Annotated in this window: 52 protein-coding genes and 1 pseudogene (2 of these 53 cut by a window edge); 31 read left to right on the top strand and 22 right to left on the bottom strand. The window is 71.7% G+C overall.

All coding sequences use genetic code 11. The features are described 5' to 3' along the window. Together WFK95_RS18740 and WFK95_RS18735 are read left to right on the top strand one after the other, a co-directional pair. A protein-coding gene (locus WFK95_RS18740) for a DAK2 domain-containing protein (protein WP_336671551.1) crosses the window boundary here: on the top strand, positions 1 to 1165 show its 3' portion. The gene continues 491 nt to the left of window position 1, outside the view; 1165 of the gene's 1656 nt are visible here — the last part of the coding sequence; its start codon lies off the left edge, out of view; it ends in the stop codon at positions 1163 to 1165. Beyond that, a complete protein-coding gene (locus tag WFK95_RS18735) occupies positions 1162 to 3513 on the top strand; it encodes an ATP-dependent DNA helicase RecG (RefSeq protein ID WP_336671550.1) in 2352 nt (783 codons plus the stop codon). The genes WFK95_RS18740 and WFK95_RS18735 overlap by 4 nt, the downstream gene beginning before the upstream one ends. An 18-nt stretch (positions 3514 to 3531) precedes the next feature. Here the strand turns inward: WFK95_RS18735 and WFK95_RS18730 are convergent, their stop codons facing one another. The 8 genes from WFK95_RS18730 to WFK95_RS18695 are packed head-to-tail and all read right to left on the bottom strand — an operon-like array spanning position 3532 to position 13425. Beyond that, positions 3532 to 4146 carry a TetR/AcrR family transcriptional regulator gene (locus WFK95_RS18730; protein ID WP_224650982.1) on the bottom strand — a complete coding sequence of 205 codons (615 nt, stop codon included), beginning with the start codon at positions 4144 to 4146 and terminating at the stop codon, positions 3532 to 3534. A gap of 10 nt (positions 4147 to 4156) precedes the next feature. After that, a complete protein-coding gene (locus WFK95_RS18725) occupies positions 4157 to 4942 on the bottom strand; it encodes an enoyl-CoA hydratase family protein (RefSeq protein ID WP_336671549.1) in 786 nt (261 codons plus the stop codon). A gap of 8 nt (positions 4943 to 4950) precedes the next feature. Next, positions 4951 to 6120 (bottom strand): acyl-CoA dehydrogenase family protein, encoded by a 1170-nt coding sequence (locus WFK95_RS18720; RefSeq protein WP_102102332.1) that lies wholly within the window; start codon positions 6118 to 6120, stop codon positions 4951 to 4953. Positions 6121 to 6128: 8 nt separating this feature from the next. After that, the gene (locus WFK95_RS18715; protein ID WP_336671548.1) at positions 6129 to 8084 is read right to left on the bottom strand and encodes an acetyl/propionyl/methylcrotonyl-CoA carboxylase subunit alpha; all 1956 of its coding nucleotides are present in this window, start codon (positions 8082 to 8084) and stop codon (positions 6129 to 6131) included. Between the two features lie 8 nt (positions 8085 to 8092). Next, the gene (locus WFK95_RS18710) at positions 8093 to 9682 is read right to left on the bottom strand and encodes an acyl-CoA carboxylase subunit beta (protein WP_224650993.1); all 1590 of its coding nucleotides are present in this window, start codon (positions 9680 to 9682) and stop codon (positions 8093 to 8095) included. A gap of 52 nt (positions 9683 to 9734) precedes the next feature. Continuing rightward, positions 9735 to 10907 carry an acyl-CoA dehydrogenase family protein gene (locus tag WFK95_RS18705; RefSeq protein ID WP_336671547.1) on the bottom strand — a complete coding sequence of 391 codons (1173 nt, stop codon included), beginning with the start codon at positions 10905 to 10907 and terminating at the stop codon, positions 9735 to 9737. Then, complete coding sequence (locus WFK95_RS18700) at positions 10904 to 12646, bottom strand: acyclic terpene utilization AtuA family protein (protein ID WP_336671546.1); 1743 nt, start codon at positions 12644 to 12646, stop codon at positions 10904 to 10906. Before WFK95_RS18700 ends, WFK95_RS18705 begins: the two co-directional genes overlap by 4 nt. Then, positions 12643 to 13425, bottom strand: a complete 783-nt coding sequence (locus tag WFK95_RS18695; RefSeq protein ID WP_336671545.1) for a TIGR03084 family metal-binding protein — start codon at positions 13423 to 13425, stop codon at positions 12643 to 12645. Before WFK95_RS18695 ends, WFK95_RS18700 begins: the two co-directional genes overlap by 4 nt. A 196-nt stretch (positions 13426 to 13621) precedes the next feature. Here WFK95_RS18695 and WFK95_RS18690 point away from each other — a divergent pair, with 196 nt between their 5' ends. Beyond that, positions 13622 to 14881 carry an MFS transporter gene (locus WFK95_RS18690; RefSeq protein WP_336671544.1) on the top strand — a complete coding sequence of 420 codons (1260 nt, stop codon included), beginning with the start codon at positions 13622 to 13624 and terminating at the stop codon, positions 14879 to 14881. Between the two features lie 21 nt (positions 14882 to 14902). Here the strand turns inward: WFK95_RS18690 and WFK95_RS18685 are convergent, their stop codons facing one another. Further along, positions 14903 to 15607: an HNH endonuclease family protein gene (locus WFK95_RS18685; protein WP_336671569.1), complete on the bottom strand. Its 705-nt coding sequence runs from the start codon at positions 15605 to 15607 to the stop codon at positions 14903 to 14905. A gap of 83 nt (positions 15608 to 15690) precedes the next feature. On the opposite strand from WFK95_RS18685, the gene WFK95_RS18680 reads away from it, so the two are divergent. From WFK95_RS18680 to holA, 13 genes are all read left to right on the top strand, one after another. Continuing rightward, entirely contained in the window at positions 15691 to 16965 is a 1275-nt protein-coding gene (locus WFK95_RS18680) for a glutamate-5-semialdehyde dehydrogenase (RefSeq protein WP_336671543.1), read from the top strand. A 46-nt stretch (positions 16966 to 17011) separates the two neighbouring features. Next, a complete protein-coding gene (locus tag WFK95_RS18675; RefSeq protein ID WP_224651013.1) occupies positions 17012 to 17461 on the top strand; it encodes an SRPBCC family protein in 450 nt (149 codons plus the stop codon). Between the two features lie 55 nt (positions 17462 to 17516). After that, positions 17517 to 17969 carry an SRPBCC family protein gene (locus WFK95_RS18670; RefSeq protein ID WP_336671542.1) on the top strand — a complete coding sequence of 151 codons (453 nt, stop codon included), beginning with the start codon at positions 17517 to 17519 and terminating at the stop codon, positions 17967 to 17969. 8 nt (positions 17970 to 17977) lie between these two features. Further along, positions 17978 to 18868, top strand: coding sequence for an AAA family ATPase (locus tag WFK95_RS18665; protein ID WP_336671568.1), 891 nt, complete (start codon positions 17978 to 17980; stop codon positions 18866 to 18868). Beyond that, positions 18869 to 20353, top strand: coding sequence for a vWA domain-containing protein (locus WFK95_RS18660; RefSeq protein ID WP_336671541.1), 1485 nt, complete (start codon positions 18869 to 18871; stop codon positions 20351 to 20353). Between the two features lie 31 nt (positions 20354 to 20384). Further along, complete coding sequence (gene nadD / locus WFK95_RS18655; protein ID WP_336671540.1) at positions 20385 to 21032, top strand: nicotinate-nucleotide adenylyltransferase; 648 nt, start codon at positions 20385 to 20387, stop codon at positions 21030 to 21032. Beyond that, complete coding sequence (rsfS, locus tag WFK95_RS18650) at positions 21029 to 21442, top strand: ribosome silencing factor (RefSeq protein ID WP_336671539.1); 414 nt, start codon at positions 21029 to 21031, stop codon at positions 21440 to 21442. The genes nadD and rsfS overlap by 4 nt, the downstream gene beginning before the upstream one ends. After that, positions 21442 to 22131 carry a histidine phosphatase family protein gene (locus WFK95_RS18645; protein WP_224651031.1) on the top strand — a complete coding sequence of 230 codons (690 nt, stop codon included), beginning with the start codon at positions 21442 to 21444 and terminating at the stop codon, positions 22129 to 22131. Before rsfS ends, WFK95_RS18645 begins: the two co-directional genes overlap by 1 nt. Next, entirely contained in the window at positions 22128 to 22853 is a 726-nt protein-coding gene (gene octT, locus WFK95_RS18640; RefSeq protein ID WP_336671538.1) for a diglucosylglycerate octanoyltransferase, read from the top strand. Before WFK95_RS18645 ends, octT begins: the two co-directional genes overlap by 4 nt. After that, entirely contained in the window at positions 22850 to 23704 is an 855-nt protein-coding gene (locus tag WFK95_RS18635) for a DegV family protein (RefSeq protein ID WP_336671537.1), read from the top strand. Before octT ends, WFK95_RS18635 begins: the two co-directional genes overlap by 4 nt. Positions 23705 to 23829: 125 nt before the next feature. Continuing rightward, entirely contained in the window at positions 23830 to 24777 is a 948-nt protein-coding gene (locus WFK95_RS18630; protein ID WP_336671536.1) for a ComEA family DNA-binding protein, read from the top strand. A 1-nt stretch (position 24778) separates the two neighbouring features. Next, the gene (locus tag WFK95_RS18625; RefSeq protein ID WP_336671535.1) at positions 24779 to 26392 is read left to right on the top strand and encodes a ComEC/Rec2 family competence protein; all 1614 of its coding nucleotides are present in this window, start codon (positions 24779 to 24781) and stop codon (positions 26390 to 26392) included. After that, complete coding sequence (gene holA / locus WFK95_RS18620; protein ID WP_336671534.1) at positions 26307 to 27248, top strand: DNA polymerase III subunit delta; 942 nt, start codon at positions 26307 to 26309, stop codon at positions 27246 to 27248. Before WFK95_RS18625 ends, holA begins: the two co-directional genes overlap by 86 nt. Positions 27249 to 27400: 152 nt before the next feature. On the opposite strand, the gene rpsT is transcribed toward holA, so the two are convergent. Further along, positions 27401 to 27661 (bottom strand): 30S ribosomal protein S20, encoded by a 261-nt coding sequence (rpsT, locus tag WFK95_RS18615; RefSeq protein WP_224646417.1) that lies wholly within the window; start codon positions 27659 to 27661, stop codon positions 27401 to 27403. Between the two features lie 307 nt (positions 27662 to 27968). Here rpsT and WFK95_RS18610 point away from each other — a divergent pair, with 307 nt between their 5' ends. From WFK95_RS18610 to WFK95_RS18590, 5 genes are all read left to right on the top strand, one after another. After that, a complete protein-coding gene (locus tag WFK95_RS18610) occupies positions 27969 to 29504 on the top strand; it encodes a circularly permuted type 2 ATP-grasp protein (protein ID WP_336671567.1) in 1536 nt (511 codons plus the stop codon). After that, positions 29491 to 30474 carry an alpha-E domain-containing protein gene (locus tag WFK95_RS18605; RefSeq protein WP_336671533.1) on the top strand — a complete coding sequence of 328 codons (984 nt, stop codon included), beginning with the start codon at positions 29491 to 29493 and terminating at the stop codon, positions 30472 to 30474. The genes WFK95_RS18610 and WFK95_RS18605 overlap by 14 nt, the downstream gene beginning before the upstream one ends. Next, positions 30471 to 31313: a transglutaminase family protein gene (locus tag WFK95_RS18600; protein WP_336671532.1), complete on the top strand. Its 843-nt coding sequence runs from the start codon at positions 30471 to 30473 to the stop codon at positions 31311 to 31313. The genes WFK95_RS18605 and WFK95_RS18600 overlap by 4 nt, the downstream gene beginning before the upstream one ends. Before the next feature lie 13 nt (positions 31314 to 31326). After that, positions 31327 to 33822 (top strand): excinuclease ABC subunit UvrA, encoded by a 2496-nt coding sequence (locus WFK95_RS18595; protein ID WP_336671531.1) that lies wholly within the window; start codon positions 31327 to 31329, stop codon positions 33820 to 33822. Between the two features lie 96 nt (positions 33823 to 33918). Further along, positions 33919 to 34605 carry a type 1 glutamine amidotransferase domain-containing protein gene (locus WFK95_RS18590; RefSeq protein ID WP_336671530.1) on the top strand — a complete coding sequence of 229 codons (687 nt, stop codon included), beginning with the start codon at positions 33919 to 33921 and terminating at the stop codon, positions 34603 to 34605. 1 nt (position 34606) lies between these two features. On the opposite strand, the gene WFK95_RS18585 is transcribed toward WFK95_RS18590, so the two are convergent. Beyond that, positions 34607 to 35221, bottom strand: a complete 615-nt coding sequence (locus tag WFK95_RS18585) for a type II toxin-antitoxin system PemK/MazF family toxin (protein WP_224646426.1) — start codon at positions 35219 to 35221, stop codon at positions 34607 to 34609. A 106-nt stretch (positions 35222 to 35327) separates the two neighbouring features. Here WFK95_RS18585 and WFK95_RS18580 point away from each other — a divergent pair, with 106 nt between their 5' ends. Together WFK95_RS18580 and WFK95_RS18575 are read left to right on the top strand one after the other, a co-directional pair. After that, positions 35328 to 35939, top strand: coding sequence for a maleylpyruvate isomerase family mycothiol-dependent enzyme (locus WFK95_RS18580; RefSeq protein ID WP_336671529.1), 612 nt, complete (start codon positions 35328 to 35330; stop codon positions 35937 to 35939). Beyond that, positions 35936 to 36835 (top strand): annotated as a pseudogene (locus WFK95_RS18575) (RNA polymerase subunit sigma-70); the annotation flags it as partial. The gene WFK95_RS18580 and the pseudogene WFK95_RS18575, both read left to right, overlap by 4 nt. Positions 36836 to 36908: 73 nt before the next feature. On the opposite strand, the gene WFK95_RS18570 reads toward WFK95_RS18575, so the two are convergent. From WFK95_RS18570 to betT, 3 genes are read right to left on the bottom strand one after another with little or no spacing between them, the layout of a single operon-like run. After that, a complete protein-coding gene (locus WFK95_RS18570) occupies positions 36909 to 38492 on the bottom strand; it encodes a GMC family oxidoreductase (RefSeq protein WP_224646431.1) in 1584 nt (527 codons plus the stop codon). Beyond that, a complete protein-coding gene (locus WFK95_RS18565; RefSeq protein ID WP_224646434.1) occupies positions 38493 to 40007 on the bottom strand; it encodes an aldehyde dehydrogenase family protein in 1515 nt (504 codons plus the stop codon). Then, positions 40004 to 42163, bottom strand: a complete 2160-nt coding sequence (betT, locus tag WFK95_RS18560; protein ID WP_336671527.1) for a choline BCCT transporter BetT — start codon at positions 42161 to 42163, stop codon at positions 40004 to 40006. Before betT ends, WFK95_RS18565 begins: the two co-directional genes overlap by 4 nt. Positions 42164 to 42229: 66 nt before the next feature. On the opposite strand from betT, the gene WFK95_RS18555 reads away from it, so the two are divergent. From WFK95_RS18555 to WFK95_RS18545, 3 genes are read left to right on the top strand one after another with little or no spacing between them, the layout of a single operon-like run. Continuing rightward, on the top strand, positions 42230 to 42871 hold the full coding sequence (locus tag WFK95_RS18555; RefSeq protein WP_336671526.1) for a GNAT family N-acetyltransferase: 642 nt from the start codon (positions 42230 to 42232) through the stop codon (positions 42869 to 42871). Between the two features lie 48 nt (positions 42872 to 42919). Further along, positions 42920 to 44788: a translation elongation factor 4 gene (lepA, locus tag WFK95_RS18550; protein ID WP_224646439.1), complete on the top strand. Its 1869-nt coding sequence runs from the start codon at positions 42920 to 42922 to the stop codon at positions 44786 to 44788. Positions 44789 to 44797: 9 nt separating this feature from the next. Further along, positions 44798 to 45727 carry a cation diffusion facilitator family transporter gene (locus WFK95_RS18545; protein ID WP_336671525.1) on the top strand — a complete coding sequence of 310 codons (930 nt, stop codon included), beginning with the start codon at positions 44798 to 44800 and terminating at the stop codon, positions 45725 to 45727. A gap of 7 nt (positions 45728 to 45734) precedes the next feature. Here WFK95_RS18545 and WFK95_RS18540 read toward each other — a convergent pair whose 3' ends face one another. Genes WFK95_RS18540 through WFK95_RS18525 form a run of 4 tightly spaced genes read right to left on the bottom strand, consistent with a single transcriptional unit; the run spans position 45735 to position 49293 of the window. Continuing rightward, complete coding sequence (locus WFK95_RS18540; RefSeq protein WP_336671524.1) at positions 45735 to 46157, bottom strand: SRPBCC family protein; 423 nt, start codon at positions 46155 to 46157, stop codon at positions 45735 to 45737. A gap of 21 nt (positions 46158 to 46178) precedes the next feature. After that, positions 46179 to 47192, bottom strand: coding sequence for an aldo/keto reductase (locus tag WFK95_RS18535; protein ID WP_336671523.1), 1014 nt, complete (start codon positions 47190 to 47192; stop codon positions 46179 to 46181). Positions 47193 to 47239: 47 nt separating this feature from the next. Beyond that, the gene (locus WFK95_RS18530; RefSeq protein ID WP_336671522.1) at positions 47240 to 48064 is read right to left on the bottom strand and encodes an aldo/keto reductase; all 825 of its coding nucleotides are present in this window, start codon (positions 48062 to 48064) and stop codon (positions 47240 to 47242) included. 38 nt (positions 48065 to 48102) lie between these two features. Then, positions 48103 to 49293: an MFS transporter gene (locus tag WFK95_RS18525; protein ID WP_336671521.1), complete on the bottom strand. Its 1191-nt coding sequence runs from the start codon at positions 49291 to 49293 to the stop codon at positions 48103 to 48105. 148 nt (positions 49294 to 49441) lie between these two features. Here WFK95_RS18525 and WFK95_RS18520 point away from each other — a divergent pair, with 148 nt between their 5' ends. Next, entirely contained in the window at positions 49442 to 49903 is a 462-nt protein-coding gene (locus tag WFK95_RS18520; protein ID WP_224646449.1) for a MarR family winged helix-turn-helix transcriptional regulator, read from the top strand. 166 nt (positions 49904 to 50069) lie between these two features. Next, on the top strand, positions 50070 to 50471 hold the full coding sequence (locus WFK95_RS18515; RefSeq protein WP_336671520.1) for a hypothetical protein: 402 nt from the start codon (positions 50070 to 50072) through the stop codon (positions 50469 to 50471). A 16-nt stretch (positions 50472 to 50487) separates the two neighbouring features. On the opposite strand, the gene WFK95_RS18510 is transcribed toward WFK95_RS18515, so the two are convergent. Then, a complete protein-coding gene (locus WFK95_RS18510) occupies positions 50488 to 51597 on the bottom strand; it encodes a winged helix DNA-binding domain-containing protein (RefSeq protein WP_336671519.1) in 1110 nt (369 codons plus the stop codon). A 35-nt stretch (positions 51598 to 51632) separates the two neighbouring features. On the opposite strand from WFK95_RS18510, the gene WFK95_RS18505 reads away from it, so the two are divergent. Next, the gene (locus WFK95_RS18505) at positions 51633 to 52601 is read left to right on the top strand and encodes an NAD(P)H-dependent flavin oxidoreductase (protein ID WP_336671518.1); all 969 of its coding nucleotides are present in this window, start codon (positions 51633 to 51635) and stop codon (positions 52599 to 52601) included. A gap of 17 nt (positions 52602 to 52618) precedes the next feature. On the opposite strand, the gene WFK95_RS18500 is transcribed toward WFK95_RS18505, so the two are convergent. Next, the gene (locus WFK95_RS18500; protein ID WP_336671517.1) at positions 52619 to 53002 is read right to left on the bottom strand and encodes a hypothetical protein; all 384 of its coding nucleotides are present in this window, start codon (positions 53000 to 53002) and stop codon (positions 52619 to 52621) included. A gap of 208 nt (positions 53003 to 53210) precedes the next feature. On the opposite strand from WFK95_RS18500, the gene WFK95_RS18495 reads away from it, so the two are divergent. Beyond that, entirely contained in the window at positions 53211 to 53864 is a 654-nt protein-coding gene (locus WFK95_RS18495; RefSeq protein WP_336671516.1) for a pentapeptide repeat-containing protein, read from the top strand. On the opposite strand, the gene WFK95_RS18490 is transcribed toward WFK95_RS18495, so the two are convergent. Both WFK95_RS18490 and WFK95_RS18485 read right to left on the bottom strand, forming a co-directional pair. Continuing rightward, positions 53854 to 54237, bottom strand: coding sequence for a hypothetical protein (locus WFK95_RS18490; RefSeq protein WP_336671515.1), 384 nt, complete (start codon positions 54235 to 54237; stop codon positions 53854 to 53856). The two genes, WFK95_RS18495 and WFK95_RS18490, sit on opposite strands and share 11 nt — an antisense overlap. Next, entirely contained in the window at positions 54234 to 54626 is a 393-nt protein-coding gene (locus tag WFK95_RS18485; RefSeq protein WP_224646456.1) for a hypothetical protein, read from the bottom strand. Before WFK95_RS18485 ends, WFK95_RS18490 begins: the two co-directional genes overlap by 4 nt. A gap of 118 nt (positions 54627 to 54744) precedes the next feature. On the opposite strand from WFK95_RS18485, the gene WFK95_RS18480 reads away from it, so the two are divergent. After that, positions 54745 to 56091 carry the 5' portion of a M3 family metallopeptidase gene (locus tag WFK95_RS18480; protein ID WP_336671514.1) on the top strand. 690 nt of this gene lie beyond the right edge of the window, so only the first 1347 of its 2037 coding nucleotides appear in the window; its start codon is at positions 54745 to 54747; the stop codon falls past the right edge of the window.

Below are 56091 nucleotides of genomic sequence, written 5' to 3'. Positions count from 1 at the left end.
CGACGCGGCCTTCGACGCCCTGCTGCGCACCCGGGACCAGCTCGCCGACAACGCCGCCGCCGGCGTCGTCGACGCGGGCGGCCGCGGCCTCCTCGTCCTGCTCGACGCGCTCGTCGAGGTCACGTCCGGGGCGGTGCCGGAGCGCCCGCGGTTCGGCCGGCAGATCGCGCCGCACGTCCAGGTGCACGTCGATCACGGTCACACCCACGACCACGCCGATCCGCCCCGCGGCCCGCACGCCGACTACGAGGTGATGTACCTGCTGCCCGCCGCCACCGAGGCCACGGCGAACAGGCTGCGCGCGGAGCTGCAGGCCTTCGGCGATTCGGTGGTGGTGGTCGCCGCGGCCGATCCCGACCCGGTCGCGACGTGGTCGGTGCACACGCACACCACCGAGCCCGGCGCGGCGATCCAGGCCGGCCTGCGGCACGGCAAGCTGCGCAGCATCGCCGTCAACGTGCTGCAGGAGGCGGGACACGGCGAGACGCCGCTGCAGGCGCTGCTCGACGCGCCGCGCGCCATCGTCGCGCTGGTCTCGGGCGACGGTGCCGCCGAGCTGTTCACGGAGGCGGGCGCGGAGGTGATCCGCTGCGACACGGGGATGACCCACGCCGAGCTGCTCGCCGCCCTGCATCGGTTCGAGGGCCGAGAGGTGCTGCTCATGCCCAACGGCGCGCTGCCCACTCCCGAGCTGCTGGCGGTGGCCGCGCGGTCCCGCGAATCCGGTGTGCTGGTGACGCTGCTGCCGACCTCCTCCATGGTGCAGGCGATCGCGGCACTCGCTGTGCACGAGCCGAACGGTCACGCCGCCGACGACACCTACTCGATGGCCGAGGCCGCGGCCGGAGCGCGGTGCGGATCCGTCGTCGCCGTCACGGAGGACGCGCTGACGATCCTCGGGCCCTGCGGCCCCGGCGACTACCTCGGCATGGTCAGCGGTGAGGTAGTGGTCCTCGAGGAGGACCAGTACTCCGCGGGTGAGGCGCTCGCCGAGCTGCTGCTGGCGACGGGCGGCGACATGGTGACGGTGCTCCTCGGCGAGGCGGGCGACGGCGACTTCCCCGACCGGGTCAGCGCCGCACTGCGGCCGGACCGTCCGGAGGTCGAGGTGGTCGGTTACGTCGGCGGGCAGAACGCGAGCGTGATGGAGATCGGCGTCGAATGACCTCAGCGCGCACCCTCACGCTGCAGACGCCGCTCGCCGAGGCCGTCGACCCCGAGATCGCCGATGCGGCGACCGCCGAACTCGGACTCGCCACCGTCGGGGACCTGCTGCGGCACTTCCCGTTCCGGTACGAGGGTGGGGCCGTCGAGGACGACGGGACCCGGCGGTCCGAGCCCCGCATCGGTGACGACGTGGTGGTGATCGGCACCGTCACCGCGATCACCCCGCCGCGGGCGCACCACCGCGGCAAGAAGATGTTCAAGGTGCAGGTGGTCAACAAGGTCCGCGCCTACGACGTGACCTTCTTCAACTACCTGCCCAAGCCGATCCAGCCCGACCGGCAGCTGCTGCTGATCGGCCGACTCGGCGAGTTCAATGGGAAGCTGCAGCTCACCCACCCCGAGTGGCTGGTCCTGCCGGACACCACGATCACCTCGGCCGAGGCGCTCGCCGCCAACGAGGCGGGCTCGACCAAGGCGGGGTCGAAGCGCCTCAAGTTCGCCGACCTGAGCCTGCTGATGCAGCCCACCGTGCCGATCTACCACGGCACCAAGAACATGCCGACGTGGCTGATCCTCTCGCTGGTGGACAGCGTGTTGAAAAGGCTCGCGCCGGTGCCCGAATCGCTGCCGGCCGACTTCCTCGCGCTCCACGCCCTGATGAGCCTCGACGACGCGGTGCGGGCGGCGCACAAGCCCGACGGCCGCGCCCAGGCCGACCGGGCGCGCCGCCGCCTCGCCTTCGACGAGGCCGTCGCGATCGAGACCGCCCTCGCCCGTCGGGCGCACGACGTGGGCATCGTCGGCGCGCCGCCGTTGCGCGCGCCCGACGGTCCGCTGCAGGCGGGACTGCGGGAGCGGCTCCCGTTCTCGCTCACCGCGGGCCAGGAGGGCGTGCTCGCCGAGATCCTGGGCGACATGGGCCGCGACCACCCGATGACCCGCCTGCTGCAGGGCGAGGTCGGCTCCGGCAAGACGCTGGTCGCGCTGCTGGCGATGCTCGCCGCCGTCGACGCGGGACACCAGGCGGTGCTGCTCGCGCCCACGGAAGTGCTCGCGACGCAGCACCTGCTGTCGATCACCGCGATGCTCGGTGACCTGGCGGAGGCCGGTCAGCTGGGTGCGGCAGAGGCGGCTACGACGGTGACCCTGCTGACGGGCTCGATGACCGTCAAGCAGCGCCGGGCGGCGCTCCTGCGCATCGTGACCGGCGAGGCCGGCATCGTGATCGGAACGCACGCGCTGCTCGAGGACACCGTCGAGTTCTTCCGGCTGGGCCTGGTCGTGGTCGACGAGCAGCACCGGTTCGGCGTGGAGCAGCGCGACCGGCTGCGGCGCAAGGGCACCGGCGAGAGCACCGACGACGATTCCATGCCGCACCTGCTGGTGATGACGGCGACGCCGATCCCGCGCACCGTCGCGCTGGCGCAGTTCGGCGACATGGCGACGTCCGTGCTGCGGGAGCTGCCGCGCGGGCGGCAGCCGATCCAGACCTCGGTCGTCCCCGAAGACCGCGAGGCATGGGTCGCGCGGGCCTGGGCGCGCGTCGACGAGGAGGTCCGATCGGGCCGGCAGGTCTACGTCGTGTGTCCGCGGATCGGCGACGACGCGACGGGCGAGCAGGCCAAGGCCGGCTTCACCGACGAGGACTACGATTTCGAGGCGCCGGCGACGGAGGCGAAGACATCGGGGCGAGGCGCGTCACGTGGCGAGCCGGTTCCTGACGAGTCCGAGAAGCCGAAGACCGTCTCGGCGATCGAGATGTACGACCAGCTCTCCACGGGGCCGCTCGGCGAGCACCGGATCGCGCTGCTGCACGGCCGCCTGCCCGCCGACGAGAAGTCCGAGATCATGGCGTCCTTCGCCGCGGGGGAGATCGACGTCCTGGTGGCGACCACGGTGATCGAGGTCGGCGTCGACGTGGCGAACGCCACCACGATGGTCGTGCGCGATGCGGACCGGTTCGGCATCAGTCAGCTGCACCAGCTGCGCGGCCGCGTCGGTCGAGGCGGGCTGCCGGGGCTGTGCCTGCTCATCACCGCGACCGGCTCGGAACGCACCCTCGAGCGGCTGCAGAAGGTCGCGGAGACCGTCGACGGCTTCGCCCTCGCCCAGCTCGACCTCGAGTACCGCGGCTTCGGCGACATCCTGGGCGTCGACCAGTCGGGCCTCGCGCGGCGCCTGAGCTTCCTGGACCTCGCGCAGGACGGCGACGTGCTCGCCGCGGCCCGGGACCTCGCCTACGAGATCGTCGGCGAGGACCCGGATCTCGAGCGCCATGCGGCCCTGCGAGCCATGAACGAGGTCATCCTCGGCGGCGATCGCGGCGACTACCTCGACAAGGCCTAGTCCGGAGGGACTCTCGGATCAGCGCGCTGCGAAGACGGACGCCAGCTGCCGGCCCCAGAAGTCGACGACCTGCTCGCGGCGTGTCTCGTCGTCGGACAGCAGGTCGGCCAGGCCGAGGCCGCGGGCGAGGTCGAGTGTCGCCTGTACGGCTCGACGGGCCTCCTCGTCGTCCCGGTCCACGCCGAGCAGGCGCATGGCGAGGGCGAAGACCTCGCGGGAGTGCTTGTTCTCGAAGGGCAGCATGCGCTCGCGCAGGGCGTCGTCGCTCGCGGCGGCGGTCCACACGTGCAGCGCGGCCTTGAACAGGTCGTCCGTGTAGTACTCGACGATGAGCCGCGCCACCGCGTACGGGCGGTCGGGGCCCTCGGGCACCGCCGCGCCCGCCTGCGCCACCTGCGCGAGCCGCTGCTCGCCCATGTACTCGAGCGCGGCGCTGATCAGGTCCTCCCGCGTGGGGAAGTGGTGCTGTGCGGCGCCCCGCGAGACCCCCGCCTGCCGCGCCACGCTGCCCACCGTGGTGGCCGTCCAGCCGCGGGCGGCGAGCGACGCGATGGTGGTCTCCAGCAGGCGCTGCCGGGTCTCCCGGCTGCGGGACTGCTGAGGTGCGCGGATGGGCGGGCGGAGGGGAGTCATCGCGAACAGCCTATTCCGCCGGTACCGGTTCGGCCCAGCTCGGCGCGCGCTTCTGCAGGAACGCGGTGATCCCCTCGACCGACTCGGCGGAGCCGAACAGTCGCGCCGACTGCTCGCCGAGGGCGTCGGCCCGCTCGTCGAAGGAACGCAGCACGTCGTGCCACAGGATCTGCTTGGTCTCGCGCAGGCCCTGGGGGCTGCACAGCTGCAGTTCGGCGAGCTGCTCCGCGACCGCGGCCGCCGGGTCGCCTACCGCCGCGGTGATCAAGCCGTACCCGGCGGCCTCGGCGGCGTCGAACTTGCGGCCCGTGAGCAGCAGCGTGGAGGCGACGCGGGAGGGCAGGTGCGGCAGCAGCACCAGCGAGACCATCGCCGGCGCGACGCCGATCCGCGTCTCCGTGACCGCGAACGACGCCCCGGGGCCGGCAAAGACGAAGTCGCACGAGCCGATGAGCCCGAAGCCCCCGGCCCGGACGTGCCCGTCGACCTGGGCGATCACCGGCTTGGGGCAGTCGATGATCCCGCGCATGGCGCCGATCATCGCCAGCGTGCGGGACTTCGGGTCCGAGCCGGCGCCGTTCGCCGCCGCCTCCTTGAGATCCGCGCCGGCGCAGAACGTCGTGCCGGTGTGGGTGAGCACCACGGCCCGCGCGGCGTCGTCCGCCGCTGCGCGCTCGAGGCCCGCGCTGAGGTCGGCGAGCAGGCGCTGCGAGATGGCGTTGCGGTTGTGCGGGCTGTCGATCGTGAGATACGCGGCGCCGCCGCGCGTCTCGTAGTGGACCAAGGAGTCGGTCATCGGGGCTCCTAGTAGCTCTTGGGCAGCCCGAGGCTGTGCTCGGAGATGAAGTTGAGCACCATCTCGCGGCTGACCGGGGCGATGCGGAACAGTCGCGAGGCCACCAGCATCTGCGCCAGGCCGTACTCGGTGGTGAGGCCGTTGCCGCCGAGCGAGTGGATCGCTCGGTCCACGGCCTTCGCGCCCGCCTCGCCGCCGGCGAACTTCGCCATGTTCGCGGCCTCGGCGGCGGCGAACTCCTCGCCGGCGTCGTACAGCGTGGCGGCCTTCTGCAGCATCAACTTCGCCAGCTCGGTCTCCACCTTGAGCTCGGCGAGCGGGTGGGCGATGGCCTGGTGCGCGCCGATCGGAACCTTGAAGACGGTGCGCTGCTTGGCGTAGTCCACCGCACGGTCGATCGCGTAGCGGGCCGAGCCCACGGAACCGGCCGCGGCCATGATGCGCTCGGGGTTGAGTCCCGCGAAGAGCTGCGCGATGGCGGCGTCGGGCTCGCCGACCAGTGCCTCGGCGGGCAGCCGGACGTCGTCGAAGAACAGCGTCCACTGCGACTCCGGCAGGCCGACCTCCATGGGGATCTTGGTCTTCTGCAGGCCGGGGGAGTCGGTGGGCATGAGGAACAGCGCGGGCCGCAGCTTGCCGGTCTTGGCGTCCTCGCTGCGGGAGACCACGAGGATCACGTCGGCCAGCTCGATGCCGGAGATGAAGGTCTTCTGGCCCGAGATGATCCAGTCGGAGCCGTCACGGCGGGCGGTGGTGGTGATCCGGTGGCTGTTGCTGCCCGCGTCGGGCTCGGTGATCGCGAAGGCCGCGATGGTCTCGCCCGAGGCGATGCCCGGCAGCCAGCGCTGCTTCTGCTCCTCGGTGCCGAACCGGGAGATGATGGTGCCGTTGATCGCCGGGGAGACCACCAGCATGAGCAGCGACGAGCCGACCGCGGCGAGCTCCTCGCCGACGATGCCCAGCTCGTACATGCCGGCGCCGCCGCCGCCGTACTGCTCCGCGATGTTCACGCCGATCAGGCCGAGATCACCCGCGGCCTTCCACAGCTCGGTGGGGCCCTCGCCCGCCGCGATCTTCTCGCGCATGTACTCGGGGCCGAACTTGCGGCCCAGCTCGGAAACGGTCGCGCGGAGCGCCTGGCGCTCCTCGGACTCGATGACGTCCATGGAAATGCTCATGTGGGTTCCTACTCCGTATCTTCCAGCACGGCGACGACGGCGCCGGCATCGATGTTCTGGCCCACCTCGACGGCGATGGTCGTGATGACGCCGTCGGCGGGGGCGGAGATGGCGTGCTCCATCTTCATCGCCTCCATCCACAGCACGGGCTGTCCGACGGTGACCGAATCGCCCTCCTGGGCACCGATCCGGGTGATCACGCCGGGCATCGGCGCGAGCAGCGAGCCCGCCGCAGCGGCGGCGTCCGCCGACGGGAGGGGATCGACGAGCGTCAGGGTCGCCGCGCCGCGCGCGGTCTCCACCTCGACGACGGTGCGATCGCCGGGGTACGCCGTCACGGCGACGGTGCGCCGGATACCGTCGCGCTCGACCGCGACCGTCGCGCGGTCACCGTCGTCGACCACGGTGGCGACCTGCCCACCGTCGGCGCGGAACTCCCGCTCGTCGGTGGTCCGGAACTCGGGAACCAGGGTGCGGGAGCCGAGGTTGCGCCAGCCCGGCGCGACGTGCGGCAGCGGGCTCGCCGCGACGCCCCGTCGGTCCAGCACGGCGCCGGCGGCGGACGCGGCCTCCGCGAGCTCGGCCTCGTCGAGCAGCGGAGCGGCGAGGCGCTCGAGCCGCTCGCCGGTGAGGAAATCGGTCGCGAAGTCGCCGGCCTTGAAGTCGGCGTCGGCGAGGATCCGCACCAACAGGTCCCGGTTGGTGGTGATGCCGTGGACGACCGCCTTGCGCAGCGCCGCCTCGGTGATCGCGAGGGCCTGCGCGCGGGTCGGGGCGAAACCGATCACCTTCGCGAGCATCGGATCGTAGAAGACCTCGACGACGCTGCCCGCGGGCGCGAGGGCGCTGTCGAGCCGGATGCCCGGGCGGTCGGGCCCGGAGAACTCGCTCACCACGCCGGGCACCTCGAAGCGGTGCACGGTGCCGGCGGCGGGCCGCCAGTCGTTCGCGGGATCCTCGGCGTAGAGGCGGGCCTCGATGGCCCAGCCGCGGGTGGCGGGCGGCTCGGCCGACGGGAGTGGGAGCCCCGCGGCAACGTCGAACTGCAGGCCGACCAGGTCGAGCCCGGTGGTGGCCTCGGTGACCGGGTGCTCCACCTGGAGGCGCGTGTTGACCTCGAGGAAGAAGAACTCGCCGGCGTCGGTCGCGAGGAACTCCACGGTGCCCGCGCCGGTGTAGCCGATGGCCTTGGCGGCGTTGGCGGCCGCCTCGTACAGGGCGGTGCGCATCGCCGGGTGCCGCTCGACGAGGGGCGACGGGGCCTCCTCGAGGACCTTCTGGTGGCGGCGCTGGATCGAGCACTCGCGCTCGCCCACGGCCCAAACGGTGCCCTGGGAGTCGGCCATCACCTGGACCTCGATGTGGCGGCCGCGCTCGAGGTAGCGCTCGCAGAAGACGGTGCCGTCGCCGAAGGCCGACTTGGCCTCGCGCTCGGCGGTTTCCAGGTTCTCCTGCAGCTCGGCGCGGGTGCGGACGACGCGCATGCCGCGGCCGCCGCCGCCGGCGGAGGCCTTCACCAGGACGGGGAAGTCGCCGTCGGAGACCTGGTCCGGAGTGAGGTTGGTGAGCATCGGCACGCCGGCCTCGGCGAGGCGGGCCTTGGCCGCGACCTTGGAGCCCATCGCGGTGATGGCCTCGGGCGAGGGACCGATCCAGACGATGCCCGCGGCCTGGACCGCGGCGGCGAAGTCGGCGTTCTCGGAGAGGAAGCCGTAGCCGGGGTGGATCGCCTGGGCGCCGGTGGCCTTCGCCGCGGCGATGATCTTCTCGCCCTGCAGGTACGTGTCCGCCGGGGACTCGCCGGGCAGGCGCACGGCCTCGTCGGCCTCGGCGACGTGCGGCGCGCTCGCATCCGGGTCGGAGTAGACGGCCACGGCGCGCAGGCCACGGGCGTGGGCCGTGGCGATGACGCGGCGGGCGATCTCGCCGCGGTTGGCGACGAGGACGGAATCGAATGTCGTCATGGAGTTCCTCACATCCGGAAGACGCCGAAGGCGTCGGTGCCGTGGACGGGGCCGTTGTGGATGGCGGAGAGGGCCATGCCGAGCGCCGTGCGGGTGTCGCGGGGGTCGATGATGCCGTCGTCGTAGAGCATGCCGGACATGAAGGCGGGCAGGGACTCCTTGTCGATCTGCGTCTCGATGGCGGTACGCATGCCGTCGACGAAGGCGGGGTCCATGGCCTGGCCCCGGGAGGCGGCGGAGGCCGCGGCGACCTCGGTGACGACGTCGGCGAGCTGCTTGGCGCCCATGACGGCCGAGCGTGCGCTGGGCCAGGAGAACAGGAACCGCGGGTTGAAGGCGCGGCCCGCCATGCCGTAGTGGCCGGCGCCGTAGGAGGCGCCCGCGATGAGCGAGAGGTGCGGCACCTCCGAGTTGGAGACGGCGTTGATCATCATCGAGCCGTGCTTGATCATGCCGCCGCGCTCGTACTCCGCGCCCACCATGTAGCCGGTGGTGTTGTGGATGAACAGCAGTGGCGTGTCGTAGCGGTTCGCCAGCTGGATGAACTGCGTGGCCTTCTGCGCCTCCTCGGAGAACAGGACGCCGCGGGCGTTGGCGAGGATGCCGATCGGGTAGCCGTGCAGGTTCGCCCAGCCCGTGGTGAGCGAGCCGCCGTAGAGGGGCTTGAACTCGTCGTAGTCGGAGTCGTCGACGATGTGGGCGATGATCTCCCGCGGGTCGAAGGGGATCTTGAGATCGTCCGGGACGATGTCGAGCAGGCCCTCGGCGTCGTAGCGCGGGGGCTTGACCACGGCCGACGGGGCCGTGCCCTGCTTGCGCCAGTTGAGCCGCTTGACGATCGATCGGGCGATGCGCGCCGCGTCCAGCTCGTCGCTGGCCATGTAGTCGCCGAGGCCCGAGGTGCGCGAGTGCATCTCGGCGCCGCCGAGGGTCTCGTCGTCGGAGATCTCGCCCGTCGCGGCCTTCACCAGCGGCGGCCCGGCGAGGAAGACCTTGGAGCGCTCCTTGATCATCACGACGTGATCGCTCATGCCGGGGATGTAGGCGCCACCCGCGGTGGAGTTGCCGTACACGACGGAGATCGTGGGGATCCCGGCCTTCGACAACTGCGTGAGGTTGCGGAACATCGCGCCGCCGGGGACGAAGACCTCCTTCTGCGTGGGGAGGTCGGCGCCGCCGGACTCGACGAGCGAGAGCACGGGGAGGCGGTTCTCGCGGGCGATGTCGTTGAGGCGCAGCGACTTGCGCAGGGTCCACGGGTTGGAGGTACCGCCCTTGACGGTGGGGTCGTTGGCGACCACCATCACCTCGACGCCCTCGACCACGCCGATGCCGCCCACGAGGGAGGCGCCGACCTGGAAGTCGCTGCCCCACGCGGCCAGCGGCATCAGCTCGAGGAAGGGCGAGGCGGGATCGAGGACGCTGTCGATGCGCTCGCGGGCGGTGAGCTTGCCGCGCCCCCGGTGCCGCTCGACGTACTTCTCACCGCCGCCGGCCAGGGCCTTGTCGAACTCGGTCGTGAGATCGGCCAGCTTGTCGAGCATCGTCTTGCGGTACGCGGCCGCGTCGGGGGCCGGGGTGCTGCGGAGCACCGTCATGAGTGGAGTCCTTTGCCCTTGTAGGTGTCGGAGTGGGTGCCTGGGTGGGGGATCACTTGTAGCCGAGGCGGTTGGCCGCGAGCGTGGTGAGGATCTGGGTGGTGCCGCCGCCGATGCCGAGGATGCGGACGTCGCGGTAGTGCCGCGACACCTCGTACTCGGACATGTAGCCGTGGCCGCCGAAGAGCTGCACCGCCTCGTTCGCGACCCACTCGCCGCACTCGACGGCGGTGTTCTTCGCGAAGCAGGCCTGGGGCACCAGTTCGGCAGCCGCGGCGGCACCGCCGGATTCCATCGCCTCCGCGTACTGGTCGGCGACGTGCCGGCTGTACACGCGGGCGACCTCGATGAGGCGCCGCATCTCGGTCACGGTGTTCTGCACGGCCTGGCGCTTTATCAGGGGCTGGCCGAAGGTCTCCCGGGTGCGGACCCAGTCGAGCGTGAGGTCGAGGCAGCGCTGCGCGTGCGAGTAGGCCTGCACCGCGAGGGCGAGGCGCTCGGTGACGAAGGCGGCGCCGATCAGCAGGAAGCCGCTGCCCTCGGGGCCGATGAGGTTCTCGGCGGGGACGCGGACGTCGGTGAAGGAGAGCTCGGCCGTGTCCGAGGCGTGCCAGCCCATCTTCTTCAGCGGGGCGCTCACGTCGAAGCCGTCCAGGCCCTTGGGGATCACCAGCAGGCTGATGCCGCTCGCGCCCTCGCCGCCGGTACGGACGGCGGTCACCACCCAGTCGGCGCGGATGCCCGACGTGATGAAGGTCTTGGCGCCGTTGACGATGTAGTGATCGCCGTCCTTGCGGGCCGTCGTCGTGAGGTGGCTGAGATCCGAGCCGCCGCCGGGCTCGGTGAGTCCGAGGGAGCTGATCTTGTCGCCGGCGAGCACGGGCGCGACCCACCGCGCCTTCTGCTCGTCGGTGCCCGCGAGGATGATGTGCGGCACCGAGATCCCGCAGGTGAACAGCGAGGCGAACAGGCCGCCGGAGCCGCCGGCCTCGTGCATGGCCTCGCACACGATGAGGGCGTCGCGGGGGTCGCCGTCGCCGCCGCCGACGGAGCCGGGGAAGGAGACGCCGAGCAGGCCGAGGTCGCCCGCCTTCTTGTGCAGCTCGCGGGGGAGCAGGCCGCCCGCCTCCCAGTCGTCGAGGTTCGGCAGGATCTCGCGCTCGGTGAACGCGGTCACCGTCTTGCGCAGCGCGATCCGCTCCTCGGACTCCCACAGGCTGGTCATGCGATCTCCTTCGTGGTGTGGCCCGCGGGGAGCAGGCCTGCGGGCAGGTCGATGTAGCGGCCCCGCAGCCACTCGCCGACGCCCTTGGCCTGCGGGTCGAACCGGTAGCCGTGGGCGACGCCCTTGCCCAGCAGGTCCTCGACGACGAAGTTGAGGGCCTTGAGGTTGGGCAGCTCGTAGCGGCGGACGGGGAGGTCCGCGGCCTCCGGAAGGAGTTCGCGCAGAGCCTGTTCGGTCAGATTACTGCGCAGCCATTCGAAGGCCGCGTCGGACTCCGCCCAGACGCCGACGTTGGCGCTGCCGCCCTTGTCGCCGCTGCGCGCGCCGAAGACGGTCCCGAGCGGGACGCGGACCGTCGGACCGGTGGGGCGCGGGTCGTCGCCGCCCGGTTGGGACGGATCGGCGGGGAGCTCCTGGACGACCGCCGGCGGGGCGATGTCGACGACGGTGCCGTCGGGCCGGTGGGCGCGGTGCGGAACGTCGCCGTTCGGCACGTACACGGCCTGGTACACCCCGTACGGGCCGCCGCTCGAGGGCGGCGCCATCGGGGAGGCGCCGGGGTAGGTGGCGAGCGCGAGTTCCACGGCGGCGGAGCTGAAGGCGCGGCCGACGCGGTTCGGGTCGGCGTCCCACGCCACCGCGGTGAGGGTGGCCGACGCGGCCGCCTCGGTGGGGGCGTCGGGATGGTCGGTGCGCGCCAGGCGGAACTGCAGGTCCGACGGTGCGCCGCCGCTCCTCTCAAGCGAATCGCGCAGCTGCGCTTCGAGCAGAGCGGCCTTGCGCTCGACGTCGATGCCGGTGAGCAGGAAGGCGATCTCGTTGCGGAAGCCGCCGAGCGTGGTGGTCGCGACCTTGGTGGTGGTCGACGGTGCCTCGCCGCGCACGCCGCTGACGGTGACGCGGTCCGGGCCGTCCTGGGAGAGGGTCATGGAGTCGAGTCGCAGCGTGACATCGGGGTTCGCGTAGCGCTGTCCGGTGACCTCGTAGAGCAGCTGCGCGGTGACGGTGCCCACCTCGACGACGCCGCCGGTGCCGGGCTGCTTGGTGATGGCGAAGGAGCCGTCGGCGGCGATCTCGGCGATGGGAAAGCCGGGGTGCAGCAGCTGCTCGATCGGGTGGCGGTCGAAGAAGGCGTAGTTGCCACCGGTGGCCTGGGTGCCGCACTCGATGATGTGCCCCGCGGCGACGGCGCCGGCGAGGGCGTCGAAGTCGGTGCGCTGCCAGCCGAATTCGGCGATGGCGGGCCCCAGGATCACGGAGGCGTCGGTGACGCGGCCGGTGATGACGATGTCGGCGCCGGCGGCCAGGCAATCGGCGATACCGAAGGCGCCGAGGTAGGCGTTGGCGGTCACGGCGTTCGGCACGCCGAGGTCGGCGGACCGGGCGAGGAGATCGTCACCGTCGACCCAGCCGACCTTGAGATCGGTGCCGGACTCGGCGACCGCCTTCTCCACGGCGGCGGCGAGGCCGCCCGGGTTGAGGCCGCCGGCGTTGACGACGACCTTGGTGCCGCGTTCGGCGAGGAGGCCGAGGTGCGGGGTGAGGTGTCGCAGGAAGGTCTTGGCGTAGCCGAGATCCGCGTCCTTGAGGCGGTCGCGCCCGAGGATGAGCATGGTGAGCTCGGCGAGGTAGTCGCCGGTGATGTAGTCGACGCGGGGCCCGGCGAGCATCTCGCCGATCGCCGCGGCGCGGTCGCCGTAGAAGCCGGAGACGTTGGCGATGCTGATGGTGCGGCTCATGGACGTTCCTCCTGCGGGGCGCGGCCCGTGCCGGGGGCCCCGGCGAAGCACTGCGCGATGGTGAGCCAGTGGGCGGCGTCCTCGCCCGTGGCGACGAGATCGGTGTCGACGAGGTTGACGCGCTGGGTCGCGAGGCGGCAGAAGTCCTCGAGCGAGCCGGTGACGCGCTGTGCGGCGTCGCCGGGCCCGAACGAGGTCTCCGCGCCGTCGGCGGCGACGAGGAAGACGTCGAAGGGCTCGGCCGGAGGGGTCTCGCCGTTGACGGTGTAGGCGAAGTCGCGGGTCTTGTAGGCGATCTTGGCGACGTGGGGGAGTGCCTCGGGGGCGTCCAGCTCGGTGCCCGCCGCGTCGGCGATGTCGAGGCCGTGCGCCCAGGTCTCCATGAGGCGGGCGTTGGCCATGGTGGCGGGCCGCATGGGCGGGCCGAACCAGGGGAGCGGCGTGCCGGGATCCGCCTCGCGGAGCGCGACGGCGAGGGCGGCGCGGGCGCGGTCCCAGCGGGCCCGCAGGTCAGGATCGGAGGCGAGCTCGGCGGCTCCGGCGTCGACGAAGCCCATCGGGTCCTGCATCGCGTCCTGGAGGATCGCGGCGAAGCCGTCGGGGTCGGTGGCGGCGACGAGGGAGACCTCGTCGGTCCAGGCCAGGTGGGCGACCTGGTGGGCGACGGTCCAGCCCTCGGCGGGCGTGGAGATCGACCAGTCGGGGAGCGAATCCGCGATGGCGGCGACGGCGGCCGAGGTGGACTCGAGCGCGTCGAACACGGGGGCTGAAGTGGGCACGCCCACACTCTGTCAGTTGGTGACGAAAAAAACAAGCAGCAATGCTTGTTTGCGGCGTGGAGTCCGCGGCTTGTTGTGACGTACATGGCGATAATTCAACGTTGATGTTGACAGTGGTCTGGATCACTGTGATGCTTTGACGTGTATGTCGGAGGTTCGACGTGCATGCCAGACGCATCCTGTCTCGAGGAGACCCATGTCCAGTTCGCTTCCCGCCGATGGTCGCCGCCGATGCGCGGTCGTCGCTGTCTGTTTCGCCGCGATCGTGTTCGACGGCTACGACCTGATCGTGTACGGATCGACCATCCCCGCGCTGTTGGCGTACGAGCCCTGGGGCCTCAGCCGCGCGGAGGCGGGTGCCATCGGGAGTTACGCGCTGATGGGCATGTTCTTCGGCGCGATCCTCGCCGGCACCCTGACCGATCGGTTCGGGAGGCGGAAGCTATTCATAGGATGCCTGGTCTGGTACTCGGCGGCGATGATCGCGGTGGCGCTGGCTCCGACGCCGCTGCTCCTTGGGGTGTTCCGGTTCATCGCGGGGCTCGGCTTCGGAGGCGTGGCACCGGTCGCGATCGCGCTCGTCGTCGAGGTGGCGCGGCCGCGGGAGAAGAACCTACTCAACGCGTTGATGCTCGCGGGCCTGCCGGTGGGCGGGATCATCGCCGCCTTGTGCGCGCTGTGGTTCGGGGAGGTGCTCGGGTTCCGCGGACTGTGGGCGATCGGCGCCTCGGCACTGGTGCTCGTCGTGCCGGTGGCCTGGAAGGTGGTCCCGGAGACCACTCCTGCGACTGCCAACTCGGGGCCCGCGGGCGATGGATCGGGGGGAGAGCCCGGCGTGCTGCGGCGGCTCACGTCCGGGCCTGCGGTCGTTGCGCTGATCCTGTTCGCGGTCGCCAACTTCGCGGGTTTCCTGTTGGTGTTCGGACTCAACACGTGGTTGCCCGAGATGATGCGCAAGGCGGGTTACAGCCTCGGCTCCGCCCTGACCTTCCAGGTGCTGCTCAACGTCGGGGCGGTCGTCGGCGGCGTCATCGGGGCCGTGCTGGCGGACCGGTACGGGAACCGGATCGTGGGCGCCGGGTACTTCGTCGTGGCCGCGTGTGCGATCGGCGGGATGGCGATGATGCCGAGCACCGCCGTGATGTACCTCGTCGTGCTGTTCGCGGGTGCCGGCTCGATCGGCACGCAGATCGTGCTCTTCGGCTATGTCGCCACCTACTACCCCGCGGAGGTGCGCGCTTCCGCGCTCGGGATCAGCACCGGGATCGGCCGGCTCGGCGCGGTGACGGGGCCGCTGGTGGGCGGTGTGCTGCTCACTGCCGGCGTCTCGTTCGCGGGGATCGCGGTCATGTTCGGAGCGGTCGCCGCCGCGGGCGGCGCGGCGTGCCTCCTGGTTCCCCGTCGCGCCGAGGAGGTCGGTGCGCAGGTCGTCCCCGCGCGCGCCGTCGGTGCGTAGGCAGGCGATCTGCCGTACGCGTCAGGAGCAGGTCTTTACGGACTGGTCGACGACGGCGGCGGAGGAGCGGTCGACGGACAGGCCGTACTCGCGGGCGACGAACGAGAACTGGCGGGCGTACTGGCAGTGGAAGCGCTCGTTCGAGGGCATCCACCGACCCGGGGGAGAGTCGCTCTTGTTCTCGTTCGCCGGCCCGTCGACGGCCACGAGGTTGCGCGGATCGTTCGCGAAGGCGGCGCGCTTCGCGTCGTCCCACGACCACGCGCCCATGTCCCAGGCATAGGCCAGCGCGACCACATGGTCGATCTGCACCTTGGCCGAGGTCTTCGCGCCGCGCTCGAAGCGGATGGTCGCGCCGCCGTACGGATCGGTCAGCACGCCCGTCGCGACGGCGCGGGGGCAGGCGGAGGTGCGGACATAGGTCTTGTCCTTGAGGTCCCGGTCCAGCACGTCGTTGCGGGTGTCGCAGCCGTTGTGCCCGAGCGGCGCCGACTGGTCGTCGGTCCACGCCTTCCCGAAGGCCGCGCGGCGGTAGGGCTGCGGGGCTCGCTCGCGCGCGGCGACGATCCGGACCCCGGCGAGCGGCGCACCGTCGGGCATGGTGGCGGTGGGCGCGGCCGAACCGGTGGTGGGCTCGGCCCCGGACCGGTCCCGGTAGGCCCCGATCGCGACGAAGACGGCGGTCGCCGTGACCAGGACGAGCGCGAGCCACGACCGCCGGGACAGGCTGCGGGCGGTTCTCCGGCGGGACACGTCGGCAACCTAACACCGCGGACCGACAAGTCCGGCCCGCCACGTATTCTCGGACCATGAGCACGCCCACCGCCCAGGACGCCGAACTGCAGGCCGCGACCACCGCGGTCGAGGAGGCGGCCCGCGCCGCCCGCGCCGCCTCGAAGCAGCTGATCACGCTGACCACCGAGCAGAAGAACGCCGTGCTGCACGCCGCCGCCGACGCGCTGCTGGCGAACAAGGGCCGGATCCTCGCGGCCAACGCCGAGGACGTCGAGCGGGCCCGCGCCGCCGGCACCGAGGAGTCGCTCATCGACCGGCTCGCGCTCAACGAGGCCCGGGTCGACGGCATCGCCTCCGGCCTGCGGCAGGTCGCCGGCCTGCCGGACCCCGTCGGGAACGTCCTCCGCGGATCGACCCTGCCCAACGGCCTCGAGCTGCGCCAGGTCGCCGTGCCGCTCGGCGTGGTCGGGATCGTCTACGAGGCCCGGCCGAACGTCACCGTCGACGCCTTCGGGCTCACCCTCAAGTCGGGCAACGCCGTGCTGCTGCGCGGCTCCAGCTCGGCGGCCTCGTCGAACGCCGCCCTCGTGGCCGTGCTGCGCGAGTCCCTGGAGGCGAGCGGCATCACGCCCGACGCGGTCGCGCTCCTCTCCGCCGACTCGCGCGCCAGCGTCACCGCGCTGATCCGCGCCCGCGGCCTCGTCGACGTGGTCATCCCGCGCGGCGGCGCCGGGCTCATCGCGGCCGTCGTGCGCGACGCGACCGTGCCCACGATCGAGACCGGTACGGGTAACTGCCACATCTACGTCCACCCCGCGGCCGACCTCGACATGGCCGAGGAGATCGTGCTCAACGCCAAGACCCGCCGGCCCAGCGTGTGCAACACCGTCGAGACCGTGCTCGTGGACCGCGCGCTCGCCGACACCTTCCTGCCCCGCCTGCTCGGCACCTTCCAGGCCGAGGGCGTGATCGTGCACGGCGACGAGACCGGCATGGTTCCCGCCACCGAGACCGACTGGGCCGACGAGTACCTCAGCCTCGACGTCGCGGTGAAGATCGTCGACGGGCTCGATCAGGCGATCGAGCACATCGACCGCTACGGCACGGGCCACACCGAGGCCATCGTCACCGGCGACCTCGCCGCCGCCCGCGCCTTCACCACCCGCGTCGACGCGGCCGCGGTGATGGTCAACGCCTCCACCGCCTTCACCGACGGCGAGCAGTTCGGGTTCGGCGCCGAGATCGGCATCTCGACGCAGAAACTGCACGCCCGCGGCCCGATGGGACTGCCCGAGCTCACCTCGACCAAGTGGATCGCCTGGGGCGACGGACACGTCCGTCCCCGGTAATCCCGACCCCGCTCACACCCGGCGCGCGGCCCGGTAGGTTGTCGCCATGGCAATCAACGAGTCCCTCGAATTCGACATCGACGCCCCCGTCAAGCTGGTCCTCGACACGCTCGCCGACGTCGACGCCCTGCCGGACTGGTCGTCGGCGCACAGCAACGTCAAGGTCGTCGAGCGCGACGCGAACGGCCGCCCCAGCGTGGTCGACGCCTCCGTCGGGCTGCTGATGTTCAGCGACAACCTCACCTTCGACTACGTCTTCACCGACGTGAGCTGCAAGTGGGACACCCGCAACGAGGGCACCGCCGTGCGCAGCCAGGGCGGCATCTACGAGCTCTCGCCCAAGGGCGACGACCAGACCCACGTAAAGGTCACCATGTACCTCGACCCCAAGGTCAAGGCGCCCGGCTTCGTGGTCAAGAAGGGCATCAAGCTCGCCATGGACATCATCAAGAACGGCCTCACCAAAGAGGTCATGAAGCGCAAGGCCGCGGCCTGACGGTCCGCCGCCGGGCTCCGTTCGGCGGGCCCGGCGGCACCGCTAGATTGTTGCGATGGCAATCAACGAGAAGGTCGAGTTCGAGATCGACGCCCCCGCGGCGCTCGCCTACGCGACGCTGCTGGACGTCGAATCGCTCCCCGCGTGGTCGTCCTCGCACAAGAGCGTGACCGTCGCCGAGCGCGATGCGGCGGGCAACCCCCGCCTCGTCGAGGTCGAGGCCGGCATGGTCGGCATCAGCGACACCATGCGCTTCCGCTACGAGTTCACCCCCGAGACCAGGGTCGCCTGGCAGTCCGAGGGCGAGGGCGTGGCCGTGCGCTCCCAGGGCGGGTACTACCAGCTCACGCCCGTCGGCGACGACAAGGTGCACGTGCTCTGCGACATGAACATCGACCTCAAGATCAAGCTGCCCGGCTTCGTCGTGCGCAAGGGTGTGAAGATGAGTGCAGAGATCGCGTCGAAGGGCTTCTCGAAGGAGGTCCTCAAACGGAAGGCTGCACGCTGAGCACCGACATCACGACCCCCGCGCCCACCGCGTTGTTCACCAGCGTCGACGACGTCGCCGCGGCACTGCGCGAGACCGGCTACATCCCGTCGGTCGCCACCGCAACGGCCGTCTTCCTCGCCGACAAGCTGGGCAAGCCGCTCCTCGTGGAGGGCCCCGCCGGCGTCGGCAAGACCGAGCTGGCCCGCGCGTGCTCGCAGGCCCGCGCCGCCCGCTTCGTTCGCCTGCAGTGCTACGAGGGCATCGACGAGGCCCGCGCCCTGTACGAGTGGAACCACGCCAAGCAGATCCTGCGCATCCAGTCCTCCGGCACCGACGGCGACTGGGACGACACCAAGCAGGACGTCTTCTCCGAGGAGTTCCTCCTCCCGCGGCCCCTCCTGCAGGCCGTGCGGGAGGGCGGACCGTCGGTCCTGCTGATCGACGAGGCCGACAAGGCCGACCTCGAGTTCGAGGGACTGCTGCTCGAGGTCCTCTCCGACTACGCGGTGACGGTGCCGGAGCTGGGCACGATCACGGCCGTCCGCAAGCCGCTGGTCTTCCTCACCTCGAACGCCACCCGCGAGCTGTCGGAGGCGCTGAAGCGTCGCTGCCTCTACCTGCACATCGACTTCCCCGACGCCGAGCTGGAACTGTCGATCATCCGCAGCCGCGTCCCCGACCTGCCGACCGAGGTCGCGCAGCAGCTGCTCCGCGTCATCTCGACGTTGCGCGGCCTCGACCTGAAGAAGAAGCCCTCGGTCTCGGAGACGCTGGACTGGTGCCGCACCCTCCTCGCGCTCGGCGTCACCGGCAGTGCCAGCGGCTCCATCGACAAGGCGGCGCTCCGCTCCACGCTCGGCGTGGTGCTCAAGCACCAGGTGGACATCGAGACCGCCGCCGCGGCGCTGGGACTGTAAATGACCGCCCCCGTCGGAACCCCGCTCGATCAGCACCTGCACGCCTTCGTGCGGACGCTCCGCGAGCGCGGCATGGCGATCGGCCCGGGCGAGGCGATCACCGCCGCCGAGGTGCTGACGGTGCTCGACCTCACCGACCGCGGCCAGCTCCGCGAGGGCCTCGCTGCGGTGCTGCTGCGCGAGCAGATGCACCGCAAGACCTTCGACGTGATCTTCGACCTGTACTTCCCGGTGCGCGGCGGCTTCGGTGCCGTGCCCGACGGTGCCGCAGGCGCGTCCGGTACGGGCGGGCAGGGCTGTTCCGGCGCGCCGGGGGAGCCCGACCCGCTGAAGATGCCGGCCGCCGACACCCCGCCCGATCCCGACGCGGTGCGCGAGGCGCTGCGCCAGGAGGCCATCGCCGCGCTCGTCGCCGGCGGCGACCACGACGGCATCGCCAGCCAGATCGTCGAGCAGCTCGGTGAGTACAACTCCGCCACCGGCACCGCCTTCTCCTCGTACCAGGCGCTCAAGGCGCTCAACCCGCAGACGCTCATCGCCGCCATCGCCAACGGCCTGCTCGCCGCGGCCGGCGAGGACGGCGCCGCGCCCGGCAGCTTCGAGTACGAGTCCGCCCGCCGCGTCGCGCGTTCGCGCGTCGCCGGGCTCACGGAACGGGTCACCGAGCTCACGTCCGTCGCCATGGCCGCCCGACGGGGCCCCGAGGCCGTCGCGCAGTACGCGGCGCCGCAGCTGCCGGAGAACGTCGCCTTCTTCGCCGCCACCCGGACCGAGCTGCACCGCATGGAGCAGACCGTCCGGCCCCTGGCCCGGCAGCTCTCCACCCGCCTACTGGTGCGCCGGCGCCGCGCCCGCCGCGGCCCCATCGACCTGCGGCGCACGCTGCGCAAGTCGATGTCGACCGGCGGCGTGCCGATCGATCTGGCGCACCGTCGCCCCCGGCCCACCAAGCCCGAGCTCGTGCTGCTGTGCGACCTCTCCGGCTCGGTCGCGGGCTTCTCCAACTTCACGCTGCTGCTCACGCACGCGCTCAGCGCCGAGTTCTCCAAGATCCGGGTGTTCGGCTTCGTCGACTCCGTGGACGAGATCACCGACTACATCGACCCGTCGCGCACGCTCACCGTCGACACGGTGGTCGACATGTTCGACCGGGTGATCCGGGAGACCAACGTCGCGCGGTTCGGCGGCTCCGACTACGGCAACATGCTGCGCACCTTCGTTCGCGACTTCCCCGACGCCGTGACCCACCGCGGGACGCTGCTCATCCTCGGCGACGCCCGGTCCAACCACACCGATCCCGCGCTCGCGGAACTCGACGAGCTCGTCGAGAAGGCGCGGCACGCGTTCTGGCTCAACCCCGAGCGGAAGGCCGCGTGGGGGAGCGGCGACTCGGTCGCCGACAAGTACGGGCGGCTGATCGACATGTACGAGTGCCGCACCGCGGGGCAGCTGGCCGAGGTCATCGGGCGCCTGCTGCCCGTCTGACCCGGCGGCGGCATGCATAGGATGGTCCGTTATGCGTGAGTCCAGCACCGCCGGGCGCCGCCGCGTCGGCGTCATGGGTGGGACCTTCGACCCGATCCACCACGGCCACCTCGTGGCCGCCAGCGAGGTGGCGGACCGGTTCGACCTCGACGAGGTGATCTTCGTCCCCACCGGCCGGCCGTGGCAGAAGAGCGAGGTCACGCCCGCCGAGGACCGGTACCTGATGACGGTGATCGCGACCGCCTCGAACCCGCGCTTCTCCGTCAGCCGGGTCGACATCGACCGCGGCGGCGACACCTACACCGTCGACACGCTGCGCGATCTGCACCGGCAGAGTCCCGATACCGACCTGTTCTTCATCACGGGCGCCGACGCCCTCGCGTCGATCCTCAGCTGGCAGGACTGGGAGGAGCTGTTCGGCCTCGCGACCTTCGTGGGTGTCTCGCGTCCCGGCTATCAGCTGGCCGCGGATCACCTGTCGGACGTGCCGAAGGATAGATTGTTCCTCGTGGAGGTGCCCGCGCTGGCCATCTCGTCGACCGAATGTCGCGCGCGTGCCGACGCCGGACGGCCCGTCTGGTACCTCGTGCCCGACGGCGTGGTGCAGTACATCGCCAAGCGCGCTCTGTACCAGAGCCGCCCGGCACCGGACAAGACCGTGAACCCAGGAGGATCATGACCGCATCCGATCAGGCCCGTACCCTTGCCGCCATCGCGGCGCGTGCGGCCGACGACAAGCTCGCCACGAACGTCGTGGTGCTCGACGTCTCCGAGCAGCTCGTGCTGACCGAGGCCTTCGTCATCGCGTCGGCGGGCAACGAGCGGCAGGTGAACGCCATCGTCGAGGAGGTCGAGGACCAGCTCCGCGAGGCCGGCGTCAAGCCCACCCGGCGCGAGGGCGCCCGCGAGGGCCGTTGGGCGCTGCTGGACTTCCTCGACATCGTCGTGCACGTCTTCCACGAGGAGGAGCGCGAGTACTACGCCCTCGAGAAGCTGTGGAAGGATTGCCCGCGTATCGAGGTGGAGGGTCTGGGCGAGCACAGCACGGAGGACTCGGACGGCGCCGACGGGGACCGCGAGGGCGCCTGATGCACGTGGAGGACGGACTCGACTCGTCGGTCGAGCGCCTGACCCCGACGGTGCGCAGACTCATCCTGCTCCGGCACGGCCAGACCGCGTCGAACGCCGAGGGCCGCATGCAGGGCCAGCTCGACACCGACCTCACCGACCTGGGGCGGCGGCAGGCCGCAGCGGCCGCCGACGCGCTGGGCGATCGCGATCCCATCGCCATCCTCAGCTCCGACCTGCGCCGCGCCCGCGACACCGCGGACGCGCTCGCGGCGGTCACCGGGGGCACCGTCGAGACCGACGTGCGGCTCCGGGAGACCATGCTGGGCGATTGGCAGGGGATGACCCACCACGAGGTCGACGCGTACATGCCCGGCGCACGGCGACGGTGGCGCGACGCCCCCGAGTGGGCGCCGCCCGGCGGCGAGGCGCGGGTGGACGTGGCCGCGCGGTCGTATCCGCTGGTGACGGAGCTCACCGAGCGGCTCGCCGAGTGGGGCTCGAGCGAGCGGCCCGTGATCCTGGTCGCGCACGGCGGACTGATCGCCGCCCTGACCGCCCGGCTGCTGGACCTGCCCGTCGACCACTGGCCGGTCCTCGGCGGCCTCGGCAACTGCAGCTGGGTGCAGCTCTCCGCGCACGGAGACGCGACGCGCTGGCGGCTCGACGTGTGGAACGCCTCGTCGGACGTGGCGCCCGAGGTCCAGTGAGCGATTCCCCGACCGGCACGCTGCTCGTCCTGAGTGACTCCCTGGGCTTCTACGGCCCCGAGGGCGCGCTGCCGACCTCCGACCCGCGGATCTGGCCCAACCTCGTGGCCGCCGAGCTCGGGCTGCGCTGTGAGCTCTTCGCCCGCGTCGGCTGGACCACCCGCGACGGCTGGTGGTGCGTGACGCAGGACCCCCGGGTCTGGGCCGCGGTCCCCACCGTCGAGGCCGCCGTGCTGGCCCTCGGTGGCATGGACTCGCTGCCCTCGCCGCTGCCGACCGCGGTGCGCGAGCAGATCCGCTACCTGCGGCCCGCCGCGCTGCGCGCCCGCGCCCGCGACGGCTACGCGACGATCCAGAAGGTCTTCTCGCCGGTCGGCTGGCCGATGGCGCTCCCGCCGAAGGTCACCGTCGACTACCTCGGCAAGACCTACGACTCGATCCACTCCCTGCGCCCCGACGCCCCCGTCGCGGTGCTCGAACCACCGACGCACCGCGCGCTCGCCTACTCCTTCGCGCACCCGGGGTGGGCGCGGACGCGACGGGCGATCCGCGGCTGGTCCGACGATGCCGGCGTGCCCGCCGTCCCCCTGCGTGACCTGTGCGAGTGGTCGTTCGACCTGGGGATCAATAACATCGACGGGATCCACTGGTCGTTCGAGATGCACGAGCAGGTGGCGCAGCGGGTGCTGCGCGCCCTGCGCGGTGAAGGAGGTGTGCGATGACCGTCGTCGTGGTGACCGACGCATCGGCCGCGATCGCGCCCGAGCGGGCCGCCGAGATGGGCATCCGCATCCTGCCGCTGCACGTGCTGTCGGGCGAGAGCGAGTACATCGACTACGGCACCGGCTACCAGGCGGAGCGTTTCGTCAAGGAGGGCGTGACGACGTCCGGCCCGTCCGTCGGCGAGGTCCGCGAGGTGCTCGCCGCCGCGGTCGAGGAGGCCGACGGCGACGGGGTCGTCGTCATCACGATGAGCTCGCACCTGAGCTCCACCTACTCCACGTCGGTGGCGCAGGCGGGGCTCATGGACGCCGGGATCACGGTGATCGACTCGCGCAGCATCGACATGGCCATGGGCTTCGGCGTGCTGGAGGCGGCCCGTCTGGCCCGCGCCGGGGCGTCCGCCGACGAGGTCGCCGAGGCCGCGCGCCAGGTGCTCGACGGTGCCGAGGGCTTCTTCTGCGTCGCGACGCTCGACCACCTGCGGGCCGGCGGGCGCGTCAGCGCGCTGGCGAAGCTGCTCGGCGGCGCGTTGCAGATCGTGCCCGTGCTGCGACTTCAGGACGGCCGGATCGTCTCCGAGCGCAAGACCCGCACCGTGTCCCGGGCACGCGATCAGTTGGCGGCGCTCGCCTCGCAGCACCTCGGCAACCGGCCGGCGCGGGTCGCGGTGCACCACGTCGAGGCACCCGACGCCGCCGAGCACGTGGCCGCGCTGGTCAAGGAGGAGTTCCCGCAGCTCCAGGAGCTGGTGATCGGCCGGTTCGGCGGCACCATCGCCGCCCACCTCGGGCCCGGCGCGGTGGGCGTAGCGGTCGCCCCGGCGCTGGTCGACGAGGCGGATTCGGCCTAGCACACTCCTCCGACCGATTCGGTGGGGCACGGCCCTTCCTCCACAGGTTCGGGGTTATCCACAGGCGCCCTGTTTCTCGGCTCTCTGCGGGCTTTCCGACGATGCCCGCGACCTAGGTTCGTCGCATGAACGGCGAACGAGAAGGGACGGCCGGGACCGGCGTCGCGGAAGAGCAGATCTTCGCGCGGCCGGCGTGGCTGGAGGAGTTCGCGACGGATCGGCGTGATCGTCCGGATCCGCGCGGCGGAGAGTGGGACGGCCTCGGGCCCGACGGCGGGGTCGCTCTGTCGCGCAGGGTGCGCATGGAGGACGACGACTTCTGGGACGAGCAGGAGCCCACCGGGTGGCGCTCCACCGTCGAGAGGGTGCGCACAACGCCGCGGGCCGCGGTGGCCCTCGTGGTGGTGGGCGTGATCGCCGCCGTCGTAGCGGCAGTAGCGGTGCTCGGACCGTCGCGCGAGGGCGGGGCAGGCGAGTACCCGGTGGTGGACTTCGCGGGGTCGTCGACGTCGGTGGAGCCGTCGGCGGCCGCGCCGTCGGCCGGGGCTGGCGCGGCGCCGAGTTTTGCGCCGGGCGGGGCGCCGACGGAGCTGGTGGTGGCGGTCGTGGGGCTGGTCCGCGCGCCGGGGCTGCATCGCCTGCGGCCCGGCGCGCGGGTGGCCGACGCGCTGACCGCCGCCCGCGGAGCGCTCGGCGGCGCCGACACCGCGAGCCTGAATCTGGCGCAGCCGCTGCGCGACGGCGATCAGGTGGTCGTCGGCGTGGTCGATCCCAAGGCCGGCGTGACGCTGCGCAGCTCCGTGCGCTCGGGATCCGCGGTGGCCGCAGTGCCGTCGGGTACGCCAGGAGGGGCGGCGAGCGGCACCGGGGCTGCCGCGGCAGGTGCGGTGAACATCAACACCGCGAACGCCACCGAGCTCGACCGGCTGCCCGGGGTGGGCGCGGCGACCGCGGCGGCGATTATCGCCTACCGCGACAAGAACGGCCCATTCCGCACCGTCGACGACCTCGGGAAGGTCAGCGGAATCGGCGACGCGAAGCTCGCCAAGATCAAGCCGATGGCCACGGTGTGACGTGCGTGAGCGGCTGGACCTGCGCCTGCTCCCGGCGGCGATCGTCTGCTGGGCGGCGGCCGCGGTCGCCCTGATCTCGGCCGCGGCGGCGTCGTGGACGACGGCGGGCCTGGCGGTGGCGGCGGCGGGAGCGGTGGGGCTCCGACGGCGGGATCCGCGGCCCGTAGCGCAGATGGTCTGCCTCGTGGTGGCCGCGGCGGCCGGCTTGGGCGCGGGCGTCGCTGCCTCGGTCGCCGTGCGCGTGCACGACCGGGAGCGCGCGGCGATCGCGGATTTCGACGGCGCCGGGGCGGTCGAGGTCGTGCTCGAGATCGACGAGTGGCCGCGGCAGCGCTCCGGCGATCCCGGCGGGCACCTCGACGCGTCACGGGCCCTGGTGCCGGCGACGGCCTTGGCGGTCCGCACCGATGCCGTCGTGCCCGCGCGCGGGGGAGTGCTCCTGCTGGGTGCGACGCACGACCTCGGCGCGCTGGTCCCCGGCGAGCGCGTCGCGATCCGCGCGACAGTGCTGCGAAGCACGCGGCCGGGCCTGGTGGCGGCGGTCCTCGTCGGTTCGGGGGATCCGACGGTGCTCGGGCGCGCGCCGCCGTACTTCCGCGCCGCCGCCGCGGTCCGTCGCGCGCTCGCGGCGGTGGCCGCCGAGGCGCTGCCCGTGGACGCCGCCGGGCTCCTGCCGGCACTCGTGCTGGGCGACGAGTCCGCCACGCTGCCGACGGTGCGCGGCGACTTCCAGGACTCCGGCCTCACCCACCTGACGGCCGTCAGCGGCGCCAACTTCGCGATCATCGCGCTGTGCGTCCTCGGACTGTGCGCGGCGGCGGGCCTGCCGCTCGTGGCGCGGGCCGCGGTCACGACGGTGGCGATCGTCGCCTTCGTCGGGCTGGTGGGGCCCACCGGGTCCGTGGTGCGGGCCGGCGTGATGGGACTGGTCGGAGTGGCTGCGCTGGCGCTGCGTCGCGGCCGACAGCCGCTCGTCGCGCTGTTCGCGGCGGTCATCGTGCTCATGCTGGTGCGGCCGGCGCTGGCGCGCGACATCGGCTTCGCTCTCTCGGTGGCGGCGACCGCCGGGTTGGTGCTGTGGTCGCCCGTCGTGCGCGACCGACTCGTCACCGCACGGGTGCCGGACACCCTCGCCGGGCTGCTCGCCGTGACGCTCGTGGCGCAGGTGGTCACGCTGCCGCTCGTCGTGGCCTTCTCGGGGCGCGTGCCACTGGGCGGGGTGATCGCGAATCTGATTGCGGGCCCGGTGATCCCGATCATCACCGTGGTCGGAACACTCGCGGCCGTGGCTGCGCCGATCGCGGCGCCCGTGGCCGCGCTAGCGGTGCGGGCGACCGGCCCGGAGCTGTGGTGGGTGATCGCGGTCGCGCAATGGTGCGCGCGGATCGGCGTCGTCGAGGTCCCGGGCGGCGCGTTCACGGGTGTCGTGCTCGTCGTGGCGTGCGTCGCCGTCGGTGGGGTCTGGAAGTATGGGAGTCGTGGTGGACAGCGCGCGCGTACACGTGGTGGTGGGGACCGAGGGCCTCCTGGTGGAGCGGGCGGTCGCGGCGATCGTCGAGTCGGCGCGCGCGGCGGCGGGCGACGGCGGGATGGGCCTCCCGGGCGGGGCGGGTGACGCCGTGCCGGTCACCCGGATCCGCGCCGGTGACGTGGACCAGTCCGAGCTGGTGGAGCTGCTGAGCCCGTCGCTGTTCGCCGAGGAGCGCATCGTCGTCCTCGAGTCCGCGGGCGAGGCCGGTAAGGCCCCGGTCGACCTGATCGTCGAGGCGGCGAAGAGCCCGCCGGACGGCATCACCCTGGTGATCGAGCACAGCGGCGGCGGCCGCGCGAAGTCCATGGTGGCCGCGCTGAAGAAGGCGGGCGCCGAGCTGGTGGAGGTACCCACGATCACCTCGGCCCGCGACCGGGCGGACTTCGCCAAGTCGGAGTTCCGGGCGCAGAAGGTGCGCGTCTCCGACGAGCTGGTGGACCTGCTGGTGGATTCCGTCGGCAAGGACCTACGGGAGCTCGCCGCGGCGATCGCTCAGCTCGTCTCGGACACGGGCGGCCGGGTGGACCTGGCCGCGGTGCACCGCTACTACGCCGGTCGCGCCGAGGTCACCGGCTTCGAGATCGCCGACAAGGCCGTCGCCGGGCAGGTCGCGGCCGCGCTGGAGGCGCTGCGCTGGGCCCAGCACCGCGGCACGCCGCACGTGCTTATCGCCGACGCGCTCGCGGACGCGGTGCACTCCGTCGCGCGGATCCGCGGCCTGGGGCGCACCCCCGACCAGTACCGGGACGCGGGGGAGCTGGGCATGGCGCCGTGGAAGGTGAAGAAGATGACGCAGGTGGCGCGACGGTGGCGCGCCGAGAACGTGGCAGGGGCGCTGCAGGCCGTGGCCGCCGCGAACGCGGACGTGAAGGGCCAGGCCGCGGACCCGGACTACGCGCTGGAGATCGCGGTCCGCAAGGTCGCCACCCTCGCCGGTTGACCCCCGGCGGTCGAGCGGCGAGCGGTGGGGAGGACACAACCGTCGAACGCCGTCACCCGCACCCGGATACGCGAAAACCGCGCCGTACCAGTCCCGGCCCGCGTGGTGCCGGGGGGTGGTGCGGCGCGGTGATACGCGCGTCTAGCGGAAGATCAGAGCTTGTTGAGAGCCAGCGAGAGCGCCGACTTCTTGTTGGCGGCCTGGTTGGCGTGGATGACGCCGGCGCTGGCGGCCTTGTCGAGCTGGCGGCTGGTGCTCACGAGGAGCTCGCCGGCCTTGGCCTTGTCCCCGGAGTCGATGGCCTCGCGGAAGTGGCGGATGGCGGTACGCAGCGACGACTTCGCCGACTGGTTGCGCAGACGGTTGCGCTCGTTGGTCTTGATCCGCTTGATCTGGGACTTGATGTTGGCCACGCGTTCAAACTCTCTTGTCTCGAAAGGGCAGCCGGTGATGACTGCCGACGTACCAGGTTACCAGCGGCCCGGACACAACCCAAATCGCGGCACCGCCTGCGGGAACGGTGCTCGACATCAACATTGCCACGCCGTGAACGAGAGCGCTGCCGAAACGGCGCTGGTGCGGCACGATGGCCGGGTGACCCCGCAGAAACAGGCCAAGTCCGCGACCTGGAAGCAGGCCGCCGCACCCCGACTGTCCGACGAGGCGCCCCTCTTCGCGGGCTACGACGACGCACCGTCGTTCGGGCGGGCGTTCGACGAGATGTTCGCCGACGACGGCACCGTTCGCACTCCGTACAAGCGGATCTTCGGCGCCCTCTCGTCGGCCGACGAGTCGGACCTGGCGGCCCGGGTCGACGCGCTCGGCGCCGCCTTCATCGACCAGGGCATCACCTTCTCGCTGGAGGGCCGCGAGCGGCCCTTCCCGCTGGACCTCGTGCCGCGCGTCATCGCGGCCGCGGAGTGGAACCGTCTCGAGAAGGGCATCAAGCAGCGCGTGCAGGCGCTGGAGATGTTCCTCGACGACATCTACTCGGAGCAGGAGATCCTGCGCGACGGCGTCGTCCCCAAGCGGCTGGTCACCTCCTGCGCCCACTTCCACCGCCAGGCCGCGGGCATCCGCCCGCCCAACGGGGTGCGCATCCACGTCGCCGGCATCGACCTCATCCGGGACGCCGAGGGCACCTTCCGCGTCCTGGAGGACAACCTGCGGTCCCCGTCGGGCGTGAGCTACGTCATGGAGAACCGCCGGACCATGGCGCAGGTCTTCCCCGACCTGTTCCAGCGGCACCGCGTGCGCGCCGTCGCCGACTACAGCTCCCACCTGCTGCGCGCGCTGCGCCGCTCCGCCGCCTCCAACGAGGCCGACCCGACGGTCGTCGTGCTCACCCCGGGCATGGCCAACTCGGCCTACTTCGAGCACTCGCTGCTCGCCCGGCAGATGGGCGTCGAGCTGGTCGAGGGGCGGGACCTCTTCTGCCGCGACAACGTGGTCTACATGCGCACGACGAGCGGCGAGCAGCAGGTCGACGTGATCTACCGCCGTATCGACGACGAGTTCCTCGACCCGATGCAGTTCCTCCCGAACTCGGTGCTCGGCGTCGCCGGCCTGCTCAACGCCGCCCGCGCCGGCAACGTGGTGATCAGCTCCGCGGTCGGCAACGGCGTCGCCGACGACAAGCTGACCTACACCTACGTGCCCGACATCATCGACTACTACCTCGGCGAGAAGCCGCTGCTGCAGAACGTCGACACCCTGCGCTGCTGGCTCGACGACGAGTGCGAGGAGGTGCTCGACCGCATCGACGAGCTCGTCATCAAGCCCGTCGAGGGCTCCGGCGGCTACGGCATCGTCTTCGGCCCCGACGCGACCGAGAAGGAGCTCGCGACCATCCGCCGCAAGGTCGTCGCGGACCCGCGCGGCTGGATCGCGCAGCCGGTCATGCAGTTGTCGACGGTGCCGACCAAGATCGGCGAGCAGGCCCGCCCGCGCCACGTCGACCTGCGGCCGTTCGCGGTCAACGACGGCGACGACGTCTGGGTTCTGCCCGGCGGCCTCACCCGCGTCGCGCTGCCCGAGGGCTCCCTCGTCGTGAACTCGAGCCAGGGCGGCGGCTCCAAGGACACCTGGGTACTCGCGGCCCGGTCCTCCGCAGCCGAGGCGGAACTCGAAGGCGTGGAGGTGGTCCCGAGCCGAGACCTCGCCGAACAGCAGCAGGTGGAGCTCGGCCCCGAGCTCAGCTCGCAGGACCAACAACAGCAGCAGGCTCGAGAGGAGGTCCGTGATGCTCGCCCGTAACGCGGAGGCGCTGTACTGGATCGGACGGTACGCCGAACGCGCCGACGACACCGCCCGCATGCTCGACGTGACCGTGCACCAGTTCCTCGAGGACGCCACCGTCGACGAGGACCGGGTCTCCCGCCAGCTCGTCCGCGTCCTCGGCATCCCCGAGCCGCCGGCCGACCAGCCGCTCGACCTGCGCTCCGTCACCGAGGTCGTCGCCTACAACCGCGACCCGGGCAGCGGTTCGATCGCCGCCACCGTTGCCTCCGCCCGCGAGAACGCCCGCGGCGCAAGGGAGGTCACCAGCTCCGAGATGTGGGAGTGCCTCAACTCCACGTACAACGGCCTCGCCGAGCGCGAGCGCGCGGCCCGTCGGCTCGGCCCGCACGAGTTCCTCAACTACATCAAGAACCGCGCGGCGATGTTCTCCGGCCTCACCGATTCGACGCTCTCGCGCGACGAGGGCTACCGCTTCCTGCTCCTGGGGCGCTCCATCGAGCGGATGGACATGGCGGTGCGCCTGCTCCTCTCGCGCGCCGGCGACCGGGCGAACGCCCCCACGTGGGTCACGGTGCTCCGCGCGACGGGCGCCCACGACACGTACCTGCGCACGCACCGCGGCGTGCTCGACGCCACTCGCGTGGTCGAGTTCATCCTCGTCGACCGGCTGTTCCCGCGGTCGGTGATCCACGCGCTCACCACGGCGGAGGACTGCCTCAACGCCATCGAGGGCGGGCGTGAGGGCCGTCTCGGCACCCGCACGGAGGCGCAGCGCCTCCTCGGCCGCGCCCGCGGCGAGCTCGAGTTCCTCGCCCCCGGCGAACTCCTCGAGGACCTGCAGCGGCGGCTCCTCGCGCTGCAGGAGCTCGGGCAGGCCGCCGGCGAGGCGGTCACCGCCCGCTACTTCCACGTGACGCCCTACGTCGCGTGGACCGACGCCCGCGCCCGGGGCGACATCGACACCATCCTGGAGGGGGAGCTGTGAGCTGGCGTCTTCGAGTCGTGCACTCCACCGGTTTCGGCTACAACGCGCCGGTCACCTCGTCGTACAACGAGGCCCGCCTGACGCCGCGCAGTGACCAGCGGCAGAACGTCATCCTCAACCGGGTGGAGACGGTGCCCGCCACCCGCGCCTACCGGTACACCGACTACTGGGGCACCGCGGTCACCGCCTTCGACCTGCACGCCCCGCACACCGCGCTCGAGGTCACCGGCGCCTCCGTCGTGGAGACCGAGGCCGCCGACGACACCGGCGAGGTGGTCGGCTGGGACGAGCTCGCGACCGACCGCGTGCGCGACCGGTTCGACGAGCTGCTCAGCTACACCGACTACGTGCCCAAGCACCGCAAGCTCACGGCGCAGGCCAAGAAGCTGGTCAAGGATCTGGAGCTCGACGAGGCCGTGCTCGCGGTGTGCCGCTGGGTGCACGAGGAGCTGGACTACGTGCCCGGCACGACGGGCGTGCACTCGTCGGCGATCGACGCCTGGGACGAGCGCAAGGGCGTGTGCCAGGACTACGCGCACCTCACGCTGCTCTTGCTGCGCAGCGTCGGCATTCCCGCCCGGTACGTCTCGGGGTACCTGCACCCGCAGCGCGACGCGGAGGTCGGGTCGACGGTGGCGGGGGAGTCGCACGCGTGGATCGAGGCGTGGACGGGGCAGTGGCGCGGCTACGACCCCACCAACGACGTCCCCATCGGCGAGCGGCACGTCTCGGTCGGTGTGGGCCGCGACTACGCCGACGTCCCGCCCCTGCGCGGCGTGATCGCTGGCGGTGGCGCTTCCGACCTCGACGTGGTCGTGGAGATCACCCGCCTCGCATGATGATTCACTCCGCATGACCGACGACACCCCGTTGTGGATCGCGGTCCGCGGGGCGCGGGTGCACAACCTGCGCTCCCTCGACGTCGACGTGCCGCTGCGCCGCCTCGTCGCGATCGCCGGCGTCTCCGGCAGCGGCAAGTCCTCGCTGGCCATGGGCGTGCTCTACGCCGAGGGCTCGCGCCGCTACCTGGAGGCGCTGTCGACGTACACGCGCCGCCGCATGGCGCAGGCGCCCCGCGCCGCCGTCGACTCCGTGGAGCACGTCCCCGCGGCGCTCGCGTTGCGGCAGCGGCCGGGCGTCCCCGGCGTGCGCAGCACCTTCGGCACCAGCACCGAGCTGCTGAACGTGCTGCGGCTCATGTTCTCCCGCCTCGCCTCCCACCGCTGCCCGAACGGCCACTACCTCGACCCGACCATCGACGTCGCCGCCGGGCTCGACCTCACGTGCCCGGTGTGCGGCGCGGTCTTCTCCCCGCCCGGCGCGGAGGCGCTGGCCTTCAACTCCGACGGCGCCTGCCCCACCTGCTCGGGCACGGGCGTCGTCCGCGCGATCGACGGGGCCGCGCTGGTGCCGGACCCGTCGAAGACGATCGCCGACGGTGCCGTCGCGCCCTGGTCGATGTTCGGCTTCTCGTTCATGCCGCAGGTCGTCGCCGACCTCGGGGTCCGCATCGACGTGCCGTACGTCGAGCTGACCGACGCCGAGCGCGAGATCGTGCTGCACGGCCCCGCCGAGAAGCGCAAGGTCGCGGTTTCCAGCAAGAACGGCAAGCTCTTCGAGGTCAACTTCACCTACCGCAGCGCGAACGCCGCCGTGCAGGAGGCGCTCGACAAGGCGACCACGGAGGCGGGCCTCGGGCGGGTCAACCGGTTCGTGCACGCGGGCCCGTGCGGCGACTGCGACGGCACCCGGCTCGGCCCCGGGGCTCGGGCGCCGCGGATCGGCGGCCTCGGCCTCGCCGACGTCAGCGCCATGACGCTCGACGAGGTCGTGACGTGGGCGCCCGGCACCGTCGGGCCCCTTCCGGCGGACATGCGCGCGATGGCGGCGATCCTCGTCGACACCCTCGAGACGATCGCCCGGCGACTCCTGGAGCTCGGTCTCGGCTACCTCGGCCTGGACCGCGCCGCGGCGACGCTCTCCACGGGCGAGCGACAGCGAGTGCAGCTCGCGCGGGCGGTCCGCAACCGCACGACCGGGGTGCTCTACGTACTCGACGAGCCGTCGGTCGGGCTGCACCCCGCCAACGTGGAGGGACTGCTCGGCGTGGTCCGGGACCTGTTGCGGGACGGGAACTCCGTGCTCGTCGTCGACCACGACCTCGACGTGCTGCGCGAGGCCGAGCACCTCATCGAGATCGGCCCCGGCTCGGGCGCCGAGGGCGGACGCCTCCTCGCGCAGGGCACCGTCGCCGAGATCGAGGCCGACGGCGCGTCCGTCCTCGGTCCCTTCCTGGCCGGCCGCGAACCCGTCCGCACCAGGCCCCGCACACCCGACGACGAGATCTTCGCGCGCGGCCGGATCCACCTGGAGACCGCGCCGATCCACACCGTGCACGCCCTCGCCGTCGACGTCCCCGTCGGGCGGGTCACGGCGGTCACCGGGGTCTCCGGATCCGGCAAGTCGACGCTGGTGCTGGAGGGCCTGGTCCCCGCGCTCACCGCGGCGGCCGCGGGCGAGCCCCTGCCGCCGCACGTCACCGCGCTCGACGCACCGGGCCTCGGCCGCGTGAACCTCGTGGACGCCACGCCCATCGGCGTCAACGTGCGCTCGACGGTCGCCACCTACAGCGGCGTGCTCGACGACCTGCGGCGCGAGTACGCGAAGACCGCCGCCGCGAAGTCCGCGGACCTCAAGGCCGGCGCGTTCTCGTACAACACGGGCGCGCTGCGCTGCCCGCGGTGCGACGGCACGGGCCAGGTCTCGCTCGACGTGCAATTCCTGCCGGACGTCGACATCGAATGCCCGGCCTGCCTGGGCCGACGGTACGCGCCCGAGGCCGCGTCGGTGCGGTGGCCGGAACCCGACGGGCTCGCCCTCCCGGACCTGTTGGCGCTCAGCGTCCGCGAGGCCGCCGAGGTCGTGCCGGTGCCGCGGATCGCGAAGAAGCTGCGCACCCTGGCCGACCTCGGCCTCGGCTACCTCACGCTCGGCGAGGCGACCCCGGCCCTCTCCGGCGGCGAGGCGCAGCGGCTCAAGCTCGCGGGGGAGCTGGGCCGCGACCAGTCTGACGCGGTCTTCGTACTCGACGAGCCGTCGGTGGGCCTGCACCCGCGCGACGTCCGCGTGCTGCTCGACGTGCTGCAGCGGCTCGTCGACCGCGGCGCGACCGTGATCGTCGTCGAGCACGACCTCGACATGATCGCGAACGCCGACCACGTGATCGACCTGGGCCCGGGCGGCGGGGCCGCGGGCGGCACCGTCGTCGCGGAGGGCACGCCCGACGAGGTGGCCGCGTCACGGGTGAGCGTGACGGGACGGTTCCTGCGGGAGCACCTGAGTACCTGAGCGCCGGAACGCGCGCGCGATGTATGCGTTGCTTACATGAGCCGGACGCGCTAATGTAAGCAGCGTTAACCGCAGTCGTTCGCAGGGAGCCCCACCATGCCGAAGCGCATCCTCACCGTCGTCACCAACGTCGGCCACTACGACGACCCGTCGCACCGGACCGGGTTGTGGCTCTCCGAGCTCACGCACGCGTGGCACGTCTTCGGGGAGGCGGGCTTCGAGCAGGTGCTGGTCAGCCCGCAGGGCGGCGCGGTGCCGCTCGAGCCGCGGTCGCTGAAGTTCCCGAACGACGACAGGACGGCCAAGGCATGGCGTGCGGACCCCGCACGGATGGCCCTGCTGGAGACCACGAAGAGCCCGGACGAGATCGACTCCGCGGAGTTCGACGCGATCTTCTTCACCGGAGGCCACGCCGTGATGTACGACTTCCCGGATAGCGAGGGGCTGCAGCGGATCAGCCGCGAGATCTTCGAGCGCGGCGGCGTCGTCTCCTCCGTCTGCCACGGCTACTGCGGGCTGCTCAACACGCGGCTCTCGAACGGCGAGTACCTCGTCGCCGGCCGCAAGGTCACGGGTTTCGCGTGGCAGGAGGAGGTGCTCGCCCGCGTCGACAAGCTGGTCCCGTACAACGCCGAGGACGAGATGAAGAAGCGGGGCGCGCTCTACGAGAAGGCCAGGCTCCCGTTCGTCTCGTACGCGATCTCCGACGGCAACCTCGTCACCGGCCAGAACCCCGGCTCCGCGAAGGCGACCGCGCGCAAGGTCGTCGAGGTGCTGGGCTGACTCAGCTCCAGCCGTACTCGTCGCGCAGGCGCTGCGCGACGGACTCGAAGCGCCGCCGGTCCAGCACGGCGCCCTCGCGACGGATGCCGTCCTCCGGCACGTCGAGGACGCGGTCGAGCCGCACCCAGGAGGGCCGCTGATCGGTGTCCCAGGGGCCGGACCCGATGCCCACCCAGTCCGGATCGCCCATGTGGCGCTCCTGGCTGGACAGCATGAGCCCGAGCAGGCTGTTCACCGAGCGTCCCACCACGAGCACCGGCCGGTCCTTGCCCTGGCCCGCGTTCGGCCCCGTCGTCTCCTCGAACTCCACCCAGGTCCACACGATCTCGCCCGGGTCGGCCTGCCCGTCGAGCTGCGGGGCGTAGAAGACGCCGCGCGCCATCAGCGCGGTCGGGGTGAACGTGCGGGTCACGGGCCTGCCGGGCGTGAACTCCTTGGGCTCCGCCGGAGCCTCCAACCCGAGCGCCTGGTTCACGGTCTGCGTGACCACCTGGGTGATCGCGTCCCGGCCCGCACGGACCGGGGGACTGTTCACGACCTGCGCGGCGAGGCGGGGGCCGTGCTCGCGTGCGAGCTTGGCCGCCACGGCCGCGAAGCGGGTGAAGTCGTTCGCCATACCCCTCAGGATAGGCCCGGACCCCCGATGGTCGCTCGCGCGACGAATTCCGGCGGTCCCGCTCGTATGTACCTGTGACGACCCGTTCCGAGCACAGGAGACCGCCATGACCATCCGCACCGACACCGACCTGTACGACGCCACCGTCGCCGAGCGCACCCGGATGGCCGCGCTGCTCGCGGCCCTCACCCCGACGCAGTGGGCCGCCGCCTCGCTGTGTGCGGGCTGGCGCGTGCGCGAGGTGGTTGCGCACCTGAACATGACCGATACCCAGACGCAGGAGCAGTTCGGGGCCGCCCTCGCCGAGGCGGGCGGCGACATCAACGCCGCGGTCGACCGCACCGCCCGGGCGGACGTCGCCCGCTACTCCGACGCCGAGCTGCTGGCGATCCAGCAGGCGCGCGTCGCGAGCCGGTGGACGCCGGGGCCCGGCGCGACGCAGGGCGCGCTCGCCCACGAGGTGATCCACGGGCTCGACATCACGATCCCGCTGGGCCTGCCCGGCCCGGCGCCCGAGGTGCTCGCGGCGACGGTCGCCGGCTCGACCGCGGAGGGCCTCGCCTTCTTCGGTGTCGACCTCACAGGCCTGCGCCTGACCGCCGTCGACTCCGACCTGGTCCTCGGTGACGGCGCGCAGGAGATCCCGTTGCCGACGGCCACGATCGTCCTGATCGCGACGGGCCGACGTCCGGTCCCGGACCCCGCCGTCGTGGGATGATCGCGGCTGTGGCGGAAGTCGACGGGGCGGTGATCGACGAGGGACTCCTCGGCGAGCTGCGCCCCGAGCTGGTCCGCTACTGCTATCGGATGATCGGCGACGGGGCGGGCGCCGAGGACGCCGCGCAGGAGGTGCTCCTGCGGCTGTGGCGTACGCGGGCGACCTACGATCCGGCGCGCGCGAGCGTGCGGACCTGGGCGTACGCGATCGCGTCCCGGTACTGCATCGACCTGCTCCGCGCCGCCCCGCGCAAGGCACTCCCGACGGACCTGTCGGAGCGGAACGGCGCGGGGGACCAGGCCTTCGCGGAGTTGCGGCCCGGCAGCTGGGTGACGCCCCTGCCGGATGCCGGCGGCGATCCGGCCGCTGCCGCCGAGCGGCACGAGACCATCCGGATGGCCTTCGTCGCGGCGCTGCAGCACCTCACGCCGTCGCAGCGCGCGGTGCTCGTCCTGCGCGACGTCTACCGGCACAGCGCCGCCGAGACCGCGTCGATGCTGGGGATCAGCGCGGCCGCGGCGCACTCGTCGCTGCAGCGCGCCCGGAAGGTGCTCGCGGGGGCGGAGCCGGCACCGTCGGACGTCCCGGCTCCCGACGTGGACCAGCGGCTGCTCGACGGTTTCGTCCGCGCCTTCGAGCGGCACGACGTGGCCGGACTCGCCGCTCTGCTCGCCGAGGACGTGGTCTTCTCCATGCCGCCCGTCGCCTTCTGGCTGCGAGGCGCGGACGACTACGCGGCGCTGTTCGGCTCGGGCGACGCCTGCGTCGGGCATCGGCTCGTCCCGACGACCGCGAACGGCTGCCCGGCGTTCGGGCAGTACGCGCCGGGCGACGAGGACGGGATGCGCCCGTTCGCCCTCGTCGTCCTCGAGTCCGACGGTGCCCGCATCACCCGGGTGACCACGTGCCTCGACCAGGCGGACCGGTTCGAGGCCTTCGGCCTCCCGGCCCGCCTGTAGCGGCCGAAGGTCAGCCGCCCGAGACGAGCTCCGCACACCGCTCGCCCACCAGCATCACGGTGATGTTGGGGTTGACCGTGGTGTGCTCGGGGAAGACGGACGCGTCCGCCACCCGCAGGCCCGCGGTGCCCTTGACCCGCAGCTCGGGGTCCACGGGCGACATCGGGTCGTCGGCCGCACCCATGCGCACGGTCCCCACCGGGTGGTAGACGGTGTTGTGCGTGCGCCGGATGTAGTCGGCGAGCTCGGCGTCGGTCTGCGCGCCCGGGCCGGGGTACAGCTCCCGCTCGATCCAGTCCTTGAGCGGTCCCGCCTCCGCGATCTCCCGCGCCTTCCGGATGCCCGCGATCATCACCTTCATGTCATGCCCCTCGGGGTCGGTGAAGTACCGCGGGTCCACCTTGGGCTTGTCCCGGAAGTCCCGCGACCGCAGCCGGACGGTGCCGCGCGAGCGCGCGTGCGTGACGTTCGGCGTGAGGCAGAAGGTGTTCTCCGCCGTGGGGTAGCCCTGGCGCAGCGTGTGCATGTCGAAGGGCACGCTGCCGTAGTGCATCATCAGGTCCGGCCGGTCGAGGCCGTACTCGGTGGGGGTGAAGATGCCGATCTCCCACCACTGGGTCGACTCGCGCACCATCGGCTGCGAGGTCTCGAAGCCGATCACGCCCTCCGGGTGGTCCTGCAGGTGCGCGCCGACGCCGGGGGAGTCGACGAGCACGTCGACGCCGGTCTCGCGCAGGTGATCCGCGGGGCCGATCCCCGAGAGCATGAGCAGCTTCGGCGAATCGATCGCGCCCGCGCTGACGATCACCTCGCGGCGCGCGGCCACGAACGTGGTGCGGCCGAAGGCGTTGTCCGTGATGTCCACGCCCGTTGCGCGGGGCGTTCCGCCGCTCGTGTCGAAGACGACCTTCTTCGCCCACGCGCCGGTGCGGATCGTGAGGTTCTCCCGGTCCAGCACGGGGTGCAGGTAGCTCACCGACGAGGACGAACGCGTCCCGTCGGCCCGGCGGTTGATCTGGAAGAAGCCGGCGCCGTTGGTCACCGTCGTCCCGGTGTTGAACTCGGCCCGCGGGATGCCCACCTCCTCGCAGGAATCCAGCAGGGCGACGCCGCACGGGTCCTTCGGCGGCACGGACATGATGTGCACGGGCCCGGACCGGCCGTGGTGCTCGCCGGGGGCGTCGTTGGTCTCGATCTTCGGGTACAAGCGGTACACCGAATCGGCGCCCCACCCGGCGGCGCCGTGGTCGCGCTCCCAGGAGTCCAGGTCCTCGCGCGGCGCCCAGAAGGCGATGCAGCTGTTGTGGGAACTGCAGCCGCCCAGCACCTTCGCGCGGGCGTGCCGCATGAAGGAGTTCCCGTTCTCCTGCGGCTCGATGGGGTAGTCCCAGTCGTACCCCGACTCCAGCAGCTCCATCCACCGGTCCAGTTGCAGGATCGCCTCGTCGCCCACGTCCGACGGTCCCGCCTCCAGCAGGCAGACCGTCACCGTCGGGTCCTCCGACAGGCGCGCGGCGACCGCGGCCCCGGCCGATCCGGCACCCACCACCACGTAGTCGAAGACGTCCTCGTCCCGTGCGTCCTCAGCGCTCACTTAGGCGTCCTTCCGCTCGGCGAACCATCCGGTCACGGACGGCCGCAGGTTCTCGTACACGTGCTTGGCCTCGAGGTACTCGCCGAGGCCGGTGGGCCCGAGCTCGCGCCCGATGCCCGATGCGCCGAATCCTCCCCACTCCGCCTGGGGGAGGTACGGGCCGAAGTCGTTGATCCAGACGGTGCCGTGCCGCAGTCGGCGCGCCACCCGCTTGGCCCGACCGCCGTCCGCCGACCACACGGCGCCCGCGAGGCCGTACTCGGTGTCATTGGCGATGGCCACGGCCTCGTCCTCGGTCGTGAAGGTTTCGACGGTGACGGTGGGCCCGAAGGCCTCGTCGTGCACGCAGGCCATCGACGGATCGCACTGGTCCAGCACCGTCGGGAGGTAGAAGAAGCCCGCGTCCAGAGAACCCGAGCCCTGGTCGCCCGTGGCGAAGGCGCCGCCCGTGCGGACCACCGCACCGTCCTCGCGGGCCTTCTCGACGTAGGCGTGCACCTTGTCGCGGTGCGCGGCGGAGATCAGCGGCCCGGTCTCGGTGCCCTCGGTGTAGGGCAGGCCCTGCCGGATGCCCTCGGCGCGGCGGACGAGCTCGTCGACGAAGGCGTCGTGCACGGACTCCTCGACGACGAGGCGCGCGCCCGCGGAGCACACCTGGCCCGAGTGCAGGAAGGCGGCGTTGAGCGCGTTGTCGACCGCGGCCGCAAGGCCTTCCGGCGTGGCGCAGGCGTCGGCGAAGATCACGTTGGGGTTCTTGCCGCCCAGCTCGAGCGCCACCTTCTTCACGGTCCCGGAGGCGTTCGCGGCGATGAGGCGGCCCGTCACGAGGCCGCCCGTGAACGAGACGAGGTCGACGTCGGGATGCGTGGACAACGGCGCGCCGGCCTGCGCCCCGGCGCCGAGGACGAGGTTGGCCACGCCGTCGGGCAGACCCACCTCCTGCAGCACCTTCATCAGCAGGATCGAGGTGTGCGGGGTGAGCTCGGAGGGCTTGAGCACGAACGTGTCCCCGGCCGCCAGCGCCGGCGCGACCTTCCACGCGGCCTGCAACAGCGGGTAGTTCCAGGGGGTGATCATCGCGCACACGCCGACCGGCTCGTAGACGATCTGCGAGGCGACGTCGGCGGAGCCGGCGTCCACGATGCGCCCGCTGTCCTGGCCGGCGAGCTTGCCGAAATAGCGGAAGCAGGCGGCGATGTCGGCCATGTCGAGCTCGGACTCGTACAGCCGCTTGCCGGTGTCGGCGGTCTCGGCGCGCGCGAACTCGTCGCGGCGGCGGTCGATCGCGTCGGCGACGCGCAGCAGCAGATCGCCGCGCTCCGCGGCGGAGGTGAGCGGCCAGGGGCCGGTGTCGAAGGCCCGACGCGCCGCGGCGATCGCGGCCTCGGTGTCGGCGGCGGTCGCCTCGTCGACGACGCCGGCCTCCGAGCCGTCGGCGGGGCAGACGATCGTGCGGGTGCCGCCGCCCTCGCTGTGGCGCCAGGCGCCGTCGATGAACAGGGTGGGTTCGGTCATGCGGGTGTCCCTTCGGTTTCCGTGGACGCGTCGGCGTCGGGATCGGTGCGGGTGACGGCGGATTCGTCGTGGCCGTCGTGATGGTCGCCTGCGGCGCGCCGCAGGTGCAGGTAGCCGAGGTGTCGCTCGTACTGGTCGAGGATGTCGCCGATGATCTGCTCACGGGTGTAGCCGCCCAGCGTGTACCCCTGCGAGCCCTCGGCGAGATAGACCTCGCAGCGGAAGTAGCGGTCGTCGGAGCGCTGCGCGAGGATCGCGTAGCTCGGCGCCGGCGCCGAGACCGGCCACACGCAGTACTCGAAGTGCGGCTCGCCGGCCAGGTCGACCTTGAGCGTGGGGGAGGGGAGCGATTCACTGCGGCCGGACTCGTCGATCGTGGCGGAGACGCCCTCGGCGGCGAATTCGGCTGCCACGTCGCGCATCGCGGGCGCCACCGAGTTCTCGAGGAAGCGCAGCGTCGCGGCGCGGCCCGGGTACTGGACCGTCGCGAGGAGCCGGCGACGCCAGCTGCCCGGCTCTCCGCCGCTGCGCCCGGCCGCGAGCGACTTCGGCAGCGCGGTGCGGTAGCTGTCGTGTTTGTAGGACTCGGTGTGCAGCGCCCGCAGCAGCGCGATGCCCACCAGGGCGAGCACGAAGGAGAAGGGCAGGCCCATGATGATGGTCGCCTTCTGCAGCGTCACGATCGATCCCTCGTTGCCGGCGAACAGCATCGCTAGCGTGAGCAGGCCGATCGCGAAGGACCAGAAGATGCGGGTGCTCCGCGCGCAGTCCGCCATCGGGTCGTCGAGCTTGCTGGTGAAGTTGCCCATCACCAGGGAGCCGGAGTCGGCGCTGGTGACGTAGAACAGCAGCCCGGTGATGGTGGCGATCGCCAGGAGCAGTGGTGCGCCGGGGTACTTCTCGAGCAGCGAGTAGAAGCCCACCTCGGGCGTCGACGCGGTGGCCTCCGCGAAGCCCTTGTCGCCGCGGGCCACATCGAGGGCGCTGTTCCCGAACACCGAGATCCACACCAGGATGAAGCTGAACGGGACCACCAGCACGCCGAACACGAACTGGCGCAGGGTGCGGCCGCGCGAGATCCGCGCGAGGAACAGGCCCACGAACGGCGCCCACGCCACCCACCACGCCCAGAAGAACAGCGTCCACGCGTCGAGCCAGCCCGACGGGTCGTTGCCCGGGACCTCGGGGTTCACCTGGCCCCACGCGAAGGTGTCCATCGTGCGATCGAGGAAGGTCGAGACGTAGTCGCCGGTGTTCTGCACCAGCGCGTTGAGCAGGAAGTCGGACTTCCCGGCGACGAGGATGTACACCAGCATCAGGATCGCGAGGATCACGTTGAGCTCACTGAGCCGGCGGATGCCCTTGTCGACGCCGGAGGTGGCGGAGATCGTCGCGACGATGACCGACAGCACGATGAGCCCGATCTGCGCGGCCTTGCCCTGCGGGATGCCGAACAGCGTGTTGAGCCCGTAGTTGAGCTGCACGATGCCGATGCCGAGCGAGGTCGCGATGCCGAAGATGGTGCCGAGCACGGCGGCCACGTCGACCGCGTCGCCGAGCCGGCCGTGCACGCGCTTGCCGAGGATCGGGTACAGCGCCGCGCGGATCGTCAGCGGCAGGTTGTGCCGGAAGGCGAAGTAGGCCAGCGCCCCGCCCATGAGGGCGTACATCGCCCAGCCGGTGAGGCCGTAGTGGAAGACGGTCCAGGTCACCGCCTCGCGTGCGGCGTGGTTCGTCTCCCCGGTGCCGACCGGGGGGTTCATGTAGTGGCTCACCGGTTCGGCGACGGAGAAGAACATCAGATCGATGCCGATGCCCGCCGCGAAGAGCATCGACGTCCAGGTGAAGAGGCTGTACTCGGGGCGCGATTCCTCGGGACCGAGGCGGTACGTCCCGTAGCGGCTCAGGCCGATGAAGACGACCACGCCGACGATGGCCGTCGCGAGGAGGAAGTACCACCAGCCGAACCAGGTGGTGATGAAGTCGACCACGCCGCTGATCACGCTCTCCGCGGTCTCGGGAGAGGCGAGTGCCCACACGGCGAGGGCGAGGACCGAGCCCGCGGCGGCGAAGAAGACTCGGTGGTTCAAGGAGCTCGTCGGTGTCGGTGTGTTCTCTACTGGTTTCGATGTTCGTGAGGATTCAGAATCACTCATATCGTTCGACGTTACCGTGGTGGGCGTGAAACCGGACGAGGTCGGTCATTACCCGGACGCGCCGCGGTGACGGTGATCCGCGCCTATCGCGCCGCCGACGCGGCCGCCCTGCGTGCTCTGTTCGTGCGCGCCGGCGCGGGCTCGCCGTCGGGGGAACTGTGGCGGCACCCGGCGTCGGAGAGGGCCGTCTACCTGGACCCCTACATCGAGCACTGCCCGGAATCGCTGTTCGTCGCCGAGCGCGACGGGGCGCTCGTCGGCTATCTCACGGGCTGCCCTCCGGGGTCGTCCCTGCCCTCGGAAGACGACCGGCTGGTCGCCGCGCTCCGTAGCCCGGCCGTGCTGCTGCGTCCGGCGACGGCGCGATTCCTCGGGCGCGCCGCGCTGGACCTCGCGACGGTGTGCCGCCGCGAACCGTCGGCCTCGGGAGAGCTGAAGGACGAGCGCTGGCCCGCCCACCTGCACATCGACGTCGCGCCGGAGGCGCGGGGGACCGGCGCGGCGTACGGACTCATGGAGGCGTGGACCGAGGCCCTGAACGGCGCCGGCTGCCACCTGCAGACGCTCGTAGAGAACGTCCGTGCGGTGCGGTTCTTCGAGCGCTGCGGGTTCGTCCCGCACGGCCCCAGCCCGACGGTGCCGGGCGTGCGGTACCGCGGCGCCCGGGTCCACCAGCTCACCATGGTGCGGCCTTGTCCGGCGGCATGAGAAACTGACAGGTGACGTGTGCCGGGAACCCGGCCAGCCGCCCGAGGAGTGAGACCGATTCCCAGCTTCGCCGATACCACCTTCACGGATCCCGCCCGGATCCGTAACTTCTGCATCATCGCGCACATCGACCACGGCAAGTCGACCCTGGCCGACCGGATGCTGCAGCTCACGGGTGTGGTCGAGGAGCGCGCCATGCGGGCGCAGTACCTCGACCGGATGGACATCGAGCGCGAGCGCGGCATCACCATCAAGGCGCAGAACGTGCGGTTGCCGTGGACGGTCAAGGGAGAGGACGGCTCCGACGAGGAGTACGTCCTGCACATGATCGACACGCCGGGCCACGTGGACTTCACCTACGAGGTCTCCCGCGCCCTGGAGGCCTGCGAGGGAGCGATCCTCCTGGTCGACGCCGCGCAGGGCATCGAGGCGCAGACGCTGGCGAACCTGTACCTGGCGATGGACAAGGACCTGGAGATCATCCCGGTCCTCAACAAGATCGACCTCCCCGCCGCCGATCCCGATCGCTACGCCGAGGAGATCGCGCACATCACCGGCTGCGAGCCGGAGGACGTGCTGCGGGTCTCGGGCAAGACCGGCGTCGGCGTCGACGCCCTGCTCGACCGCGTGATCGAGAAGGTCCCGCCGCCCGTCGGCGACGCCGACGCGCCCGCCCGCGCGATGATCTTCGACTCCGTCTACGACACCTACCGCGGCGTCGTCACCTACATCCGCGTGGTCGACGGGAAGATCGTCCCGCGCGAGAAGATCCAGATGATGTCGACCGGCGCCACCCACGAACTGCTCGAGGTCGGCATCGTCTCGCCCGAGCCGAAGCCCTCGAAGGGCCTGGGCGTGGGCGAGGTGGGCTACCTCATCACCGGCGTGAAGGACGTGCGCCAGTCGAAGGTCGGCGACACCGTGACCACCGCGCGCAAGGGCGCCGAGGAGCCGCTGACGGGCTACGAGGAGCCCCGGCCGATGGTCTACTCGGGCCTCTACCCGGTGGACGGATCGGACTACCCGGCGCTGCGTGAGGCGCTGGACAAGCTGCAGCTCAACGACGCCGCGCTGACCTACGAGCCGGAGACCTCCGTGGCGCTCGGCTTCGGCTTCCGCTGCGGCTTCCTCGGGCTGCTGCACATGGAGATCACCCGCGAGCGGCTGCAGCGCGAGTTCGGCCTCGACCTGATCTCCACGGCGCCCAACGTCGTTTACCGCGTGGTCGGCGAGGACGGCAAGGAGCTGATCGTCACCAACCCGTCGGACTGGCCCGACGGCAAGCTGCGCGAGACCTACGAGCCGATCACCAAGACCACGATCATCGCGCCGAGCGAGTTCGTCGGCACGATCATGGAGCTGTGCCAGTCGCGGCGCGGCGAGCTCGGCGGCATGGACTACCTGTCGGAGAGCCGCGTCGAGCTGCGCTACACGCTGCCGATGGCGGAGATCATCTTCGACTTCTTCGACTCGCTGAAGTCGCGGACCCGCGGCTACGCCTCGCTGGACTACGAGGAGGCCGGCGAGCAGCAGTCCGACCTGGTCAAGGTCGACATCCTGCTGCAGGGCGAGGCCGTCGACGCGTTCAGCGCGATCGTGCACCGCGACGGCGCCCAGGCCTACGGCAACAAGATGACCGTCAAGCTCAAGGAACTCATCCCGCGCCAGCAGTTCGAGGTGCCGGTGCAGGCCGCGATCGGCTCGAAGATCATCGCCCGCGAGAACATCCGCGCCATCCGCAAGGACGTGCTCGCCAAGTGCTACGGCGGCGACATCAGCCGTAAGCGCAAGCTGCTCGAGAAGCAGAAGGAGGGCAAGAAGCGCATGAAGACGATCGGTCGGGTCGACGTGCCGCAGGAGGCGTTCGTGGCAGCGCTGTCGTCCGACTCCTCGGCCGACAAGCCCAAGGGGAAGTAGGGGCCGGTCATGGGCGGTGGGCACGATCACGGGCCGAAGGCCCCGCTCCGCCCGGACCTGTCGAAGTACGCGCTGGTGGCGGTCGCCGCCGGCGTACTCACCATTGGGCTCAAGGTCCTCGCCTGGCGGCTGACCGGCTCGGTCGGCCTGTTGTCGGACGCCGCCGAGTCCTCGGTGAACCTCGTGGCCGCGATCGCGGCCTACGTGGCGCTCAAGGTGGCCGCCCGGCCCGCCGACCGCGGCCACAACTTCGGGCACACCAAGGCCGAGTACTTCTCGGCGGTGCTCGAGGGCGTGATGATCGTGGTCGCGGCCGGGGTCATCATCGTCTCCGCGGTCAACCGCCTGTTCCACCCGCAGGAACTCGAGCAGGTGGGGACGGGCCTCGCGATCTCCGTCCTGGCCACGGCCATCAACGGAGCCGTCGGCCTGTACCTGCTCCGGGTGGGCCGGGCACATCGGTCCCTGGCGCTGCAGGCCGACGGCAAGCACCTCCTCACCGACGTCTGGACCACGGTCGGCGTGATCGCCGGCGTGCTCTTGGTGGCGCTCACCGGCTGGCTGCCGCTCGACCCGCTCATCGCCATCGCCGTCGCGGTGAACATCCTCGTCGTGGGCGTCCGCCTCGTGCTGGGCTCGGGTGCGGGCCTCATGGACGCGGCCATGCCCGACGAGGACCGGGCGCGCCTCGACGAGGTGCTCGACCGGCACCGCTCCGACGGCATCGAGTTCCACGACGTCAGGACCCGGGAATCCGGGCACGAGCGGTTCGCGCAGATGCACATGCTGGTCCCCGGGGAGTGGACCGTGGAGCGCGCGCACGACCTGTCGGAACAGGTGGAGCAGGAACTGGCGGAGCAGTTCGCGGACCTGCGCACCACGATCCACGTCGAGCCGATCGGCGATCCTCGGGCCTACGAGGACTGGCGCCTGAACTGACCCGGAGTCAGCGCCGGTCGATGGTGCCGCTCAATGCTTCCAGCCCGTCGCGGTAGATGCCCGCGAACAGGGTCTCGAGCTCGGCCTCGGTCCCCGTGCCGGGGAAGAACCTGCCCGACCACTGGACTTCGGCCTCGTCGGGACGGCTCGGGATCGAATGCACCCGAATCGTGGAATCGTAGGCGCTCACCGGGAAGGGCGAGTCGACGATCGTGTAGCTGTAGGACCGCCGGGCGGCGTCGAAGGAGGTCAATTCCTCGGTGACGACGCCGCCGTCAGCGGTCGTGAGCCGTCGTACCCGGCCACCGCGCTCGAGTGTGCTCGCGGTGATGAACGGGAGCCAGTCCGGGAGGGAGCCGAATCCGCCGATGAGGTTCCAGACGACGTCGGGTGCGGCGGAGACGGTGCGGCTCAGGGAGATCGATGCCATGATGTGTTCCTTTCGAGGAGATCAGTGTCCGCCGGGGAGCGGTGCCGCGGCGTCCACGAGTCCCGAGGCTCGGAGGTCCGCCCAGAAGGCGTCGGGAACCGTCGTCGCGAGCGCGGCGACGTCCTCGGCGATCCGCGAGGGGCGGCTCGCCCCGGGGATGACGGCGGCAGAGACCGGATGCGCGAGGGAGAATTGGAGTGCGGCGGCCTTGATCGGGATGCCGTGGCGGTCGGTCAGCGCGCGGAGGCGGGTGACGCGCTCGAGGACGTGGTCGGGTGCCTGCTGGTACTCGAAGGTGGTGCCACCCGCGAGGACTCCGGAGCTGTACGGGCCTCCGACCACCATGCTCACGCCCTGTTCCTCCGCCAGTGGCAGCAGGCGGGAGAGCGCGGCGCGGTGGTCGAGCAGCGTGTACCGGCCTGCGAGGAGGAACGCGTCGGGGCGCGGCTCGTCCAGCGCCAGGGTGAGCTCGATCGGCTCGACCTTGTTGACGCCCAGGCCCCACGTGGTGATGACGCCCTGCTCCCGCAGGTCCTGCAGGACGCGGAACGCCCCGGTGCGTGCGATCTCGAAGTGGTGCAGCCAGTCGTCGCCGTGGAAGTCCTGCGCGATGTCGTGCACCCAGACGGCGTCGATCCGGTCCACGCCCATGCGGGTGAGGCTGTCCTCGATCGATCGCTTGGTGGCGTCGGCGCTGTAGTCGTCGACCATCCGGTTCGGGAGGCCGTGCTCGAAGAGGCCGCCCTTCTCGCCCAGGTCGCGCGCGGAGGTGTCCTCGACGTCGTCGAGGATCACCCGCCCCACCTTCGTGGAGAGGACGTAGTCGTCCCGGTCGTGCTGCGAGAGCATCTCGCCGAGGCGGATCTCGGCGAGCCCCGCCCCGTAGAAGGGAGCGGTGTCGTAGTAACGGACGCCCTGGTCCCAGGCCGAATCGAGGGTGGCGCGGGCCTCCTCGTCGGGGATGGCGCGGAACATGTTGCCCATCGGGGCGGTGCCGAAGCCGAGCGGGCTCCGGAGAAGATCGTGGAAGCTCATGATGCCTTTCGGGTGTTCGAGTGTTCGGGTGTCGGAAGGTGGGGGATTCAGCCGTTGAAGGCGGCCGGGTGCGGGCCGGTGCGGCCGTCGGCCTCCAGCGCGTCGATGGCGGCGATCTCGGTGTCGTCGAGCGTGAAGCCGAACAGGTCGAGGTTCGCCGCGATGCGGCTGGGCGTCACCGACTTCGGGATGACGACGGTGCCGTGCTGCAGGTGCCAGCGCAGCACCACCTGCGCCGGCGTGACGCCGTGGCGCGCCGCGGCGGCGGTGACCGCGGGCGAGTCCAGGGCCGCGCCCTGGGCGAGCGGGCTCCAGGCCTCGGTCGCGATGCCGAGGCGGCGGTTCGCGGCCGTCGTCGCGCGGTTCTGCAGGGCCGGGTGCAGTTCGATCTGGTTGACGGCGGGCAGGATCCCGCCGAGCCCGGCGATCCGTTCGAGGTGCTCGGGCAGGAAGTTGGAGACCCCGATGGACCGGGTGCCCGCGCCGCGGAGCTCCTGCAGCTCGCGCCAGGTGTCGAGGTACGCGTCGGTGGCCGGCGCCGGCCAGTGGATGAGGTACAGGTCGACCTGGTCGAGCCCGAGCCGCTCGAGGCTCGCCTCGAGTGCGGGGCGCGCCCGGTCCGCGCCGAGGTCCGCGACCCACAGCTTGGTGGTGATGAAGAGCTCCTCGCGGGGGATCGCCGCGGCCGCGAGGGCGCGACCCACGCCGGCCTCGTTGCCGTAGATCATGGCGGTGTCGATGCTGCGGTAGCCGGCCTCGAGGGCCGCCTCGACGGCGCGCTGGGCCTCGTCGTCCGGTACCTGGAAGACGCCGAAGCCGACGTGGGGCATGAGGACGCCGTCGTTGAGCGTGACGGTCGGGATGGTGGTCATGGGGGTTCTCCTCGGTGTGTGAAGGGGGTGAACGTGAGTCACGCGGCGACGGGGACCGGCGCGGGCGCCGGGGCGGGGGCGTGCTCGCCGCCGGCGACACGGGTGGCGACGACGTAGGCGACGAGGCCCGCGAGGGTGATGCCGGCGCCCACCCAGAGCGGCGAGACGTAGCCGAGGCCGGCCGCGAGGGTGAGCCCGCCCGCCCAGGCGCCGAAGGCGTTGCCCAGGTTGAACGCGGCGATGTTGGCGCCGGAGGCGAGCGTGGGGGCGTCGGCGGCGTAGTTCATGATGCGCATCTGCAGGCCCGGCACCGTCGCGAAACCGAAGGCGCCCATCAGGACCAGGGCGACGACGGTCGCGACCTGGGACGTGGCGGTGAGGGCGAAGACGCCGAGCACGACGGTCAGGGCGGCGAGCAGGACGATGAGCGTGAGCGGCAGGTTCCGGTCGGCGGCGCGACCACCGAGCAGGTTGCCGACGAACAGGCCGACGCCGAACAGGACGAGCAGCCACGGCACGGAGGACGACGCGAAGCCGCCGACCTCGGTCAGAGTGAAGGCGATGTAGGTGAAGGCGCCGAACATGCCGCCGTAGCCGAGCACGGTGACCAGCATCGACAGCCACACCTGGCGGCTGCGGAAGATCCGGAACTCGGCGAAGGGATTGGCGCCGGTCGTCGCAGCCGGGGTCGTGCGCACCAGCGCGGCGATGCCGGCGAGGGCGACGACGCCGATGGCGGTGATGGCCCAGAACGTCGAGCGCCAGCCCGCGGCCTGGCCGAGGAAGGTGCCGAGCGGGACGCCGAGGACGTTCGACACGGTGAGGCCCGCGAACATGATGGAAATCGCTGCGGCGCGCTTGTTCTCGGGAACGAGATCGGCGGCGACGACGGCGCCGATGCCGAAGAAGGCGCCGTGGCACAGCGCGGCGACGATGCGCCCGGCGAGCATGAACTCGTAGCTGTCGGCGAGGGCGGACATCATGTTGCCGACGATGAACAGGACCAGGAGGCCGAGGAGGGCGTGCTTGCGGTTGACCCGCCCGAGCGCCGCGGTGAGGATGATGCCGCCGATGGCCACGGACAGCGCGTATCCGGAGATGAGGTAGCCGGCGACGGTCTCAGTGACCCCGAAGTCGGCGGCGACCTCGGGGAGGAGGCCCATGATGACGAACTCGGTGAGTCCGATGCCGAAGCCGCCGAGGGCGAGCGCGAGGAGCGCGAGAGGCATGAGTGTTCCTTCGATGAGTGGAATCTATGAGCGCGTCTGCAATCACCGGCGTCTGCAGTAGTTGCACACACAACGACTAGATAGTTGCACACGCGGGTAATCCTCGCAAGGTGCTATGCTCGTCGTCACGAGGAAAGGGGTGCCGACCATGGGTATCGCCGACGATGCGGTGGAGATCCGCGCGCAGGGCTGGCGCACGCTCGTGGCCCTGCACGCGCTCATCGAGAACGAACTGGAGCGGTCGCTGCAGTCGGGTCACGACCTCTCCGTGGTCGAGTACACCGTGCTCGATGCTCTGAGCCGCCAGGACGGCTGGCACATGCGCATGCGTCAACTCGCTCGTGCCGCGGCGTTGTCCAGTAGTGCGACGACGCGCCTCGTCACGCGCCTCGAGGATCGGGGGCTGCTCACTCGGATCCTGTGCGCCGACGATCGTCGCGGGATCTATACCGAGCTCACTCCGGCCGGCTGGGAGCTGCTCACGGCGGCGCGTCCGACGCACGAGCGGGTGCTGCGGGACGCCCTCGCCGAGGCTGCGGAGCAGCCCGAGCTGAGGCTTCTCGTCGACGCGGTTCACGTGAAGGCTCCTGAGGCGGCGCCCGCCTCCTGACCGGCTCTGCTGTGAATCACGGGAAACTCCAGCAACTTCCGTCTCTCCAGTTGTCCGATATGTTGGTTTTCCCTACCTTTCGCGCGACAATGTGACCGGCGTCACACTGGCGCCGGGCCGCGTCGGCGGCCAGTCGTCGTTCGACGGAGGATTGGGGAGATCAACCATGAAGATGAGGACAACCGGAGTGCTCGGGCTCGCTTTCGCGGGCGTCGCATCGATGCTCTCGGTCGGTACGGCCGCCGCGGATCCCGCGCCGCCGTACGTGGATCTGCAGGCGTTCGGCTACGTCAGTTGCGGCGGTCCGCTGCCGGACAGGGCCGAGCCGAACTCGCTGACCGACCACGGCTGGGTCACCAACCACGGGCCGGGAACGGCCTACGACGTGCGGGTGTGGTTCAACGGCGGTGGCAGCAAGTCCGTCGGCATGTTGGCGCCGGGGCAGTCGCTCCAGATCGAGCAGGTCGTGCCGAGCTGGGGCTGCCCGTTCCGCGCGATCCCCGTCAAGGCGTCGACGAGCACCTACGACATCAACAGCGGCAACAACTGGTGGGCGGCGCGCAACTGAGGGCGTGCCGGCTCACTCAGGCGAGCGTCGCCTCGAGGCCGAGGAACCGCCCGTAGTCGCGGACGGGGCCCGCGAGGCGGCGCTTCGCCGTCGCGGTGATCTTGGCGAAGGGTTCGATCGTCACGGTCACCGTCTTCGCGGTGGCCTTCTTGGACCACACGCCCACGATCTCGCCGTCGATCACGACCATCGGCTTGAAGACGCCGTTGCGCCCCGGCACGATCCGGCTCAGGTACCCCTCGTCGAGCTGGGCTGCGCGCGAACCGTATCCGATGATGTACTCGTCGAAGCCGGGGAGGAGCAGGGGGCGCGCGAGTGCTTCGTCGACCTCTGCGTCCGTCAGGTCGACGGTGCCGGGCGCGACCAGGTACCGCGTGCCCGCGAGCGTCACCTGTTCGACGGCGCCGTCCGCGGCCGCGATGCCCTCGTCGACGGCGCCCATCGGGAGATAGGCCCACTTCCCGATGTCCTGCCGGGTCACGGGGCCACGGCCGGCGACGAACCGGGAGACCGCCTCGCCGAGAGCATGTTCCGGATCCCGGCGCTCCGTCACCCAGTCGTCGGCCAGGGCGAAGACGTCGGCCTTCGGCGCGGGGTCGGCGAAGACGATCGCCATGAGCTCGGTGAGGTCCCTCAGGATGTGGCCGGTCTGCGAGTTATCCAGCGGCAGTACGGCATCCGCGCACGCGGCGACGAGCTCGGGCCGGGTGCGGGAGGCGCCGTCGGCGAGCTCCGCCCGGATGATCCGCTCGGCGTCCGCCATCATCGTCTCCGTGATCCCGAGCTGGGGGCGGCGCTTCGCGGCCTCCGCGCGCGAGCGGACGGTGAGCGCGGCGCTGAGCCAGTGCAGGTCCTCCGGCGCGGTGATCTGCAGGGTGCCGCGCGCGGGACGGTTCCGGGTGATCCGCCCCGCGGCGAGGTCGCCCAGCACCGTCGCGTCGTCGGGGTGCTCGGACGCGCGCAGCGAGAGCGCGAACCGCGCCGCGGCACCGTCCTGCGCCTGAATCGCGAGCATGCCGCGCGCCGCGTCCGGGGCGGTGCGCCAGTCCCGCACGCCGGGCACGAGTCCCTGGGCGCGGAGGCGGAGCGCACGGATGCGGCGGATCTCGGGATCGACGGCGGCCATGGGCGGAATCCTGCCACGGGCGTAACCTCGTCGGTGTGTGGAACACCTGGCTGACGCGCACTCTGGACATCGACCTGCCGATCCTCGGCGCCCCGATGGGTGGCCGCGCCGGGGGTGAGCTCGCGGGACAGGTGACGGCCGCCGGCGGGCTGGGCATGATCGGCGCCGCCCGCTACGCCACGCCCGAGTGGATCGACGAGCAGTTGCGGGTCATCCGGGCCGCCGCCGGCGCGGATGCGCCGCTCGCCTTCGGCCTGCAGACCTGGTCGCTCGCCGAGAGCCCGGAACTGCTCGACTCGGTGCTCGCTGCGCGGCCGAAGCTGGTGTCGCTGTCGTTCGGCGACCCCGCCCCGTTCGTGCAGCGGGTCAAGGACGCCGGCGCCGTGGTGATCTCGCAGATCAACTCCATCGAGGACCTGCACGAGGTCGAGGCCGCAGGGGTGGACGCCGTGGTCGCGCAGGGCGGCGAGGCGGGCGGACACACGGGACGGATCGCGACGCTGCCGCTCCTGCAGGAGGTGCTGCGTGCGACCGAGCTGCCCGTGCTCGCGGCGGGCGGCATCGGTACCGGCGCCGGTCTCGCGGCGGTTCTCGCCGCCGGTGCGCAGGGCGCGCTGATCGGCACCGCCCTGCTCGCGTCGCCGGAGACCGTCGGGCCCGACTACGCGATCCCGGCGCTGCTCAAGGCGCGGAGCGCCGACACCGTCTACACCGACGTCTTCGACAAGGCGCGCCACCAGCCCTGGCCCACACGATGGTTCGGGCGCGCGCTCACCAATGACTTCACCGACCGCTGGCACGACGGCGACGGTGCCGAGGCGTCTTCCGGCACGGAGGAGGCGGTGAGCGCCGCCTATGACGGTGGCCTGCCCGAGGTCGGCGTCGTCTATGCGGGGCAAGCCGCGGGGCTCGTCGATGAGGTCCGCCCCGCCCGCGAGGTGGTCACCTCCATCGCCGCCGACGCCGAGGCCCGGCTGCGGGCGGCCGCCGGCCTGCTCGGCTGACTTCGGCCCTCGGCCGGTCAGAAGGCCGTCCCGAGCACCAGTGCGAGACCGGCGACGATCGCCATCGACACGGCCGCCCGTTTCGCCCACGCCAGGAATCCCGGGCCCGCGCCTCGGTGCGCGCAGACCGAGGCGCCGATGAGGCAGATCAGGCAGGCCGCCGGCACGCCGAACCCGAGCAGGATCGCGGCGCCCTCCATGTTGAGCGGATCGCCGGACGGGTTCGCGTACAGGCTGGAGAGCATCAGCACGTAGCCGGCCGCCCACACGAAGGGCATCTCGATCAGGATCACGGCCAACCAGGCGACGATGATCGCCGCCGTGCTGTGCGAGCCGTCCGGTCCGGACACGCCCTGCTCGGCGCGAGGCTGTTCGTCCTGACGAGATGCGAGGTGCGCCATTGACCCAGTGTCGCCCCGTGCCGCGACGATGGCATCGGTGGAACTACTCAGATCCGACGGCGTCCGCCGGTGCGCACGTCGCGCGGATCCCGTTCCGGACGTGGGATCCGGGCCCGGTGTCGGTGGTGGCGGGTAGTTTCGTCTGCGTGAACGTCGACGCCGCCATCGCAGCCAGGACCGCTTCGCCCGCCGGAAGGGTGATCGGCTGATGGCGGGCCTCGTCGCACCGAAGATCTCGCCGCTGCGGCTCGGCGACCTCGAGGACGGGAACAGCGATGAGCTGATGCCGGGCGACACCGAGGACCGTCGCCGTTTCGCCGGACCCACCGTGAAGGGACGCGATCTCAGCGGAATCACCTTCAGCGAGTGCGAGCTGGCGGGCTGGGAGGTCCGGGACGCGGTCTTCACCGAATCGGCGTTCCTCGAGACGCGGATCACCGCGCTGTTCGCCACGGGTTTCCGGGCGTCGCGCTCGACCTTCCGTCAGGTCGAGGTCGATGATGCCCGGATCGGCGCCGTGGAGCTCATGGACTCCAAGCTGCGTTCCGTGGTCTTCACCGACGTCCGGCTCGGCTTCGTGAACCTGCGCGGCGCCGGGCTCACCGACGTGATCTTCCGGGGCTGCATGCTCGACGGCATCGACGCCGGCGACGCGACCCTGAACCGGGTGTCCTTCGAGGACTGCACCGCCGGCGAGATCGACGTGACGCGGGCGAAGCTGCAGCACGTCGACCTGCGCGGCCTGCAGGTCGAGCGGATCCGCGGGCTCGAGGGCATCGCGGGCGCCACCATGTCGCACCTGCAGGCGGTCGGCCTGGCGGAGGTCTTCGCCGCCCATCTGGGCATCACCATCACGGACTGACGACCTCCCGGACGGGCGAGGCGAGCGCCACCCCGATGATGATGCTCACGACCACGACGGCGAATCCGAGGAACGGCCACAGGGGTGTGCTGCGGCGCCGGGCGAGCGCCGCGCCGTACCCGACACTCGCGGTGGCAGCACCGAGCGCCGAACCGATCCACAACGTGATCATCGCCGCCACGGCATGCCCCTCGGAACTGCAGTCCTCGTAGGCGCAGGGGTCGGACGCCATGGCGAATCCCAGCGGCAGGAACAACGCTGTGAGCGCGGTGAACGCCAGGAAGGCGACGAGCAGGAGTCCACCGGAGACCGCGTCGACGAGGCGGGCCCGGGAGTTCGGGGCGGCGGGGGCGGCGCGTTCCGGCGCGGTCATAGCGCGAACGCTGCATTCGCCATGCCGGCGGTGACGACGGTGCAGAGCACCACGAGGCCGATGCCGACGAGCGGCCAGTAGAACCAGTACCGCCCACGGCGGGCCTGCACGACGCTGCCGACGAAGGTGCCGACGATGATCGCTGCTATGCCTCCCCACTGCAAGTAGATCGCCCGCCCGGCCGCCTCCGCCGCGGCGCACGGGGCGTCGACCGGGCAGCCGTCGGCCGCCATCGCGTAGAATCCGGCGAACATCGCCGCGATGTACGCGATGCCCAGCAGAAGGATCCACAGCACGGCGCCTGCGGCGACGTCCGCCGCCGCGGACCGCTGCGTCCGCGGAGCGGGCTCAGTCGTGATCAGGGTGGGGAGGGCAATCGGATCGCTCATGGGAATGAGCATCGCGCGATGCCGCCCGCACGGAATCCGTGGAACTACTCAGGTCCCGTCCGTGATCTCCCTGATTCTCTCCGCGAGGGGACCCGGGCGGGGGCGGTAGGTTCGAGGGGTGACCGTCGATGCCGTTCTCGCCCCCAGCACCCTGCCCTTCGCCCTGCCGGACTTCGCCGCGTTCGCGGACGCGGATTACGAGGCCGCGTTCGCCGAGGGCTTCGCCCGGCACCGTCGGGACATCGCGGCGATCGCCGAGAATCCCGAGCCCGCCACGTTCGCGAACACCGTCGAGGCGATGGAGCGCGCGGGGCAGGACCTGGGTCGCGTCGCCGCGGTGTTCTTCTCGCTGACGTCCACCGACCGCACCGACGCGCTGGAGGCGGCACAGGCAGCGATCTCCCCACGGTGGTCGGCGCACTTCGACGCGATCCTCATGGACGCCGCGCTGTTCGCCCGCATCGCCGAGCTCCACACTCGGCGAGCGGCTCTCGGCCTCGACGCCGAGCAGCAGCGCCTCCTGGAGCGCTACCACCTGCGATTCACCCGCGCCGGCGCAGGACTGGACGCCGCGGCGCAGGACCGCCTGAAGGAGATCAACACCGAGCTCGCCGAGCTCACGACCGAGTTCTCCCGCCGCACCCTCGCCGAGACCAATGCGTCCGCGGTGCCCTTCGCGACGGAGGCCGAGCTCGACGGGCTGGAGGCCGACACCGTCGCCGCCGCCCGAACCGCGGCCGAGGACGCGGGGCGCGGGGGATACCTTCTGGCGCTGGGCTACCCGCTGAACCAGCCCAACGTCGCCCGGCTGACGAACCGCGAGTCGAGGCGGAAGGTCTACGAGGCGTCGTCCGGGCGGAACACGCGTGGCGGCGAGAACGACACCCGCGAGCTGATCGCCCGCGTCGCCGGCCTGCGCGCCGAGCGGGCCGCGCTGTTCGGCTACCCGCATCACGCGGCCTACCAGATCGCCGACCAGACGGCAGGCACCGCGGAGGCCGCCCTCGGGATGCTGCGGGACCTCGCAGTCCCGGCAGCGCGGAACGCCGCCGCCGAGCGCGCCGAGCTGGAGGAACTGGCCGGCCATCCGATCGAGGCCTGGGACTGGCCCTTCTACGCCCGCCTCGCCGAGCAACGTGCGCAGGCCGGGGACGGCCCCGACGACGGGCCCCGGCTCAGCGACTTCCTGGCGCTGGACGCGGTGATCGAGAAGGGCGTGTTCGAGGCCGCCTCCCGGATGTACGGGCTCGTCTTCACCGAGCGCACAGACCTCGCCCTGCACCATCCGGACGCGCGGGCGTGGCAGGTTTCGGGGCCCGACGGTGCGCCGCTCGGCCTGTTCATCGGGGACTACTTCGCGCGGCCGAGCAAGCGCGGCGGGGCGTGGATGACGAGTTTCGTCGACCAGTCCGGTCTGCTGGACGCGCAGCCCGTGATCATCAACGTGTGCAACTTCGTTCGCCCG

Source organism: Tsukamurella sp. USMM236 (assembly GCF_037148755.1).
Classification (GTDB): domain Bacteria; phylum Actinomycetota; class Actinomycetes; order Mycobacteriales; family Mycobacteriaceae; genus Tsukamurella.
The sequence above is the reverse complement of the archived record's forward strand: the minus strand, read 5'-3'. Positions and strand labels throughout refer to the sequence as shown.

What these genes read in the sequence shown, in the direction of transcription:
- WFK95_RS18735 (WP_336671550.1), top strand. Translation starts at nt 1,162, where the DNA reads ATGACCTCAGCGCGCACCCTCACGCTGCAGACGCCGCTCGCCGAGGCC.
- WFK95_RS18730 (WP_224650982.1), bottom strand. Translation starts at nt 4,146, where the DNA reads ATGACTCCCCTCCGCCCGCCCATCCGCGCACCTCAGCAGTCCCGCAGC.
- WFK95_RS18725 (WP_336671549.1), bottom strand. Translation starts at nt 4,942, where the DNA reads ATGACCGACTCCTTGGTCCACTACGAGACGCGCGGCGGCGCCGCGTAT.
- WFK95_RS18720 (WP_102102332.1), bottom strand. Translation starts at nt 6,120, where the DNA reads ATGAGCATTTCCATGGACGTCATCGAGTCCGAGGAGCGCCAGGCGCTC.
- WFK95_RS18715 (WP_336671548.1), bottom strand. Translation starts at nt 8,084, where the DNA reads ATGACGACATTCGATTCCGTCCTCGTCGCCAACCGCGGCGAGATCGCC.
- WFK95_RS18710 (WP_224650993.1), bottom strand. Translation starts at nt 9,682, where the DNA reads ATGACGGTGCTCCGCAGCACCCCGGCCCCCGACGCGGCCGCGTACCGC.
- WFK95_RS18705 (WP_336671547.1), bottom strand. Translation starts at nt 10,907, where the DNA reads ATGACCAGCCTGTGGGAGTCCGAGGAGCGGATCGCGCTGCGCAAGACG.
- WFK95_RS18700 (WP_336671546.1), bottom strand. Translation starts at nt 12,646, where the DNA reads ATGAGCCGCACCATCAGCATCGCCAACGTCTCCGGCTTCTACGGCGAC.
- WFK95_RS18690 (WP_336671544.1), top strand. Translation starts at nt 13,622, where the DNA reads ATGTCCAGTTCGCTTCCCGCCGATGGTCGCCGCCGATGCGCGGTCGTC.
- WFK95_RS18680 (WP_336671543.1), top strand. Translation starts at nt 15,691, where the DNA reads ATGAGCACGCCCACCGCCCAGGACGCCGAACTGCAGGCCGCGACCACC.
- WFK95_RS18675 (WP_224651013.1), top strand. Translation starts at nt 17,012, where the DNA reads ATGGCAATCAACGAGTCCCTCGAATTCGACATCGACGCCCCCGTCAAG.
- WFK95_RS18670 (WP_336671542.1), top strand. Translation starts at nt 17,517, where the DNA reads ATGGCAATCAACGAGAAGGTCGAGTTCGAGATCGACGCCCCCGCGGCG.
- WFK95_RS18660 (WP_336671541.1), top strand. Translation starts at nt 18,869, where the DNA reads ATGACCGCCCCCGTCGGAACCCCGCTCGATCAGCACCTGCACGCCTTC.
- nadD (WP_336671540.1), top strand. Translation starts at nt 20,385, where the DNA reads ATGCGTGAGTCCAGCACCGCCGGGCGCCGCCGCGTCGGCGTCATGGGT.
- rsfS (WP_336671539.1), top strand. Translation starts at nt 21,029, where the DNA reads ATGACCGCATCCGATCAGGCCCGTACCCTTGCCGCCATCGCGGCGCGT.
- WFK95_RS18645 (WP_224651031.1), top strand. Translation starts at nt 21,442, where the DNA reads ATGCACGTGGAGGACGGACTCGACTCGTCGGTCGAGCGCCTGACCCCG.
- WFK95_RS18635 (WP_336671537.1), top strand. Translation starts at nt 22,850, where the DNA reads ATGACCGTCGTCGTGGTGACCGACGCATCGGCCGCGATCGCGCCCGAG.
- WFK95_RS18630 (WP_336671536.1), top strand. Translation starts at nt 23,830, where the DNA reads ATGAACGGCGAACGAGAAGGGACGGCCGGGACCGGCGTCGCGGAAGAG.
- WFK95_RS18610 (WP_336671567.1), top strand. Translation starts at nt 27,969, where the DNA reads ATGTTCGCCGACGACGGCACCGTTCGCACTCCGTACAAGCGGATCTTC.
- WFK95_RS18605 (WP_336671533.1), top strand. Translation starts at nt 29,491, where the DNA reads ATGCTCGCCCGTAACGCGGAGGCGCTGTACTGGATCGGACGGTACGCC.
- WFK95_RS18595 (WP_336671531.1), top strand. Translation starts at nt 31,327, where the DNA reads ATGACCGACGACACCCCGTTGTGGATCGCGGTCCGCGGGGCGCGGGTG.
- WFK95_RS18590 (WP_336671530.1), top strand. Translation starts at nt 33,919, where the DNA reads ATGCCGAAGCGCATCCTCACCGTCGTCACCAACGTCGGCCACTACGAC.
- WFK95_RS18585 (WP_224646426.1), bottom strand. Translation starts at nt 35,221, where the DNA reads ATGGCGAACGACTTCACCCGCTTCGCGGCCGTGGCGGCCAAGCTCGCA.
- WFK95_RS18580 (WP_336671529.1), top strand. Translation starts at nt 35,328, where the DNA reads ATGACCATCCGCACCGACACCGACCTGTACGACGCCACCGTCGCCGAG.
- WFK95_RS18565 (WP_224646434.1), bottom strand. Translation starts at nt 40,007, where the DNA reads ATGACCGAACCCACCCTGTTCATCGACGGCGCCTGGCGCCACAGCGAG.
- betT (WP_336671527.1), bottom strand. Translation starts at nt 42,163, where the DNA reads ATGAGTGATTCTGAATCCTCACGAACATCGAAACCAGTAGAGAACACA.
- WFK95_RS18545 (WP_336671525.1), top strand. Translation starts at nt 44,798, where the DNA reads ATGGGCGGTGGGCACGATCACGGGCCGAAGGCCCCGCTCCGCCCGGAC.
- WFK95_RS18540 (WP_336671524.1), bottom strand. Translation starts at nt 46,157, where the DNA reads ATGGCATCGATCTCCCTGAGCCGCACCGTCTCCGCCGCACCCGACGTC.
- WFK95_RS18535 (WP_336671523.1), bottom strand. Translation starts at nt 47,192, where the DNA reads ATGAGCTTCCACGATCTTCTCCGGAGCCCGCTCGGCTTCGGCACCGCC.
- WFK95_RS18530 (WP_336671522.1), bottom strand. Translation starts at nt 48,064, where the DNA reads ATGACCACCATCCCGACCGTCACGCTCAACGACGGCGTCCTCATGCCC.
- WFK95_RS18525 (WP_336671521.1), bottom strand. Translation starts at nt 49,293, where the DNA reads ATGCCTCTCGCGCTCCTCGCGCTCGCCCTCGGCGGCTTCGGCATCGGA.
- WFK95_RS18520 (WP_224646449.1), top strand. Translation starts at nt 49,442, where the DNA reads ATGGGTATCGCCGACGATGCGGTGGAGATCCGCGCGCAGGGCTGGCGC.
- WFK95_RS18515 (WP_336671520.1), top strand. Translation starts at nt 50,070, where the DNA reads ATGAAGATGAGGACAACCGGAGTGCTCGGGCTCGCTTTCGCGGGCGTC.
- WFK95_RS18510 (WP_336671519.1), bottom strand. Translation starts at nt 51,597, where the DNA reads ATGGCCGCCGTCGATCCCGAGATCCGCCGCATCCGTGCGCTCCGCCTC.
- WFK95_RS18500 (WP_336671517.1), bottom strand. Translation starts at nt 53,002, where the DNA reads ATGGCGCACCTCGCATCTCGTCAGGACGAACAGCCTCGCGCCGAGCAG.
- WFK95_RS18495 (WP_336671516.1), top strand. Translation starts at nt 53,211, where the DNA reads ATGGCGGGCCTCGTCGCACCGAAGATCTCGCCGCTGCGGCTCGGCGAC.
- WFK95_RS18490 (WP_336671515.1), bottom strand. Translation starts at nt 54,237, where the DNA reads ATGACCGCGCCGGAACGCGCCGCCCCCGCCGCCCCGAACTCCCGGGCC.
- WFK95_RS18485 (WP_224646456.1), bottom strand. Translation starts at nt 54,626, where the DNA reads ATGAGCGATCCGATTGCCCTCCCCACCCTGATCACGACTGAGCCCGCT.